The organism is Anaerovibrio lipolyticus LB2005, assembly GCF_000621545.1.
Lineage (GTDB): Bacteria > Bacillota > Negativicutes > Selenomonadales > Selenomonadaceae > Anaerovibrio > Anaerovibrio lipolyticus_A.
Genome location: NZ_JHYA01000002.1, coordinates 1 through 57,671, shown reverse-complemented (window position 1 = coordinate 57,671; position 57,671 = coordinate 1). Strand labels below are relative to the sequence as shown.

55 protein-coding genes, 1 tRNA gene, 1 pseudogene, 1 riboswitch and 1 other annotated feature (1 of these 59 running past the window's edge) are annotated in these 57,671 nt (G+C 43.8%); of the genes and pseudogenes, 10 read left to right on the top strand and 47 right to left on the bottom strand.

The window, feature by feature from the left end:
- The 8 genes from murD to T355_RS0101985 all read right to left on the bottom strand — a co-directional run.
- A protein-coding gene (gene murD, locus T355_RS0102020) for a UDP-N-acetylmuramoyl-L-alanine--D-glutamate ligase (RefSeq protein ID WP_027396286.1) crosses the window boundary here: on the bottom strand, positions 1–1,225 show its 5' portion. 143 nt of this gene lie to the left of the window's left edge; the window shows 1,225 of its 1,368 coding nt (coding positions 1–1,225); the start codon lies at positions 1,223–1,225; the stop codon falls past the left edge of the window.
- Between the two features lie 35 nt (positions 1,226–1,260).
- Entirely contained in the window at positions 1,261–2,220 is a 960-nt protein-coding gene (gene mraY, locus T355_RS0102015; RefSeq protein ID WP_027396285.1) for a phospho-N-acetylmuramoyl-pentapeptide-transferase, read from the bottom strand.
- 23 nt (positions 2,221–2,243) lie between these two features.
- Complete coding sequence (locus tag T355_RS0102010; protein ID WP_027396284.1) at positions 2,244–3,623, bottom strand: UDP-N-acetylmuramoyl-tripeptide--D-alanyl-D-alanine ligase; 1,380 nt, start codon at positions 3,621–3,623, stop codon at positions 2,244–2,246.
- Positions 3,624–3,630: 7 nt separating this feature from the next.
- Positions 3,631–5,127: a UDP-N-acetylmuramoyl-L-alanyl-D-glutamate--2,6-diaminopimelate ligase gene (locus T355_RS0102005; protein ID WP_027396283.1), complete on the bottom strand. Its 1,497-nt coding sequence runs from the start codon at positions 5,125–5,127 to the stop codon at positions 3,631–3,633.
- 159 nt (positions 5,128–5,286) lie between these two features.
- Complete coding sequence (gene ftsL / locus T355_RS14605; RefSeq protein ID WP_051555316.1) at positions 5,287–5,661, bottom strand: cell division protein FtsL; 375 nt, start codon at positions 5,659–5,661, stop codon at positions 5,287–5,289.
- 36 nt (positions 5,662–5,697) lie between these two features.
- Positions 5,698–6,642 (bottom strand): 16S rRNA (cytosine(1402)-N(4))-methyltransferase RsmH, encoded by a 945-nt coding sequence (gene rsmH, locus T355_RS0101995; protein ID WP_027396282.1) that lies wholly within the window; start codon positions 6,640–6,642, stop codon positions 5,698–5,700.
- An 8-nt stretch (positions 6,643–6,650) separates the two neighbouring features.
- Positions 6,651–7,082, bottom strand: coding sequence for a division/cell wall cluster transcriptional repressor MraZ (mraZ, locus tag T355_RS0101990; RefSeq protein WP_027396281.1), 432 nt, complete (start codon positions 7,080–7,082; stop codon positions 6,651–6,653).
- 200 nt (positions 7,083–7,282) lie between these two features.
- Positions 7,283–8,116: a polysaccharide deacetylase family protein gene (locus T355_RS0101985; protein WP_037329690.1), complete on the bottom strand. Its 834-nt coding sequence runs from the start codon at positions 8,114–8,116 to the stop codon at positions 7,283–7,285.
- Positions 8,117–8,255: 139 nt separating this feature from the next.
- Between T355_RS0101985 and T355_RS0101980 the strand changes: the two genes are divergently transcribed.
- On the top strand, positions 8,256–8,456 hold the full coding sequence (locus T355_RS0101980; protein ID WP_027396279.1) for a DUF1858 domain-containing protein: 201 nt from the start codon (positions 8,256–8,258) through the stop codon (positions 8,454–8,456).
- Positions 8,457–8,526: 70 nt separating this feature from the next.
- On the opposite strand, the gene T355_RS0101975 is transcribed toward T355_RS0101980, so the two are convergent.
- The 26 genes from T355_RS0101975 to T355_RS0101850 all read right to left on the bottom strand — a co-directional run bounded on the left by T355_RS0101975 (position 8,527) and on the right by T355_RS0101850 (position 42,249).
- A complete protein-coding gene (locus T355_RS0101975; RefSeq protein ID WP_027396278.1) occupies positions 8,527–9,471 on the bottom strand; it encodes a nitronate monooxygenase in 945 nt (314 codons plus the stop codon).
- Positions 9,472–9,813: 342 nt separating this feature from the next.
- Positions 9,814–11,559: a flagellin gene (locus T355_RS14600; RefSeq protein WP_027396277.1), complete on the bottom strand. Its 1,746-nt coding sequence runs from the start codon at positions 11,557–11,559 to the stop codon at positions 9,814–9,816.
- Positions 11,560–11,786: 227 nt separating this feature from the next.
- The gene (locus T355_RS0101965; RefSeq protein ID WP_027396276.1) at positions 11,787–12,182 is read right to left on the bottom strand and encodes a biotin/lipoyl-containing protein; all 396 of its coding nucleotides are present in this window, start codon (positions 12,180–12,182) and stop codon (positions 11,787–11,789) included.
- Between the two features lie 36 nt (positions 12,183–12,218).
- Entirely contained in the window at positions 12,219–13,754 is a 1,536-nt protein-coding gene (gene mmdA / locus T355_RS0101960; protein WP_027396275.1) for a methylmalonyl-CoA decarboxylase subunit alpha, read from the bottom strand.
- Between the two features lie 45 nt (positions 13,755–13,799).
- Positions 13,800–14,222: a methylmalonyl-CoA epimerase gene (gene mce, locus T355_RS0101955; protein ID WP_027396274.1), complete on the bottom strand. Its 423-nt coding sequence runs from the start codon at positions 14,220–14,222 to the stop codon at positions 13,800–13,802.
- 32 nt (positions 14,223–14,254) lie between these two features.
- Positions 14,255–15,193 carry a methylmalonyl Co-A mutase-associated GTPase MeaB gene (gene meaB, locus T355_RS0101950; protein WP_027396273.1) on the bottom strand — a complete coding sequence of 313 codons (939 nt, stop codon included), beginning with the start codon at positions 15,191–15,193 and terminating at the stop codon, positions 14,255–14,257.
- 70 nt (positions 15,194–15,263) lie between these two features.
- On the bottom strand, positions 15,264–15,653 hold the full coding sequence (locus T355_RS0101945) for a cobalamin B12-binding domain-containing protein (RefSeq protein ID WP_027396272.1): 390 nt from the start codon (positions 15,651–15,653) through the stop codon (positions 15,264–15,266).
- A 17-nt stretch (positions 15,654–15,670) separates the two neighbouring features.
- Complete coding sequence (locus T355_RS0101940) at positions 15,671–17,317, bottom strand: acyl-CoA mutase large subunit family protein (protein WP_027396271.1); 1,647 nt, start codon at positions 17,315–17,317, stop codon at positions 15,671–15,673.
- A 17-nt stretch (positions 17,318–17,334) separates the two neighbouring features.
- Positions 17,335–18,840, bottom strand: a complete 1,506-nt coding sequence (locus T355_RS0101935; protein WP_027396270.1) for an acetyl-CoA hydrolase/transferase family protein — start codon at positions 18,838–18,840, stop codon at positions 17,335–17,337.
- 290 nt (positions 18,841–19,130) lie between these two features.
- The gene (locus T355_RS0101930; protein ID WP_027396269.1) at positions 19,131–19,697 is read right to left on the bottom strand and encodes a peptide-methionine (S)-S-oxide reductase; all 567 of its coding nucleotides are present in this window, start codon (positions 19,695–19,697) and stop codon (positions 19,131–19,133) included.
- On the bottom strand, positions 19,698–20,891 hold the full coding sequence (meaB, locus tag T355_RS0101925; protein WP_027396268.1) for a methylmalonyl Co-A mutase-associated GTPase MeaB: 1,194 nt from the start codon (positions 20,889–20,891) through the stop codon (positions 19,698–19,700).
- A gap of 12 nt (positions 20,892–20,903) precedes the next feature.
- Positions 20,904–23,105 (bottom strand): methylmalonyl-CoA mutase, encoded by a 2,202-nt coding sequence (gene scpA, locus T355_RS0101920; RefSeq protein WP_027396267.1) that lies wholly within the window; start codon positions 23,103–23,105, stop codon positions 20,904–20,906.
- Positions 23,105–25,306, bottom strand: coding sequence for a methylmalonyl-CoA mutase family protein (locus T355_RS0101915; RefSeq protein ID WP_027396266.1), 2,202 nt, complete (start codon positions 25,304–25,306; stop codon positions 23,105–23,107). The genes scpA and T355_RS0101915 overlap by 1 nt, the downstream gene beginning before the upstream one ends.
- A 226-nt stretch (positions 25,307–25,532) precedes the next feature.
- A riboswitch (cobalamin riboswitch) is annotated at positions 25,533–25,722 on the bottom strand.
- 232 nt (positions 25,723–25,954) lie between these two features.
- Positions 25,955–28,600: a calcium-translocating P-type ATPase, PMCA-type gene (locus T355_RS0101910; protein ID WP_027396265.1), complete on the bottom strand. Its 2,646-nt coding sequence runs from the start codon at positions 28,598–28,600 to the stop codon at positions 25,955–25,957.
- A gap of 29 nt (positions 28,601–28,629) precedes the next feature.
- Entirely contained in the window at positions 28,630–29,304 is a 675-nt protein-coding gene (locus T355_RS0101905; protein ID WP_027396264.1) for a TerC family protein, read from the bottom strand.
- 3 nt (positions 29,305–29,307) lie between these two features.
- Positions 29,308–30,528, bottom strand: coding sequence for an O-antigen ligase family protein (locus T355_RS13220; RefSeq protein ID WP_051555315.1), 1,221 nt, complete (start codon positions 30,526–30,528; stop codon positions 29,308–29,310).
- A 241-nt stretch (positions 30,529–30,769) separates the two neighbouring features.
- Entirely contained in the window at positions 30,770–32,215 is a 1,446-nt protein-coding gene (locus T355_RS0101895) for a bifunctional folylpolyglutamate synthase/dihydrofolate synthase (protein ID WP_027396263.1), read from the bottom strand.
- Between the two features lie 40 nt (positions 32,216–32,255).
- On the bottom strand, positions 32,256–34,922 hold the full coding sequence (locus T355_RS0101890) for a valine--tRNA ligase (protein ID WP_027396262.1): 2,667 nt from the start codon (positions 34,920–34,922) through the stop codon (positions 32,256–32,258).
- A 58-nt stretch (positions 34,923–34,980) separates the two neighbouring features.
- Positions 34,981–35,205: a binding site (T-box leader), on the bottom strand.
- Between the two features lie 29 nt (positions 35,206–35,234).
- Positions 35,235–35,319 (bottom strand) — tRNA-Leu (locus T355_RS0101885).
- A 59-nt stretch (positions 35,320–35,378) separates the two neighbouring features.
- Positions 35,379–36,521: a glycerate kinase gene (locus tag T355_RS0101880; RefSeq protein WP_027396261.1), complete on the bottom strand. Its 1,143-nt coding sequence runs from the start codon at positions 36,519–36,521 to the stop codon at positions 35,379–35,381.
- 28 nt (positions 36,522–36,549) lie between these two features.
- Complete coding sequence (locus T355_RS0101875; protein WP_027396260.1) at positions 36,550–36,975, bottom strand: YbjN domain-containing protein; 426 nt, start codon at positions 36,973–36,975, stop codon at positions 36,550–36,552.
- A gap of 3 nt (positions 36,976–36,978) precedes the next feature.
- Positions 36,979–37,461: a DUF523 domain-containing protein gene (locus T355_RS0101870; protein ID WP_027396259.1), complete on the bottom strand. Its 483-nt coding sequence runs from the start codon at positions 37,459–37,461 to the stop codon at positions 36,979–36,981.
- 81 nt (positions 37,462–37,542) lie between these two features.
- A complete protein-coding gene (gene gltA, locus T355_RS0101865) occupies positions 37,543–38,943 on the bottom strand; it encodes an NADPH-dependent glutamate synthase (protein ID WP_027396258.1) in 1,401 nt (466 codons plus the stop codon).
- Between the two features lie 6 nt (positions 38,944–38,949).
- Positions 38,950–39,789: a sulfide/dihydroorotate dehydrogenase-like FAD/NAD-binding protein gene (locus tag T355_RS0101860; protein ID WP_027396257.1), complete on the bottom strand. Its 840-nt coding sequence runs from the start codon at positions 39,787–39,789 to the stop codon at positions 38,950–38,952.
- A gap of 21 nt (positions 39,790–39,810) precedes the next feature.
- Positions 39,811–40,563 (bottom strand): methylenetetrahydrofolate reductase, encoded by a 753-nt coding sequence (locus T355_RS0101855; protein WP_419670089.1) that lies wholly within the window; start codon positions 40,561–40,563, stop codon positions 39,811–39,813.
- 18 nt (positions 40,564–40,581) lie between these two features.
- Entirely contained in the window at positions 40,582–42,249 is a 1,668-nt protein-coding gene (locus T355_RS0101850) for a formate--tetrahydrofolate ligase (protein WP_027396255.1), read from the bottom strand.
- Positions 42,250–42,525: 276 nt separating this feature from the next.
- On the opposite strand from T355_RS0101850, the gene T355_RS13215 reads away from it, so the two are divergent.
- Positions 42,526–42,717 carry a hypothetical protein gene (locus T355_RS13215; RefSeq protein ID WP_037329689.1) on the top strand — a complete coding sequence of 64 codons (192 nt, stop codon included), beginning with the start codon at positions 42,526–42,528 and terminating at the stop codon, positions 42,715–42,717.
- Between the two features lie 266 nt (positions 42,718–42,983).
- Here the strand turns inward: T355_RS13215 and T355_RS0101840 are convergent, their stop codons facing one another.
- A complete protein-coding gene (locus T355_RS0101840; RefSeq protein WP_027396254.1) occupies positions 42,984–43,220 on the bottom strand; it encodes a hypothetical protein in 237 nt (78 codons plus the stop codon).
- Between the two features lie 182 nt (positions 43,221–43,402).
- On the opposite strand from T355_RS0101840, the gene T355_RS14595 reads away from it, so the two are divergent.
- The 6 genes from T355_RS14595 (at position 43,403) to T355_RS0101805 (ending at position 46,837) form a co-directional block, all read left to right on the top strand.
- Entirely contained in the window at positions 43,403–43,777 is a 375-nt protein-coding gene (locus T355_RS14595; protein ID WP_051555314.1) for a helix-turn-helix domain-containing protein, read from the top strand.
- A gap of 313 nt (positions 43,778–44,090) precedes the next feature.
- Positions 44,091–44,519 carry a hypothetical protein gene (locus T355_RS0101825; RefSeq protein ID WP_027396253.1) on the top strand — a complete coding sequence of 143 codons (429 nt, stop codon included), beginning with the start codon at positions 44,091–44,093 and terminating at the stop codon, positions 44,517–44,519.
- Between the two features lie 88 nt (positions 44,520–44,607).
- A complete protein-coding gene (locus T355_RS13205; protein WP_037329688.1) occupies positions 44,608–44,793 on the top strand; it encodes a hypothetical protein in 186 nt (61 codons plus the stop codon).
- Between the two features lie 363 nt (positions 44,794–45,156).
- A complete protein-coding gene (locus T355_RS0101815) occupies positions 45,157–46,044 on the top strand; it encodes an Rpn family recombination-promoting nuclease/putative transposase (RefSeq protein ID WP_027396252.1) in 888 nt (295 codons plus the stop codon).
- Between the two features lie 195 nt (positions 46,045–46,239).
- The gene (locus T355_RS0101810) at positions 46,240–46,503 is read left to right on the top strand and encodes a type II toxin-antitoxin system HicA family toxin (protein ID WP_027396251.1); all 264 of its coding nucleotides are present in this window, start codon (positions 46,240–46,242) and stop codon (positions 46,501–46,503) included.
- Positions 46,493–46,837, top strand: a complete 345-nt coding sequence (locus tag T355_RS0101805) for a type II toxin-antitoxin system HicB family antitoxin (protein WP_155851650.1) — start codon at positions 46,493–46,495, stop codon at positions 46,835–46,837. Before T355_RS0101810 ends, T355_RS0101805 begins: the two co-directional genes overlap by 11 nt.
- A 113-nt stretch (positions 46,838–46,950) precedes the next feature.
- Here the strand turns inward: T355_RS0101805 and T355_RS0101800 are convergent, their stop codons facing one another.
- The 4 genes from T355_RS0101800 to T355_RS0101785 all read right to left on the bottom strand — a co-directional run bounded on the left by T355_RS0101800 (position 46,951) and on the right by T355_RS0101785 (position 49,729).
- Positions 46,951–47,526, bottom strand: coding sequence for a tetratricopeptide repeat protein (locus tag T355_RS0101800; RefSeq protein ID WP_027396249.1), 576 nt, complete (start codon positions 47,524–47,526; stop codon positions 46,951–46,953).
- A 118-nt stretch (positions 47,527–47,644) separates the two neighbouring features.
- Positions 47,645–48,604 carry an OB-fold protein gene (locus T355_RS0101795; protein ID WP_027396248.1) on the bottom strand — a complete coding sequence of 320 codons (960 nt, stop codon included), beginning with the start codon at positions 48,602–48,604 and terminating at the stop codon, positions 47,645–47,647.
- A gap of 171 nt (positions 48,605–48,775) precedes the next feature.
- A complete protein-coding gene (locus T355_RS0101790; protein WP_027396247.1) occupies positions 48,776–49,261 on the bottom strand; it encodes a hypothetical protein in 486 nt (161 codons plus the stop codon).
- Positions 49,262–49,327: 66 nt separating this feature from the next.
- Positions 49,328–49,729, bottom strand: coding sequence for a hypothetical protein (locus T355_RS0101785; protein ID WP_027396246.1), 402 nt, complete (start codon positions 49,727–49,729; stop codon positions 49,328–49,330).
- Between the two features lie 182 nt (positions 49,730–49,911).
- Between T355_RS0101785 and T355_RS13200 the strand changes: the two genes are divergently transcribed.
- The gene (locus T355_RS13200; RefSeq protein WP_037329686.1) at positions 49,912–50,247 is read left to right on the top strand and encodes a helix-turn-helix domain-containing protein; all 336 of its coding nucleotides are present in this window, start codon (positions 49,912–49,914) and stop codon (positions 50,245–50,247) included.
- A 145-nt stretch (positions 50,248–50,392) separates the two neighbouring features.
- Here the strand turns inward: T355_RS13200 and T355_RS14590 are convergent, their stop codons facing one another.
- Complete coding sequence (locus T355_RS14590; RefSeq protein WP_051555313.1) at positions 50,393–51,853, bottom strand: serine/threonine-protein kinase; 1,461 nt, start codon at positions 51,851–51,853, stop codon at positions 50,393–50,395.
- Between the two features lie 85 nt (positions 51,854–51,938).
- On the opposite strand from T355_RS14590, the gene T355_RS0101770 reads away from it, so the two are divergent.
- Positions 51,939–52,367: a helix-turn-helix domain-containing protein gene (locus tag T355_RS0101770; RefSeq protein ID WP_027396245.1), complete on the top strand. Its 429-nt coding sequence runs from the start codon at positions 51,939–51,941 to the stop codon at positions 52,365–52,367.
- A gap of 43 nt (positions 52,368–52,410) precedes the next feature.
- Here T355_RS0101770 and folD read toward each other — a convergent pair whose 3' ends face one another.
- The 7 genes and pseudogenes from folD to T355_RS15400 all read right to left on the bottom strand — a co-directional run.
- Positions 52,411–53,274 (bottom strand): bifunctional methylenetetrahydrofolate dehydrogenase/methenyltetrahydrofolate cyclohydrolase FolD, encoded by an 864-nt coding sequence (folD, locus tag T355_RS0101765; protein WP_027396244.1) that lies wholly within the window; start codon positions 53,272–53,274, stop codon positions 52,411–52,413.
- Between the two features lie 17 nt (positions 53,275–53,291).
- A complete protein-coding gene (locus tag T355_RS0101760; protein WP_027396243.1) occupies positions 53,292–54,155 on the bottom strand; it encodes a 4-hydroxybenzoate octaprenyltransferase in 864 nt (287 codons plus the stop codon).
- A 4-nt stretch (positions 54,156–54,159) separates the two neighbouring features.
- Positions 54,160–55,620: a menaquinone biosynthesis decarboxylase gene (locus T355_RS0101755; RefSeq protein WP_027396242.1), complete on the bottom strand. Its 1,461-nt coding sequence runs from the start codon at positions 55,618–55,620 to the stop codon at positions 54,160–54,162.
- A gap of 10 nt (positions 55,621–55,630) precedes the next feature.
- Positions 55,631–56,401 carry a twin-arginine translocase subunit TatC gene (gene tatC, locus T355_RS0101750; protein ID WP_037329684.1) on the bottom strand — a complete coding sequence of 257 codons (771 nt, stop codon included), beginning with the start codon at positions 56,399–56,401 and terminating at the stop codon, positions 55,631–55,633.
- 2 nt (positions 56,402–56,403) lie between these two features.
- Positions 56,404–56,607 carry a twin-arginine translocase TatA/TatE family subunit gene (gene tatA / locus T355_RS0101745; protein ID WP_027396240.1) on the bottom strand — a complete coding sequence of 68 codons (204 nt, stop codon included), beginning with the start codon at positions 56,605–56,607 and terminating at the stop codon, positions 56,404–56,406.
- Between the two features lie 133 nt (positions 56,608–56,740).
- Positions 56,741–57,160, bottom strand: a complete 420-nt coding sequence (locus T355_RS0101740; RefSeq protein WP_027396239.1) for a VanZ family protein — start codon at positions 57,158–57,160, stop codon at positions 56,741–56,743.
- A gap of 174 nt (positions 57,161–57,334) precedes the next feature.
- A pseudogene (locus tag T355_RS15400) lies at positions 57,335–57,671 on the bottom strand (ATPase); the annotation flags it as partial.

Below are 57,671 nucleotides of genomic sequence, written 5' to 3'. Positions count from 1 at the left end.
TTTCCATGGAATACCCTGCCTCATGGATATGCTCAGGACTATAGCCAGCTGCAATAGCACATTCCTTGAAACGGGCAGCTGCATCACCCACAAGGATTAATTCATCTACACGTTCCTTCACCAGCTCCATGAACTCACTTAAATCCGTGTGTTTATCATCACCACCGGCAATGAGAATCAGATGCCCGTCAAAGCTCTGCAATGCCTTTATAGCAGAATCAGTGTTTGTTGCTTTGGAATCATTGAAGTATGGAACTCCGTTTACAGTAGCCACTGGCTCAATGCGATGCTCTACTGGCTCAAATGCCTTAAGGCTCTCACCTATTTTAGGAAGACGAACACCGCCTAAATATGCTGCTGCAGCAGCCGCCAAAGCATTTTCAATATTGTGACCGCCCTTAATCTTCAGTTCATCTGTACGGCATAGCTTACAGGTCTGACCGTTCCAGGAAATGGTAAGCCACCCATCATTAACGAAGGCACCCTCCTTAAGAATTTCCTTACGACTGAAGAAGAACACCTTGCCCTTGGCACGATTGGCCATATCACGGGTCTTTGCATCATCATAGTTAAGCACCAAAAAATCATCTGGTCCCTGATTAGCGAACATCTTCTCCTTCATGGCCTGATATACCTCAAGGCTGCCATGGCGGACCACATGGTCAGGAGTCACATTCAATACTACGGCCACGTGGGGATTGAAGGTGTTGGATGCCTCCATCTGATAGCTGGAAATCTCTGCCACAATACAGCTTCCCTCTCCAGCCTTAAGAGCCTCCTCACAAAGAGGTATACCAATGTTGCCACCCACTCCTGCATTAGGATATCTGGTACGCATAAGCTGCCCAAGAAGACTTACAGTGGTAGTCTTGCCATTTGTACCAGTTACGGCCAAAATTGGGGATTTAGCCAGATTATAAGCTACCTCCACCTCTGTGGTAACTGGAATATTACGCTTATACGCCTCCTGCACCACAGGAATACGAACTGGCACAGCCGGGGAAAGGATAACCATATCCACACCATCAAGAAGGCTTGGCTCCTGCTTGCCAAATACCAGCTTAATGCCAGCATCACGAAGCTCCTGCATATTATAGCTGATATCCGCCTCAGCCTTGGAATCACTAAGAGTAACATCTGCTCCCATGTTCTTGGCAATCTTGGCAACAGCATTTCCGCTGATACCAGCACCGATTACCAACACCTTTTTTCCCATGAACTCCATTACTTACATCTCCTATTATTACCAAAAAATCTGGTTTACATACCAAATATACACAAAGCCAGCCCCAAAGCACCAGCAATGACTCCCACGGCCCAGAAGGTCCATACAACACGAACCTCACTCCATCCCTTCAGCTCAAAATGATGATGGATAGGACTCATGAGAAAGACTCTTTTTCCTGTGGTCTTAAATGAAGTGACCTGAATCATAACAGACAGGGCCTCACAAACAAATACAAAGCCGATAACTGCCAGCAAAATTTCAGTATGAGTCAAAATTCCAAGGGCTGCCATAACACCACCCAAGGCCAAAGAGCCTGTGTCTCCCATGAAAATCTTAGCTGGATGGTAGTTGAATTTCAAAAAGCCAAGGCAGGCGCCAATGGTTGACGCACACAAAATTGCCAAGTCTGTTTTTCCCATGGCACAGCATACCAGCATATAAAAGAAAGCCGCTACAGCCACAGTTCCGGAGGCCAAGCCATCAAGGCCGTCAGTAAGATTTACCGCATTTGTGGCCCCCACCATAACGAAAAACAGCAGAGCGTAAAAACCATATCCCAGGTCAATACTACCGGCAAATGGCACCCAAAGATCTGTAGGCAAGCCACCAAACGCAGCTACCAACGCAGCCATAATAATCTGTCCTAACAATTTCTGACGCGGTTTTAGTCCTTCGTTGTGCTTTCTGACAACCTTAATGTAGTCATCCAGAAATCCCAAGGCAAAATGACCTAAAACCACAAACACAGCCAGCATAATCTCTACAGTATGGTTGGCAAATACCAGTGTAGAAAGCACCAGCCCCAAAATAATCATCATACCGCCCATAGTTGGCGTCCCGCTCTTGGCCTGATGACTCTGAGGACCTTCCTCGCGGATAGCCTGGCCAAATTTCAGCTTATGAAGCTGAGGAATAAGCCAAGGTCCTATAGCTATCACTACAATGAAGCTCAATGCCAAAGCATAGGCTGTATTTATATTTATTTCCAACATGATTGTATTAAAGCCTCCAAAAATCAAATAAGGTCTATTATAGCTTCCATTTTCATACCACGGGATCCCTTAAAGAGTACCGTATCCTCTGGTTCAAGCAGCTCCTTCAGTTTTGACGCTGCTGCCTCATGGCTGTCCACATGGAAGACATTTTCCATACCAGCATCACTGGCACCCTTGGCAATTTCCCTGCCCATTGGGCCAAAAGCCACCAGAGCCACAGCACCACTTTCTGCCACCTGTCGTCCCACCTTCTGATGAGCAGCAACAGAAACATCACCCAGCTCCAGCATATCGCCCAACACAGCAATACGACGGCCCTTTGTTATTTCAGCCAAAGTGTTTATAGCCGCCTCCATGGACATTGGGCTGGCATTATAAGCGTCATTTATAACATTGTACTGACCAACTCGTTTAGCCTCAAAGCGCATACCAGTCATTTCCAGACTATCGAGCCCCTGTTGAATAGAAGAAGCATCCAGCCCCAAAACATAGCCTGCCGCAATGGCTGCCAAGGCATTGGAAACATTATGACGGCCTACCATTGGAAGGGTAAAGTCACCCACCTGGCCATCTGTACCCAAACGACACTTGAAGGTTGTGCTGCTCAGACCGCCATTCAAATCAAAGGCCTTTATATCAGCCTCATTATCAATGCCAAAAGTAATAACCTTAACACCACTATTACACTTATCCTTCATAGCAGCGGTATAAACATTGTCATTATTCAAAATAACAGTTCCACCGGATGGAATAGCCTCCACCAGCTCGGCCTTGGCCTTGGCGATGTTTTCCATGGAACCCAAAAGCTCCATGTGGGTTTCTCCAACGTTAGTGACGATACCAATGGTAGGAGCCGCTATAGGAGCCAGAGCCTTAATCTGACCAAGGCCACGCATACCGATTTCCACCACTGCTGCCCTATGAGTCTCATTCATATTAAGAAGAGTCATTGGCAGGCCAATCTCATTATTATAATTTGCCTGAGTCTTTAAAACCGGGAACTTGGCAGAAAGCACGGAGGCAGTCAAATCCTTGGTGGTGGTTTTGCCATTGGAGCCAGTAATACATACCACCGGAATATCAAACTTCATGCGCCAAAAATGAGCCAAATCCTGGTAGGCTCTCTGGGTATCGGCGGAAGCCTTAATAATAGTTCCACCAAGCTCAGTCTTTGGCATCTCATATTCATTGCTTACCAGTACGCCATTTGCTCCCAGCTTCAGAGCCTCCTCAGCAAAGGTCTCGCCATTAAAGCGCTCCCCCTTCAGAGCTACAAACAAACAGCCGGGAATAATTTTCCGGGTATCGGTAACAATATCAGAAAAATGATCCTTGCCAATTTCCAGCACTTCCGCACCATTTAAGGCGCTTTTCACATCTTTTAATGAAAACTCAGGCATAATTAAATTACTCTCCCATTTTTGCTTTGATGGCCTCGGCAGCCACCTCTTTATCGTCAAAATGAATTGTCTTATCCTTAAGAATCTGGTAATCCTCATGGCCCTTGCCGGCAATTACCACAATATCACCCGTCGTGGCGATTTCCACTGCTCTATAAATTGCCTCACGACGATCAATAATAGCTTCATGCTGCTTACTTCCCGCAGCCTGCTCAACACCTTCCACCACCTGGCTGAGAATGAAGGCAGGATCCTCAGTACGGGGATTATCGGAGGTAGCAACAATAATATCTGAAAGCTCGGCAGCTATACGTCCCATAATTGGACGCTTTGTCCTATCACGGTCACCACCGCAACCAAATACAGTAATAATGCGGTTATCACAAATCTTGCGGGCTGTGTGAAGAATATTCTCCAGTCCATCAGGGGTATGGGCATAGTCCACAATAACGGCAAAATCCTGACCGCCACGAACCAGCTCAAAACGACCCGGCACACCGCTAAACTCCTCCAACGCTGCCTTAATGAATGGAAGTGGCACTCCCTCAGCCATAGCGGCTCCCGTCGCTGCCATTACGTTATATACATTGAAAATACCAGTAATCTTTAAATTCAGTGGCAAGGAGCCAAACTGCTGCTTTATATCGAACTTGGCACCACTGGCCAGGACCTGAATATTTTCAGCCTTCAAGGATGCATCATTTTCAATACCATAAGTAATATGGCGACAATCAGCGTGATCCAGCATGAATTTTCCTGCTTCGTCATCAATATTTACAACTGCAGTCTTACCATTCTTCACATTTGATGGACTGCTCACCATGTCAAAGAGCTTGGCTTTGGCCAGCTTGTAGTTTTCCAAGGTCTTATGATAATCCAAATGATCCTGGGTGAGATTGGTAAATACCACTGTATCAAATTCAACACCGGCCACCCTGTCCTGATCAAGGGCATGGGAAGACACTTCCATAACCACATAATCCATATTTTTCTCCAGCATCATATTCATAGTATGCTGAAGCTCTACCACATCAGGGGTAGTATTATGAATCGGTAGCACCTCATCCTCTATCATGATCTGAATTGTACCAATAAGGCCTACCCTAAATCCCATCTTACGCAGCATAGCCCGTATCATATAGCTTATAGAGGTCTTGCCGTTAGTGCCGGTTATACCAATTACGCGCATACGCTGAGCGGGATAATCATAAAAAAATGGCACAATAACCTTCAGGGCTTCCTTCAGGTTTGGCACCAACAATACATCCATTCCAGCAGGCATAAAGGCGTTTTCATTATCTGTAATAATGGCCACAGCCCCCTTCTCTTTGGCCTGAGGAATGAAATCGTGACCATCTACATGGGCCCCCACCATACATACGAAAAGGGTACCTTCAGTAGCCTTTCTGGAATCATGCTCTATATCTTTAATTACAGTCTCACTGTTACCAATAATCTCTGCTCCTTCAATAAGAGCTGCCAGTGAACCTAATGTTTTTGCCATTAGAAAATCCTCCTAATTTTTGTCATAACATAACTAAGATATTATACCGCTAAAACAAGTATTTTTCTACCATAAAAAAGTTAATTTAGACGTTCATATATCCTTTCAATAGAAAAAGGGACCGCTTGCGCAAATCCCTTTTCCATATCGCCTATTCTGTTAATACTTCGTCTGATTCCCTGCAAAATAATTTTCCTGTGGTACAGTCATCCCCAACTGGGTCACAGCAATTTCTTTGATTCGGGAATGAGACTTCAACTTCGCATTCTCTACTCTGAGTGTTTCATTACTCTTCTCCAGGGCACTAGCTTCAGCCTGAATACGACCGACTTCGTATACTTCACTTGCAAGGCAACTGCTGAACCATAATATTAATCCATAAATAAGTGCACCTACAACTAAGAAGCAAACCGCCTTCCTACGACGAGGGTCCTTTTGTACGTTACGCCTTACAATTTTACGCCGTATAATCTTTTGCTGTTCCTGGGGAAGTTCCTCAAAGTACTCTTCTTCAACTAACTGACGGGCAAGCACACAAGTAACCTCCTTTCAGTGCTTATTTACTAGGTGTCAATCCAATTTCTCCGCTATTCGCAGCTTAGCGCTCTTGGCTCTTGAGTTCTGTTCCAGTTCGTTGTCTGAAGCCACCGCAGCTTTTACAAGCAGCTTAATCTCTGGCTTATGGTTGCATACACAAACTGGAAGAGATGGCGGGCAAATACATCTGCTGGACATTTCCTTGAGTACATTCTTGGCTATCCTGTCCTCAAGGGAATGGAAGGTGATTATCGCTATTCTGCCGCCTGGCTTTAAATGCTTAACTGCAGTGCGGAAAGCTTCTTCAAGAATCCCCAGCTCATTATTAACCTCTATTCTAACTGCCTGGAAAATACGCTTGGCGGGATGCCCCCCCTTGGCATTTCTCACAGCAGCCGGAACCGCTTTTTTTATTATGTCCACCAGTTCACCAGTGGTCTTTATAGGTGATGTCTTTCTCGCCTCCACGATGAACTGTGCTATTCTCTTATACCATCTTTCTTCACCATATTCTTTAAAAATACGGCAAAGCTCGTCCAAGTCATACTTGTTGATTATATCATAGGCAGAAAACTCTGCCTGCTGATTCATTCTCATATCCAAAGGTGCATCCTGCATATAGGAAAAACCTCTTTCAGCTGTATCCAGCTGATGAGATGATACTCCCAAATCAAAGAGAATACCGTCAATTTCCTCTGCATCCTGCTCCCTAAGTATTGTTTCCAGATCAGAAAAATTCGCCTTTACTATATCAACGTGACACTTGACTCCAGTCAGCCGCTCCGTGGCAGCTGCAATGGCTGCTGTGTCCTGGTCAATACCTATTAATCTGCCATCCTCATTTAACTTATCAGCAATCATTCGGGAGTGCCCGGCACCGCCCAATGTACAATCAACATAGGTTCCGGACAGGTTTGTTACCAAGCCATTAACTGTCTCCTCTGGCATTACACTTACATGATGAAATTTCTCGCTCATTTGTTACCTCATATTCCCAGCTCTGCCAAGGTTTCAGCTATAGCAGAAACAGATGGAGTAATTTCTTCATTGTACTTAAGCCATTCATCCTTGCTCCAAACTTCTATGCGGTTGGAAACGCCGATAAGAACGGCATCCTTTTTCAAGGACGCGTGCTGACGAAGGGTGGCGGGTATCAGAAAACGGCCTTGCTTATCCAATTCGACCTGACGGGCACCGGCGAAGAAAAATCTTACAAAGGCACGGGCTTCAGTTTTTGCTAAAGGTAGTTGACGAAGCTTTACTGAAAGCTGTTCCCATTCAGATTGCGGATATATGAACAAGCAGTTATCCAAGCCCTTGGTAATAATGAAGGATTCGCCTAATTCAACACGAAAATCAGCCGGTAAAATCACACGACCTTTCGCATCCAGCGAATGATTATATTCGCCCATTAACATCCTTCATCACCACCTTGTAGACATAGTCTACCACAATCCCCCACTTTTTTCCACTTTTTACTGTTTTTTTGTCCTCGCATTTCTTATTTTTTTGAAAAAGGGAAAAATGTCCTAGAATTACAAGTAGCTAATTTGAATAATATTAACTTCAGAACTAAAAATGCCTTCGGCATACAGCCAAAGGCATTGATTTACATTATTTATTTTTTGACCCATCCATCCTTATTCATAAGTGGGAGATATAAAACTCGTTCCAAAAAGTCCTTATTGGTATCTTCTGTATGGAATATAGGTACCCTTTCAAGGGCATAAACATTACTGTTGCGGTTGACTGCATCATACTTAATAGTAAATCCGGCCTTATAGCCTGCATTCTTCACTAACTGCGCAATATGGAGGTTATAAGTCCCAGTCGGATAAGCTATGAAGCAGGAATCCTTCCCTAGCTTCTCATTTAGCATTGCTTTTGATTTCGTCAGCTCCTCCATAATCTGATCATCACTGGCCTCAGTCATGGACTTATGAGTGGCTGTATGTGACTCAATGGAAAACCCATTGGCTTCCAGTTCCCGAGCCTGATCCCAGGTCAGATAATTTGGATATTTCTCCAAATAAGAAGTAACCACGAAAATAGTTCCCACAAAACCATATTTTTTCATTATAGGATATGCATTCTTATAGTTGTCAACATAACCGTCATCGAAGGTTATCATTACCGGATTATCCGGAAGCTCCACACCATTTGTCACAAACTCGTATAGCTGATCAGGTGTAATAGTATGATAACCGTGCTGGCTTAGCCACTTCATTTGCTTTTCAAAATCTTCCGGTCTAACTGATAACGAATGAAATGTATTGTCTATTTTATGATAATTTAGAACCGTAACTCCTCTATGATCCTCTGCCTTAGCTACCTGATGCACCACAGGCTCTTCCTTCTTGCCCATAAAAGCAATCAAACCAACAGCCAAAAGAATAATTCCTGCCACTATAACCAATCTATATTTTTGAATATACTCATTAATATTAACCATAATCTTCCTCCATATTAATAACACCACTACATTATACCGCAATCATTTTATTTTTCCCACATTATATTAGGAAATTTTTCTTATTTATGTTATAATCGTGGAGTGTAATTAATAATTATTATTAAGGAGGTTGTTATATATGACTATTACAAAGGACATGTCCATCATGGAGGTTGTTACGAAATATCCTGATACCGTTCCTGTATTCATGGAGAGCGGTATGGGCTGCATTGGTTGCGCAGCTGCACACTTCGAGAACATCGAGCAGGGTGCTTCTGCCCATGGTATTGATATCGATCAGCTTATTGCAGGTCTGAACGAGGTTGTTGGTGAAAACTAATAGCTGACACGGGATAACTATAGTCAACTTAAAGGACGTCTGGAAAAATCCAGACGTCCTTTTTAATGTGTTATAGATTGATATGCTGGGCCTCAGCCAAGGTTGCCCGTGCTTCGGTCACTAAGCTCTCGATTATAGTAGCCATTGGCTCTATTTTCTTCAACGGGGTCAGACTCTGGCCAGCCTGAATCATGCCCTTTTCCATATCGCCATCAACAGCAGCCAGTTTATTGGTACCTGTAGCCAGCTTAAGAAGCTCCTCCTTAGTAGCCTTGCCAGAAAATTCCAAAGCCTGATATTCCTCGGAGAATTTGTTTTTAAGGCCTCTTACGGCACTCTTGATGGTCTGACCGGTTACTATAGTATCCGTATCAACTGCTTCAATGAGTTTCTGCTTAAAATTATCATGTACCGGGCATTCCTCTGCCACCAGAAAACGGGTACCCATCTGAACACCAGCTGCTCCCATCAATAGCGCTGCTGCAATGCCACGACCATCTGCAATACCACCAGCCATTACCACTGGAATATTTACCTCTGGAATAACCTGAGTCATCAGAGCCATGGTGGTAAGCACACCAATATGGCCGCCAGCTTCCATACCCTCTACCACAATAGCATCTGCATTGTTCTGTTCAAGGCGCTTAGCCAGCTTAACATTTGGTACTACTGGAATAACCTTTATACCAGCCTTATGAAGTGGCTCCACAAAAGGAACAGGATTTCCGGCACCTAAAGTAACAAACGCTGGCTTCTCCTCACAGATAACCTCCAAAATCTCGTCCTTATTTGGAGCCATTAACATGATGTTTACACCAAAAGGCTTATCCGTCAATGTCTTGGCCTTACGGATTTCATCCCTTACATAATCGGTGGTACGGCCACCACAGGATATGATACCAGCTCCCCCTGCATTTGATACAGCCGCAGCCATCTTGGCATCAGAAATCCAGGCCATCCCCCCCTGAATAATTGGATACTTAATCCCCAAAACCTCACAAATACTCTTTGCCATGCTATTTTACCTCCACTTTTTTAAACATTATACTTCTTTATAATTCTACATATAATATAATATTCCTCTTTATTTGTATTAATCCTCTATTCCGATCTACCGGACATCAACCAATCCAGCGCATAAATCTGGTTTATACCGTCATGGGACATCTTTGGTGTCAAATCCATAGTAATTATAGACACTTTGTTTAAATATTTGGAATATCGTTCTACTTTTTATATATTATACTTAAATAGATGCCTCATAAAAAGAAAAGCACCTTTTATAGATAACAGATTCAAACAAAACAAAACTGGGACAATTATTTATCTACTTTGTCCCAGCTTTTCATTTTGTATACTATTGTAGCAGAGAAATCACCTGACTGCTGTTTTGATTAGCCTGAGCCAGCATAGCCTGAGCCGTCTGAGATAAAATGCTTGATTTTGTGAAACCAGTCATTTCCTTGGCCATATCTGCATCCCTAATAACGCTTTCTGCCGATTGAGTATTTTCACTGGCAGTAACTAAATTTTCTTCTGTAAATCCCAATCGGGTAATATAAGCACCTATATTAGTTGCCTCACCCAAAGCATAATCAATAGCCGCATCTATAGCCCCTACGCGACCCGTTTTAGCATCACTTAGTGCCCACAAAGCATCATCACGGTTATCTATTTTTGTTCCAAGTAATCCCATGGCATCAGTATGCATATTATTAATGAATACATGGAGGTTTTCATTGGCCTTGGTACCATGATGTATGATTAATGGATTGCCAGGATCATCTATCCACTCCTCAGTATGTATTAATGAATATGTTGTGACTGTTTTGGTTTCAGGAACCCATTGTTCCTCCCAAATTGGCTCTTCTTTATATTGGGGTACAAACACATCCTGTATGGTTCCAATATCATAGAAACCTGCATTGGGAGTAAAATATTTGTCCCCATAAGGTCCTCCAGTTGACCCCTTTAGAAATACGTAACCATCCCCATTAGGATTTTCAGCAATGCGAACATTGTGGTGAATATCAATAATTACACTAGTATCCGTATCTGGTGGAGTAGTAGCACCCCATGTTCCTTTACCATGCCATTCAGATGTGTCCTTCGGTCTGCCTGGCGCATTTTTTATACCATTAAACACTGCTGCCTCCAGATCCTTCGCATTGGTGACACTTTTTATACCTATGGTAAATGTCACTGAAGATTCTTCATTAGGCAGAGAAGATACGTATGTTGAATCATCAGTTGTAGCATCAAACTTAACAGTTATAAACTGATCCTTGCAGGCAGCACACAAAATAGAAAATCCCTGTTCATGTAAATCACCTGGTATATTTATCTCTTCTCCGTTTTCTTTTTTCATGCCTGAAAAATCAATCTTTACAGCCAATGGTTCCGTTGAAAATGATCCAATAGAAAGTACGGAAGAGCATTCTTTCAAGGAAGAATCCTCGCGCCCCTTTGGGAGTGCATAAGTAGACGAATTGGCAACCTTAAAAGCAGAAGTCAGTCCCTGAACTGTATTTTGATCAGATTTGCGTATCAAATCCATCCCAACTTGTACTTTTGTAGTACCAATTTTCACTTTTTCCAATCGTTGACCGACTACCAGTGTTGTTGTCTGCGGATCACCTTGTTTTGTAACTACCCCCCAATAGGTTCTTGGACTATTGTAATTACCATTCAATAGATATCTACCGTTATAATTTGTACTAGAGGCTATATCCTCTATATTTTGCATTTTTTGCTCGAACTCTTTTTGCAAAATCGCCCTATCCTGATCAGTATTATGATCATTAGCAGAGTTAATTGCCATTTCTTTCATATTTCGCAATTCATCGATAATATTATCAATAGCTCCTCCCGCCACATTCAACAAGGTAGTACCTGTTTTAACATTGTCCACATCTTGATCAAGAGCCCGAAGTTTTACCCGCATGCGTTCCGAAATGGCATAAGCTGACGCATCATCCCCGGCACTATTAATTTTCATACCTGAAGATAATTTCTTTTGTTGTCGGCCCATATTACTAATATTCTTATTTAACTCACCCAACGATAACATAGCTGTTGCGTTGTTTAGTATCGACATAGCCATATTATTTTCCCCCTACCTATACCAAATTGCACTTTCGCACAACATCCCGTTCTGTTTTTTATATCGATATTATAACACATTATAATAAAGTGTTTATTAAAAATACATTTGTACTCACAACCAACAATACTATATTCCTCTGTAAAAGCTAGAAAAGGGATACCCCCATAAGGAAGTATCCCTCTTTTAGCTTTATATTATTATCATTTTAGCATATTATCATCAAATTAGCCGATGATAACCATAGCCTCGCCTGCAGCAACAGTGGAGCCCTCGGATACGTTAACAGCCTTAACAGTACCATCGCAAGGAGCAGGAATCTCGTTCTGCATCTTCATAGCCTCGAGGATGATTACAGTGTCACCGGACTTAACAGCAGTGCCTTCGCCAGCAACAACCTTCAGAACCTTACCAGGCATTGGAGCTGCTACAGCAGTCTCACCAGCGCCAGCAGCTACAGCAGCCTTCTTAGCTGGAGCAGGTGCAGCAGCTGGAGCAGGAGCTGCCTTAGGAGCAGCTGGTGCAGCCTTTGGAGCAGCAGCCTTTGCAGGAGCTGCGCCCTTTACTTCCTCAACCTCAACCTCATAAGCGGTACCGTTTACTTTGATATTGAACTTTTTCATTTAATCTTTCCTCCAAATATAAGTATTTCTTCTAAATTAAAGTGGAATATTTCCGTGCTTCTTGGCAGGCATAGCCTCACGCTTGCAAGCGCAAGCATTCAGTGCAGTGATGATACGAGGGCGGGTCTCAACAGGCTCAATAACCATGTCAGCATAACCACGCTCAGCAGCCTTATAAGGGGTTGCGAACTCATCAACATAATCCTGAGTGTGCTGAGCCTTAACATCTGGCTCATCACGCTTAAAGATAATGTTAGCAGCACCTGCAGGACCCATAACTGCGATTTCGGAAGTAGGCCAAGCCATTACCTGGTCTGCGCCCAGCTCGCGGCAGCACATAGCGATGTAAGAACCGCCATAAGCCTTACGGGTAATAACAGTAATCTTTGGAACAGTTGCTTCACTGTAAGCATACAACATCTTTGCACCATGACGAATGATACCGCCATGCTCCTGACCAACGCCTGGCAGGAAGCCTGGTACGTCAACCAGATTAACAAGAGGAATGTTGAATGCGTCACAGAAACGAATGAAACGAGCAGACTTATCAGAAGCATCAATATCAAGGCAGCCGCCCATAACCTTAGGCTGATTTGCAATGATACCTACGCTACGGCCATCAAAACGTGCAAAGCAGGTAATGATGTTGGTAGCAAAATGCTGATGAACTTCATAGAACTCGCCGTTATCAACTATCGCAGCAATGATATCCTTCATATCATAAGGCTGGTTAGGGTCATCTGGAATAACGGTGTTCAAGCTGTCGTCCATACGATCTGGATCATCACCAGTATCAAACATTGGAGCGGACTCCATGTTATTGCTTGGCAGATAGCTCAAAAGATAACGAATCTGCTCAATGCAGTCCTTCTCATCTGCAGCTACAAAGTGAGCAACACCAGACTTGGTGTTGTGAGTCATTGCACCGCCAAGAGCCTCAGCAGTAACTTCCTCATAAGTTACGGACTTGATAACTGCTGGACCAGTGATGAACATCTGGGAAGTCTTATCCACCATGTAGATAAAGTCAGTGATAGCTGGAGAATATACAGCACCGCCTGCACATGGTCCCATGATTACAGAAATCTGAGGGATAACGCCGGAAGCTGCGGTATTGCGGTAGAAGATACCAGCATAACCAGAGAGAGCGTCAACAGCCTCCTGAATACGGGCACCACCGGAATCATTGATACCGATGCAAGGAGCACCCATCTTCATTGCCAGATCCTGAACCTTCCAGATCTTCTTTGCGTGCATTTCACCAAGGGAACCACCCTCTACGGTGAAGTCCTGTGCAAAGGCATAAACCAGACGGCCATCAACAGTACCATAACCAGTTACAACGCCTTCTGCAGGAAGATCCTTCTTCTCCTGACCAAAGTTAGTACAACGATGCTTTACAAAAGCATCCAGTTCTGTGAAAGAATCCTCATCAAAGAGGAGCTCAAGACGCTCACGGGCAGTCATCTTACCCTTCTCGTGCTGCTTGGCAATACGGGCCTCGCCGCCACCGAGCTCGATATGAGCCTTCTTTTCCTTCATAAGTTCAATTTTTTCCTGAACTGTAGCCATTTTTTGCCTCCTAATCAGCCACAAGTGGCTGTATTTAATACATGATTAACGGTCTTCGTGCTGACAAAGTTCGAGCAGAACGCCACCAGCAGATTTTGGATGAACAAAAGCGATATCAGCGCCGCCAGCACCCTTACGAGGAGCCTTGTCAATCATAACAATACCCTTCTCCTGAAGATCAGCGATTGCAGCAGGAAGGTCATCAACACGGAGAGCAATGTGCTGAATACCACCACGGCCGCCGTTCTTTTCGATGAACTTAGCAATAGGGCTGTCATCAGCAGTACCAACCAACAGCTCAATTTCGGAACCGTTTGGAGTTGGATGGAAAGTAGTAGTAACCTTCTGCTCTGCAACAGTTTCCTCACCAGTGCAAGCTAAACCAATGGTGGTCCAGAGGTCCTTGCCTTCCTGTAAATCCTTGCATGCAATACCAATGTGGTCAACGCCTAAAATCTTGAATGCCATTTTTGTTTTCCCCCTAAATCTTTTATTCACACTTATTTAAGCATATCCTTCATTACATTGCTAACAACCGTATAAGGATCGGTCTCCCTAGCCTTAATCTGCTCTACATATTCATCCATCTTGCCGGTTTCTACCAGCTTGTTGGTAATATAAGAACCTATATTGCTATGGAGCACATCCAGCATTTCGTTCTTGGAACGCTCTGTACGGCGTTTGGTCAATATTCCGTTTTCAGAAATATACTTAAAATGTTTTTCAATGTTTTCAATTGTTTCGGTAATACCTTCATTCTGGCTGGCAATTACCTTCTGGATAGGTGGACGCCAATCTGTCATTAATCCGTCCAAATCAAGCATCATATTCATTTCACGAACCAGCTTGTCAGCACCATCATGATCAGCCTTGTTAATGGTGAACACATCACCAATTTCAAGGATACCCGCCTTAATGGCCTGAATATCATCACCCATGCCAGGAATCAATACAACCATTGTTGTATCAGCCGCCTTGACAATATCTACCTCGGACTGTCCAACACCAACAGTCTCAACGAAAATAATGTCCTTACCAAAGGCATCCATGGCCTTGACTGCATCAGCTGTCTTATGAGAAAGGCCACCAAGGCTTCCGCGGGTTCCCATACTGCGAATGAAAACTCCTTCGTCCATAGTAAGACCATTCATTCTGATGCGGTCACCTAAGATAGCACCGCCGGTAAATGGGCTGGTAGGGTCAATGGCGATAATACCTACTGTCTTGCCCTGTGCTCTATAAGCTCTGGCCAGCTTGTCAGTAAGAGTACTCTTGCCAGCACCAGGAGGGCCGGTAATACCCAGAACAAAAGCGTGACCTGTATGAGGATAAAGCTTTTTCATAATATCCATAGCTTCATCGTACTCATTTTCGATGGCTGTAATCGCACGGGATAAAGCCAATCGGTTCCCCTTTAAAAGCTCTTCTACAATGTCCATCTATGCACCACCGTTACCAGCAATAAGATGACAGCCACCGAAGCAGCCGTCATCTCTGCTGTATAAAAACTTATTTTACGTTAGCTTTAATAAAGTCAACAATATCGCCGGTTGGGGTACCTGGAGTAAATACCTCGGCAATGCCAGCTTCCTTAAGAGCTGGGATATCAGTCTCAGGAATAACACCGCCGCCAATGATAAGAACATCATCCATGCCCTTCTCACGAAGCAGATTTACAACTTTAGGGAAGAGATGTGGATGTGCACCAGAAAGGATGGACATAGCCACAACATTAACGTCCTCCTGCAAAGCTGCCTCAGCAATCTGCTCAGGAGTCTGACGAAGACCGGTATAGATAACCTCAAAGCCTGCATCACGGAGTGCTCTGGCAACAACCTTTGCACCGCGGTCATGGCCATCAAGGCCTGGTTTTGCTACTAATACTCTAACTTTAGCCATTTCTCAATTACCTCCAATTAAAGATTTACATGAGCTTCATACTCACCAAATACTTCACGCATTACGCCACAAATCTCACCGAGAGTTGCATAGGTACGAACTGCGTTAAGAATATGAGGCATGAGGTTCTCGTTCTCATCCTGACAAGCCTTCTTAAGGTCAGCCAATGCAGCCTTGACAGCATCATTGTCACGCTTAGCCTTCATATCAGCCAGACGCTTGCACTGTGCAACACCTACAGAAGCATCAACCTTCAAGAGACCCTTAGGTGGCTCTTCTTCAATCTGGAACTTATTAACACCAACGATGGTCTTTGCACCAGACTCAACATCCATCTGCCACTTGTAAGCGGAATCCTGGATTTCCTTCTGGATATAGCCCTTCTCGATAGCTGCAACAGCACCGCCGATTTCATCAATCTTCTTGATGTATTCCCAAGCTTCCTTCTCGATCTTATTGGTGAGGGCCTCTACATAGTAGGAGCCAGCCAATGGGTCGATTACGTCAGCCAGGCCGGACTCATAAGCAACAATCTGCTGAGTACGGAGAGCGATCATTACAGACTCCTCGGTAGGAAGTGCCAAAGCCTCATCACGGGAGTTAGTATGGAGGGACTGGGTACCACCCATAACAGCTGCGGCAGTCTGGAGAGCAACACGGATAATGTTGTTGTTAGGCTGCTGAGCAGTCAGCATGGAACCTGCAGTCTGGGTATGTACGCGAAGCATCATGGATTTAGGCTTCTCAGCATGGAAACGCTCCTTCATAACCTTTGCCCATACGCGACGGGAAGCACGGAACTTGGCAACTTCCTCAAGTACGTTGTTATGAGCATTCCAGAAGAAGGACAGACGGCCTGCAAAATCATCGATATGGAGACCAGCCTTGATAGCAGCCTCGCAATATGCGATACCATCTGCAATGGTGAATGCGATTTCCTGAGAAGCAGTAGAACCTGCCTCACGAATATGGTAACCGGAAATGGAAATGGTATTCCATTTTGGAACATTCTTGGAGCAATACTCAAAGATGTTGGTAATCAGACGCATGGAAGGACGTGGAGGGAAGATATAAGTACCACGTGCAGCATACTCCTTCAGAATATCATTCTGAATAGTACCCTTCAGCTGATCAGCAGGAACACCCTGCTTCTCAGCAACTGCAATGTACATGGAAAGCAGTACAGATGCAGGAGCGTTGATAGTCATGGAAGTGGAAACCTTGCCAAGGTCAATCTGGTCGAAGAGGACTTCCATATCAGCCAGAGAGTCGATAGCAACGCCTACCTTACCAACCTCACCCTCAGAAATAGGGTCATCAGAGTCATAACCAATCTGAGTAGGAAGGTCAAATGCGCAGGAGAGACCAGTAGCACCGGACTCAATCAGATAACGATAGCGCTTATTGGATTCAGCTGCAGTAGAGAAACCAGCATACATACGCATGGTCCAGAAACGACCACGATACATAGTAGGCTGTACACCACGGGTATAAGGATACATTCCAGGGAAACCGATTTCATCAGCATAGTCAGTGTCCTTGATATCAAGTGGAGTGTACAGACGCTGCTCTGGCAGGTTTGGACGCTCTGGGAATTTTGCAGTAGCTTTTTCTACGCTGGCATTATATTTATCTAAACCAGCCTGAATCTTTTCATTGCTCATAGTGAAATATCCTCCTATTATTTCTTCATTGTGCCTGTTTTCATAAATCTTTCATGCCAAGAAAGTGCCTCATGTAAAATGTGTGGAGTATGAGCACTCTTGGTTTCTGCTAATGCTCTTTCATAATAATCCATCAGCATAGGCTTGAAGTCTGGATGAGCGCAGTTCTCAATAATAACCTTTGCGCGCTGACGTGGAGACAGGCCGCGAAGGTCAGCCAGACCCTGCTCAGTAACAATGATATCTACATCATGCTCAGTATGGTCAACATGAGAAACCATAGGAACAATGGAAGAAATCTTGCCATCCTTTGCAGTAGATACAGTAAAGAATACAGTCAGGTAAGCGTTGCGGGCGAAATCACCGGAACCACCGATACCATTCATCATCTTGGTACCCATGATATGGGTAGAGTTGATGTTGCCATAAATATCTGCCTCGATGGCGGTGTTCATGGCGATTACACCGATACGACGTGCAACCTCTGGGCTATTTGCTACCTCCTGTGGACGAAGCACAATATGCTTTCTGTATTCCTTGATATTAGCATAGAAACGCTTCAAACCTTCTGGGGATGGGGAGAGAGAGGTGCCTGATGCAAAATTCAGCTTTCCTGCATCAATCAAGTCAAACATACCATCCTGGATAACCTCAGTATAAACTGAGAGATCCTTCAGATCAGACTCAACGAATCCGCTAATAACAGCATTAGCAACAGCGCCTACACCAGACTGCAATGGCAGCAGGTTCTTAGGCATGCGACCAGCCTTTACCTCTGCATGGAGCAATTCGATAAAGTTCTGGGACATTTTGCGGGAATTCTCATCGATTTCACCAAGTGGACGAACCTTGTCGGTAATATCACAAGGTACAATGTACTTGATCTTGTCTGGAGAACAAGGAATATAAGGAGTACCAATTCTGTCATTAGGCTTAACAACAGGAATTGGGAGACGATTTGGTGGATCGAGAGGAACATATACATCATGCATACCCTCCAGCTCCAATGGCTGAGAAGTGTTTACCTCTACGATAACTACATCTGCAGTCTGAACATAGGATGCAGTATTACCCATAGAAGTAGTAGGAATGATGTTACCCTCTTCAGTAATGGCACAAGCCTCTATGATAGCCACATCAATCTTGCCGCCTAAATATCCATAGCGAGCCAGCTGTGCAGACTCGGACAGATGCAGGTCAGCATACTCAATCTTACCGCTATTAATAGCGTTACGCATATCCTTGTTTGTCTGGTATGGCATGCGGAATGCAATACCATCAGCTCTTGCAAGACATCCGTCCTCTTCATCACCGGTAGAAGCGCCGGTCCAAAGGTTAATCTTGAAATGCTCCTTTTCCATGCGAGCAGCCAAAGCCATTGGAACAGCCTTTGGGTAACCTGATGGTGTGAAGCCTGAGGTACCAACGTTCATGCCAGGCTTAATGAAGGCAGCTGCCTCCTCAGCAGTTACAATCCTGGACTGTAATTCTTTGTTGCGTACCCTGTCGAGAATGTCAATCATCGAAAATCCTCCCCTAAAGTCACATTTCTGCAACTCAAAATTTTCTGTGCGAGACGTATTATCTTTTTCCCCTGTGACTGGTGATTATAACTTAAGGTTATAATACGCTCAAACCATAGTTATACGTTCTCGCATATATACATTATACATCACTCAAAGTCTACCACTCCAGATGCTTTCAGTCAAGAAAAGTTGCAGAAATTGTCATACAAATAAAAGGGATAGCTTACGCTATCCCCTTCTTATTGATGAAATTTTCTGTCAAAAGCAGAAGTATATTCAGCTATTATTCAAGAATTAATATACTCCTTAAACTTTTGGATATCAATTTGCCTTGGAGCATCCGGATTCTTCTCAAAATAGTCCTGATGTGTCTCCTCCGCCTCTACAAACGTCTTTATTTCTTCGGATTTAACAAACAATTTCCTCCGTTGCTTCTGATCGCTTACAGGGTCGTTAATCGTCAGATTACTTTCGGCTACTGCCGGTGGGTTGGTTCTATTGGCCATGAAGTTCAGATGAAGCTGTATTTGGGGTAAATCTTCAGGAGTGTTGTAGTATACTCCACACATAAACATCGGACCAATTAAGTCACCTTGACGATTTTCACTGTAGGGATCAGCAACAGAAAAAAGAATGTCCAACAAATAAGAAACGTCTGTCTTTTTCGGATTATATTCCACGCAAATGCCCATCAAAGCATCTACGCGCCCAGCTGTCACAGATTCATAATCCACAGGAGTTGATGCTGGATTAATATAACCGCATCTCACATTGATAACACCAGTCAATTCTTTAAAAACTGCCTGTAAATCATGAAAGCTGCCACCGGAGAAATAAATTTTCTTGGTATACATTTATGACTTCACCTCGGCTTCCGGATGGAATATATCCACTTGACGGCGGGCTGCCATGTCCACATCAAACATATTAACCAGTTCCTTCACCGCCTGGGTTGGTGAAATTATTCCGTTGAGTACAGCATCCTTGACCTCCGGCATTCTGCCCGTTATAACTGGATCATCAAAGAACAGACTATGAAGGTGTTCATCAATCATGCTGTACATCCATTCCAAAAGCTGACGATTGCGGCGCTTATTGAACACACCGCTTTCAGTTGTCATTTCTTTAAAGGCCTGTATCACCTTCCAAAGCTCTGGAATTCCATACTTTGTATAGGCTGAACACATATAGGCATGGGTTGGCCAGCCCTCTGTTGCAGGACGGATGTATTCAATCATCCGCTCATATTCGGCTCTGGCCACCTTGGCCTTCAAGAGATTATCTCCATCTGCCTTATTAATAACTATAGCATCTGCCAACTCCATGATACCCTTCTTGATCCCCTGAAGGTCGTCACCAGCACCTGTCAGCACCACCAGCATGAAAAAATCCACCATGGAGCGTACTGTGGTTTCGGATTGGCCTACGCCAACAGTTTCGATAAGAATAATATCATAGCCTGCAGCCTCGCACATCAGCATAGTCTCACGACTTTTTCTGGCGACGCCCCCCAATGTCCCCCCCGCAGGAGAAGGCCTAATAAAGGCCTCCTGACGACGGGAAAGTGTGCCCATTCTTGTTTTGTCGCCCAATATTGAGCCCTTGGTAACAGAGCTGGTTGGGTCAACGGACAAGACAGCCACTCTATGGCCAGCATCACAGAGCATATTACCGAAGGCCTCGATAATGGTACTCTTGCCAGCTCCCGGCACACCTGTAATACCTATTCTAAGTGCCTTTCCTGTATGTGGTAAAAGCCTTTGTAAAACCCGCTGTGCCTTGGCAAAATGCTTGGAATTATTACTTTCAATGAGAGTTATAGCCCGGGATAATGTCATACGGTCCCCTTTAAGAACCCCATTGACATAATCATCCTCACTTAAGACCAGCCGCCGTTTTGGTTTTGTCTTACCACTTAATAAATTAGGGTTGATATTGCCAACGGTGGTGTCCTTTATCCCCTCTATGCCGCCCATAACACTGCAGGCGAACTTTTCATTGGGCTCATCAGGAACCCAGCTTGGTTTTGAAGTGGTGTATTTTGCCATAACTCGTCACCATTACTCCTCTGCTAAATCTTCCTTGGCTCTTTCTATCAAAAGGGTCAACAGCTTTATGCCCGCCTCAGGAATATTGGTTCCTGGTGCAAATATGGCCACTGCTCCGCTTTCGTACAAGAAGTCATAATCCTGTACTGGGATAACGCCGCCGATGCAAACCATGATATCATCACGGCCCAGCTTTTCCAGCTCCTGAACCAGCTGTGGAAGGAGAGTATTATGACCAGCGGCCAAAGAGCTGAACCCAACCATGTGAACATCATTATCGACGGCATCCTGTGCAGTTTCCTCCGGGGTTTGGAAAAGAGGACCTACATCAACATCCCAGCCCATATCGGCGAAGGAAGAAGCTATAACCTTCTGGCCTCTGTCATGACCATCCTGGCCCATCTTGGCCACGAAAATTCTTGGACGGCGACCAGTAAGATTTTCAAATTCATCAGCCATTTCACGGGCCTTCTCCAAAGCACTCTTATCGGTAAACTCAGAAGAATAAACACCGGAAATGGTATGGATAACAGCCTGGAAGCGGCCAGATACCTTCTCAACGGCATCGGAAATTTCACCCAATGAAGCATGGGCACGAGCAGCATCAACAGCAGCTTCAAGGAGGTTACCATTGTCACGGGACTCTGCAGCCTTTGTAATACCCTCAAGGCAACGGCGAACATCGTCATCATTACGTTCAGCACGGAGCTTTTCCAAACGCTCGATCTGGGCCTGACGTACAGCGGTATTATCAATGGCCAAAATCTCCAGTGGATCTTCCTTTTCCAGACGGAAACGATTCAGACCAACAATGGATTCATTACCAGAGTCAATCTGGGCCTGACGGCGGGCAGCAGCCTCCTCAATACGCATCTTAGGAAGACCGCTGTTAATAGCCTTAGCCATACCACCCAGAGCCTCAACCTCCTGGATATGAGCCCATGCGCGACGGATAATTTCATTAGTGAGAGCCTCCACATAGTAAGAGCCGCCCCATGGGTCAATGATCTTACATACGCTGGTCTCATCCTGAATGTAAAGCTGTGTATTACGGGCAATGCGGGCGGAGAAGTCAGTTGGCAAAGCAATGGCCTCATCCAGCGCATTGGTATGGAGTGACTGAGTATGACCAAGGGCTGCACCCATGGCCTCCATCAATGTACGGGATACATTGTTAAATGGATCCTGGGCAGTAAGTGACCAGCCGGAGGTCTGGCTGTGGGTTCTGAGAGCCATGGACTTGTCATTGGTAGCACCGAAGGACTTAACAATCTTTGCCCAGAGCACACGAGCCGCACGCATCTTGGCAACCTCCATAAAGTAATTCTTACCAATAGCCCAGAAGAAGGAGAGCCGTTTAGCAAAGGCATCTACTGGAAGGCCAGCGGCCACACCAGTACGGATATATTCAAGACCATCAGCAAGGGTATAACCCAGCTCAATATCAGCAGTAGCACCAGCCTCCTGCATGTGATAGCCGGAAATGGAAATACTGTTAAACTTAGGCATGTACTTGGTGGTATATTCAAAAATATCACCAATGATACGCATGGACATTTCTGGTGGGTAAATATATGTATTACGTACCATAAACTCCTTAAGAATATCATTCTGGATGGTACCAGCCATTACGCTCTTATCTACGCCCTGCTCCTCACCGGAGAGAATGTAGAAGGCCAAAATTGGCAATACCGCACCATTCATGGTCATGGATACGGACATCTGATCAAGTGGAATACCACTGAACAGAATACGCATATCCAAAATAGAGTCAATAGCAACGCCGGCCTTACCAACATCACCCAAAACTCGTGGGTTATCGGAGTCATAACCACGATGGGTTGGAAGGTCAAAGGCTATGGACAGACCCTTCTGACCAGCAGCCAGATTTCTTCTGTAGAAGGCGTTTGATTCCTCAGCAGTGGAGAAGCCTGCATACTGACGAACTGTCCAAGGGCGGAATACATACATGGTGGAATATGGGCCACGAAGGCATGGTGGAATGCCGGAGGCAAAATCCAGATGATTCATGTGCTCATATTCATCATAGTTATACAGCGGTTTTATAGGAATATGCTCCATCGTTTTGCCAGTCAGCTTGTCGAAATTGGCACCGGCAGCGTCCTCAAACAGCTTACGCCATTCTTCAGGGCTTCTCTCTGGAGCTTCTTTCAGATTCATGCTGGTAAAATCAGGATTGTTAAAAGAAGCCATCACTCAATCATCCCTTTCTTCTTCTGCAGTGCCTGCAGGATTTCATAACAATTTGCCTTGACAGAAATATACTTGTCAATTCCGGCATTATCATAAGTTTCCTTAAGGTCCTTAGGGGCCTCGCCTGCCAGGAATACAGTGGCATTTGGCAACGCCTCATGGAGCATAGGAGCCAGCTTAGGCACAATATCAGGATAGGTTGCATCTGTGGAGCAGATAACCACTGCATCAGCTCCGGATTCCTTGGCAGCAGCTGCGGCCTCTTCCTCTGTAGGGAAGCCGTTATTGCCCAGAACCTCAAAGGCACCAACCTGCAAGAAGCCAGTGGTAAAGTCTGCTCTTGCCTTGTGCTGTGGGATAGGGCCCATATTAGCCAGGAAAATCTTAACATTATCGTCATTCTTTTCCTTGTAGGCCTCTGTCACCATGCGAAGAGCCTCATAACGCTCACTCCAGCGATGTCTTTCTATTTTTTCAACTTCCTCAGCGTTTTCGGCGCATTTTGGACAAGTCATGGCACTTCTCAGCTGCTCAATGGTTGCACCAGCCTTGGCTGCCGCGATAACAGATTCCATAGAGCCCTTTTCATCCTTAATCTTGGCCAGTGCCTCATCACAGAATTTAGTGTCGATATCATCAAGATATGATGATATTTCCTCTGAACGCAGCTTCTTATTCTCCCCAAAATCCTCTGGTCTAGGGTCAAGGCGAACCTCTGTCATATTAGGATACATATTGGAACCAACAATACGGTCTCGACGAAGCTCCAGCTTCTTGAAGCGCTCGGCCAAAATAAGACCAATCTGCTCCTGAGGGTAACCCTCCTTCAGAGCCTCAACAATACCGCCCTTGGTTTCAATTACTTTGAACTCGTCCCAAATCTTTTCCTTTACCTGCTTGGTAAGGGTCTCAACAGCCCAGGAGCCGCCAGCAGGATCGATTGGCTGAAGTAAACCAAACTCCTCCTGAAGCATAATCTGAACATTTCTGGCAATACGGCGGGAGAATTCATCCCCCTTGCGGATAACCTCATCAAATGGAGGATTTTCAAAGGAATCCAATCCCCCCACAACCCCTGAGAAAATCTCCGAGGTATTACGCAGCATATTTACATAAGGATCGTATACAGTCTTGAAGAAACGGGCCGGACGGGCATGAACGTACATCTTCTGAACTTCAGCACTGCCTCCAAAGGCCTCCACAATCTGGGACCATATTGGACGTACTGCTCTCAGCTTGGCAATCTGCATAAAGAAGTTGGCGCCCATGGAAAACTCAAAGGCCACCTGTCCCGCAGCCTCGTCCACAGTAAGTCCCCGCTCCAGCATTGCCCTGATATAATCAGTGGCTACAGCCAGACTGTAGGCAACCTCCTGAATATCATTGGCACCACCATTGCTGAACACATCACTTTTTACAAAGCAAGTCTTTACACCAGGGGCATTTTTGATAGCCCACTTGGCAGCTTCATAGGCCTCGTCATAGAGCTTTGCCAAAGACTGTTTGTTTTTACCGGTTGCCACCAGTTCTCCCACTGGATTGGCACCAATAATTCCCTTAAGGATATTGGTTGACTGCCCACTAGACTTTAAATCAGCTGCCACCATGGACAGCATAGGCACAGCAGATGCTCCTGCATAAATGTAGATAGGATATTTTTCCAGCTTCAATCCATCCAACAAATCATGCACATCCTGCAGTGTGGTTACACTACAGCCCTCATCACCTGGCTTATCTGTTTCTCTGGCATCCACACAGGAAATAGTAGCCTTATCGAGAGTTATATTATAAATTGTTGACCCCCTGTCAATTTCATGCTTCAGAAGCTCATTGTTCTCCTTAGGCATGGTTTCATCACAGGCCTGAGCGATACCCCATGGAGATTCTATGTAGCCGTTTGGCTTTGCACCCCTCATAAAATCATCCATGCCAGGGAAGGATTTCTTTGGCAGGATAGGGTCAGTATCCTTCCTGAAATACATTGGAGAAAATGTAATACCCTCATAGGTTTTTGTATACATTTTCTTTTCGAATGGAGCACCCTTCAACAGGGCAATGCATGCTTCCTTCCACTCATCATAAGTAGGCGGTGTAAATTCGTCCAAAGGCACGTCAGGAAAATCAGTAACCTGCTCAGCCTTTTTCAGAATGGCCTGAAGATCCAGCTCTTCTTGGGCCTGACCGCTTTTCTCCTCATTCATTGAATTTACCTCCTTCACACAAAGTCATAAAAAAACCATCTGCCTAGAGTGTGCAGATGGAGATGATGGTGTGAACAGTGTCCCATAAAATAAAAAACCGACTTAAATAAATAAGTCGGAGATTGAGACCAGATATTCCATCCATCATAGTTCCATCCCCTACCCATCGCTCGCAGGTACAAGCATTCTTTATCAAAGGGTTGCTGGCAGCCCTTTGAATATCGCTAACGGAAATGATAAAACAGGCAGTTCTCCTGGCTCTGGATCAATGCTTGGTACGCCTTCCCAGATTACATTACCCGTAACCCAGTGACATAATTGTACCTCGCTCCCCATTACAGTGGCGGGACCGCTCCGGCTTATACCGGATTCTCTATTAAGTCTGATAGACAGACACCTGTCCTCACTCTATTCAATTTAATCTCATTCTAAATCGTTATATATTAATTGTCAATGCACAAAGGGCATATTTGTATGACAATTATTACAAAATATGCCTATGGTGACACTAATATATCACCATAGGCATACCTACTATCTCATAATAACGCCATTGTTCATGTTTTTCTTCCCTAGAAGAAAAACTTCCAATTAGCGTTTCCCTTTCAGGACTAGCTTCGCGTCGCAACGAGGTGGAATGGACCTTCTTCACCTCGTTATTATTCTTCTTATAACGTCTACTGGTATGACCAATATTGCCATGAAGGCACATATAAGCCATGTCTTTAAGGAAAGGGGCTCAACGCTTAAAACCTCGCCGCCGAATTCCACAAATACCCATTGCATGGCAAAAATAGCAAAGCTCACCAACAAAAAGGTATTATTACGGCCCAGATGCTCAAATACATTAATATGATCCGTACGGGCGTTAAAGCCATTAAAAGTAATGGCCATCATAAAGGTGGCAAAAAGCGCCGACTTCAAATATGTTACTGTAACATCTCCAAAAAGTGCCCTTACCGGTTCAAAGAACAAAATGCTCAGACAAATTACCGTAATAACCAAAGCATTAATAATGACCTGAGTAAGCATTTTTTTAGTAACAATATTCTCCTGACGGGCCACCGGCTTTTCCAGCATATACTCCTGCAAAGCTGGCTCACTTCCATAGGCAATAGCCGCCAAGGTATCCATAGCCAAGTTAATCAGCAATAACTGTATCACTGTAAGCACGATGTTTTCTCCCAGCATTGGTCCCAAAAAGCACACCAGTACAGCCGCCACATTAACCGTCAGCTGGAAGATAAGAAATTTTCTGATGCTCTTAAATATTGAACGGCCATATAGAATTGCCTTAACTACAGAACGGAAGTTATCATCAAGAATGGTAATATCTCCCGCCTCCTTGGCTACCTCTGTTCCACTTCCCATGGCAAAGCCAACCTCTGCCTTTTTTAGTGCAGGGGCATCATTTACACCGTCGCCAGTCATGCCCACCACCATGTCTAGCTCCTGAGCAATATTTACCAAACGACTCTTGTCAGTAGGCAAGGCTCTCGCCACCACCCGAAGCTGAGGTAATATTTTCTTCAGCTCATCATCTGACATTTTCTTCATTTCACCAGAGGTCAGCACCACATCATCATCAGAGTGAATAAGGCCGGATTCCTTGGCTATGGCCACAGCAGTCTCCCGCTTATCACCAGTAATCATAACCACCTGTACTCCGGCATTCTGAACCTCGCGAATAGCCCCCATAGCCTCGGGGCGAAGGTTGTCACGAATACTGATAATACCAATCAGTGTCAGACTGCCTTCAGTCTCAGCCTCACCATTTTCATTGACATGTCCCGCACCATAAGCCACCGCCAACAATCGCATAGAGCGACCAGCCTGATTATCAATATATTTTTGAATTTCATTGATAGAATTTAACGGATGCAGGGAACCATCTGCTCCCAGATACTGATGACATTTTTCCAACAATACCTCCGGGGCTCCTTTAAGATAACAAATGCATTTATCATCTTCATTTACTGCCACTGCAGAATACTTGTCCCTGGAATTAAAATATTTAAAGCCAAGGGCCTCATCACGATTAATGGCGTCGGTCAGACCAGCATCCATCAATGCCTTGATTATGGAACGGTCCGTACTGTTACCGCCGATTACAGAATCTGCTCCCGGGTGGGCACTATTGTTAAGTCCAGCGGCTTTTATAAACTTGTTGATATATTCCCCTGAAGCCTCTGTTCCCTCATTGCTTTTCAGCTCAAGATTACCAATATGCTTTAAATGTACTAAATCTCCCAGTGCTATATCTACCACTGACAGCTTTCCCTCGGTAATAGTACCTGTTTTGTCGCTAAACAAGATACTCAAGCTGCCCGAGGTTTCAATACCATTTATTTTCTTGACCAAAACATTGTCCTTCTCCATTTTCAGACTCTGAACGGAAAGGAGCATGGAGGTAAGCATTGGCAAGCCCTCAGGAACAGCACACACAATAACAGTTACAGCTACAGTGACCGCATCAATAATCAGGCGCACCCAGCCCCATAAATTGTCAGGAGCCTCCCCAGTAACAAAGGTCTTTATGAGAATGCCCAGCACAATAGCAATTGCACCTATATAGCCAAAGGCAGAAATATGATGGGCCAGCTTATCCAGCTTCACCTGTAGTGGTGTCCTGCGGGCCGTAGACTGCGCTTCCAAAGCCAACTGACCAAACAGTGTTTTATCCCCCACTACACTGGTTTCCAGATATGCCTCACCACTGCACACCACCGTACCACGATAAGCATAATGTGGATTAAGCAAATCCTCCGCATCATAGCCATCACTGGCCTCATTATCCACTGGACATTTTAATATTTCCTCAGTCTCACCATTCAATACAGACTGGTCAATATGCACAGAGCCCTCAACCAACAATCCGTCTGTAGGAAGTCGGTCCCCGGCCTGTAAAAATACAATATCCCCAGACACCACGTCACTGACAGGAATCTCCGACAATTCGCCGTCACGAAGAACCTTGGTTATATCCTTGGCAGCTTCGTCATTTCGCAGGGTCACAGCTTTACCTTCCTGATTATATTCGCTGACAGAAGCAACGCCATTGGCGATAAGAATAGCCACCATTATTCCAACGGGCTCAAACCACTCCGCCTGGCCCATAAAATAAAGTACGCCCTGAATAATCAGAGCGACTAACAGAATCATTATCATGGGGTCCTTAAACCCCTGAAAAATCTTTTTAAACAGAGAATCCCTTTCAAGCTGAGTCAGAGAATTGCTGCCATATCTGGCCCGACGTTCTTCAATTTCAGCAGAACTTAAACCCATTAAGCTCATAAAACACTCCTACACACACAACACAAAATTTACTCTGGCTGAACCTGCTTCTTTTTGCTGTAACCAATAACACACACACCCACGGCCAGTACAGCAGGAATAATTATGGAAGCCATGGAACCCAAGGCACCCTCGATTACAGGACCAATGCTGGCATCGTGAACCAGCATGCTGCCACCTGTCCAACCTAAAATACCGGCACCAAGATAAATCAGCACTGGCCAGTTATCCAACAGCTTGCCAATAATCTGGCTGCTGCCCACAACGATAGGCACACTGATAACAAGACCAATTACTACCAACAAAAAGCTGCCATGGGCGGCACCTGCTACCGCCAGGACATTATCAATACCCATGGCCGCATCAGCCACGATAATAGTTTTCACAGCCCCGGCGAAATTATCTGCCTCCTCTACATGGCCCTCCTTGGCTGGAGCCAACAGCTTAATGGCAATCGGCAATAACAGCAGACCACCCAAAGCCTGTAGATATGGGATAGACAAAAGATAAACCGCCAGCAGTGTCATAATAATTCTTATGATCACTGCTCCCGCAGTACCTACCAAAACTGCTTTCTTTTTTAGCTCATCCGGGAGACGATGGGCTGCCATTGCAATTACCACCGCATTATCCCCAGCTAAAACCAGATCAAGTATTACGATAGAAAACAAAGCTGTCCAAAAATCCAATGTCATAATTGTCATTAATTATATCTTCTCCTTCATTACATACACTAGCCCGCAAATCATCCACAGGAACATGGATGAAGGGACATTATACAATACATCATCTGTAAGGCCATTAAGGGCTACAGACACCAACCCCAGACCCAAACCAAGCATCAGGCCCTTGGAGAATTCATCAGGCATAGTCTTTTGAGGATGCAGGGCAGTAATAGTATATCCCAAAAAGAATACCAAAAAAGCGCATCCACCCACAATACCAATTTCAGCAAGATAGTTCAGATAAATATTATGGGCATGAACCAAAGTCACACTGCCATCTACAATGTAGGTATCATAAATAGGATAAACCAGCGAATAGGCGCCACCACCAATACCAAAAAGGGGATGATCCAAAATCATCTGTATGGTGCTTTCCCACATAGCAATACGCATCTCGGATGATGTGTCCACAACTGTAAACATAGTGCTCATGCGTTCAAACAGCACCGGATTCAACAACAGAAATCCTGCCACCAGCACTGCCACTGCCGCCAAAATACGCTTGTCCTTCAATACACCATAACCAGCCATGATAACTGCGATGGTAAGACAGGCGCCACGAGCATAGGTCATGGCAATACATCCCAGGGTACAAACCATAGCTACCCCTAGTGCAATACGGATACGCTTCTCAGTCAGCGTACCAAAAAGCCCCAGGAGAACGCAAACCACTATATCCAGATATGCGGCCAATATATTGGGATTCTCAAGAGTTGAAAAGACACGCTTGCTAAGCTCCGGAAAGGCTTCACCATCGACCCATTTCATTTCCGAGGTATCAATACCAAAAATAAACTGGAAAAAGCCGTAGGCCACAATAATGGCTGCTGACGCCCCCAAAGAATAAGCCAGCAATCTTACCTGCCGAGGGGTTTCCATGTTTTGGGTCACCAGCACATAAGTCAATAAATAAATTATTACCAGCACAAACCATATCGTCAGCGTATACATCTTATCAGGTGATACTAATATTGATGCTGCACTGCACAACAAGTAAACAATAATGGGCCAATGAAAGGTGGTACGCTTTACATGGAAATCCGGATCCTTCCACCAGCGAAGCAAAAATAATGCTATGCCAATTCCCATGAATACTATAGCAACCGTTTGTGATAATCCGATGAAAAAAGCCTCCATCAAAATTGATAAATAAATTGTATCCTTAACGGCCCGAGATGATGCCAATCTCTTTAACCCACTCAACTACTCTCACCTCAAAAAATCTATAATCACATTCATATAATTATAACGCAGTTGTTCAAATTTTCCCATATTTATATGGGAAAATATTCCATATAGCGTTTCCCTTTCAGGACTAGCTTCGCGTCGCAACGAGTTCAGTTTTTATCTCGTTATACAAAAAAAAGAAAAAAAATGGAACCAAAAACAATGGTCCCATTTCTCTACACTTACTAACATTGTATAAATATCTGCACAACACTGTCTACTTTAAAAGAGTACGCAAATAACCAATAAGATACAGTGAACCGGCACATATCAGAATCATGTCTGCTTCCGCACCTTCACTTTCCTTTGTGGCATTTTCAGCCAGCTCCATACCGCGCTCCAATGCCTTTTGGGGATCGCCAATAGCCTCTTTGTCCTCGACCTTTGCGCATTCCAAAAGCTCTACAGGGTCTGCTGCCCTTTCTGATGAAGGCGTTGTAAAGATAACTCTGTCCTCAGGACGCAGAAGTAGCTCCAGCATACCTTCAAAATCTTTATCTCTGAGTATTCCAAGTACAAAAATCCGCTTTTTGTCAGAATAATAATAATCCAAGTTGTCCCGAAGGGTTCTGATGCCTGCAGGATTATGGGCACCATCGATAATCAGCTCATAGCCATTACGGGACATAACCTCAAAACGGCCTGGCCATTGAACACCAGTCATAGCTTTTCTCAACGCCCGTTGTGTAATACGCAAATCATTTACAGCCAGCAACATAGCTGCCGCAGACGCCAGACTGCTATTGCCCACCTGATGCAGTCCCATCAATGCCAGTTTATAGTCAAGTGAAGCCATCTGATCATTATGGGAAACAAATTCCACCAGCTGAGTCTTTACGGTATTTCCCTCCGATTCACATCGGCCATAAGGCAATGTTGACAGAGCCTCTATCTGTAAATCAATCATGGAAGGACTCATATTGCCCACGCTGGTATTACCTAAATTAGGTGGGATGCTAAGCTGCCCCAATGGTTTAATAGGTCTGGCTTCAAAATCCTTACCAGCAATATATATATCTGCCTTATTATCCGCAGCCACCCTTTGAATGATTTCCAATGCCATACCGTCTGCGCCAGTTATTACAGGCACTCCAGGCTTTATAATACCCGCCTTGTGCTTTGCTATGCCCTCCAAAGTACCACCACATTTATCTGCGTGCTCAAAGGATACGTTGGTAATGACAGAAACCTCAGGAGTAATTACATTTGTGGAATCCAGCAGACCACCCAGACCAACTTCAATAACAGCGTATTCCACATTTTCCTTCATAAAAATGTAAAATGCCGCTGCTGTCAGTACCTCAAACTGGGTAGGGTGCTCGTCCCCCTCTCCCACCATAAAGTCACAGAGGTCACTAACCACAGTAATAGCCGCCGCCATTTTTTCCCGGCTTATTTCATTACCGTTGATAACAACCCGCTCGGTGTAAGAATCCAAATGAGGAGATGTGTACATTCCCACGCTGATGCCTGATTTTTTAAGGATTTCCGCAAGCATACAGGTAACAGAGCCCTTACCATTAGTGCCGGTTATATGAACGGTCTTATATTTATTTTGGGGATTTCCCATCAATTCAAGAAGCTTTTTTATGCGCCCAAGGCCCAAGTTCATGCCAAAGACATTAAGCTCCTCTAAATATTGTAGTGATTCTGAATAATTCATAATATCCCCCTAACAGCACTACTAACCAAAAAGGGACCGGTTACAGCTTAGCCAAATCCTCAAGACGTGCCTTCACAGCATCCATCTTTTCCTGATAACCAGCCAATTTTTCCTTCTCACCAGCAACTACATCAGCAGGAGCCTTTGCAAGGAAGCCCTGATTGGACAGCTTCTTGTCCAGACGAGAAATTTCTTTCTCCAGCTTGGCCATTTCACCATTGAGACGGGCAGTTTCCTTCTCCACATCAATCAGATCCTTCAATGGCAGGAAAATTTCCACACCGTTTACAACACCAGCCATGGCATTTTCCGGCTTTTCAGCTCCAGCCGCCATGTGAGTAACAGGCTCAGCAGAAGCCAAAACAGTAAGATAGCCCTCGTTATCAGCAAACACCTGACGCAAGGATTCATCAGTAAAGTTAAGTACAACCTCACTCTTCTTGCTTGGAGCCGCATTTACCTCCAGGCGGAGAGCACGAATGGTCTTTATAGTCTCCATAATGGTGGTCATGCTGCTTTCACTGGCCTCGTCAATGAGATCAGCAATAGTCTTGTCCTCAGCAGGCCACTGGGATACCATAATGCTCTTGCCCTCATGTGGAATATGCTGCCAAATTTCCTCGGTAATAAATGGCATAAATGGGTGCAACAGACGCAGAGTACGCTCCAATACATAGCCCAATACATACTGGGCAGTCTGACGAGGCTTAACGTTTTCCTTGTCATAAAGACGTGCCTTGGAGAGCTCAATGTACCAGTCGCAGAACTCACTCCAGATAAACTCATAAATCAGACGGCCAGCCTCACCCAGCTCGTACTTCTCCAGATTTTCGGTAACGCCCTGGGCTGTCTTGGCGAAGCGTGACAGAATCCACTTATCTGCCATGGTGTAATCTTCCGCAGCCGGTACAAAGCTCTTGTCAAAGCCTTCCAGATTCATCAGCATGAAACGGGAGGCATTCCACAGCTTGTTGGCAAAATTACGGGCAGATTCAACACGCTCGTTATAAAAGCGCATATCATTACCAGGAGTATTGCCGGTAATCAGCATAAAGCGCAGAGAGTCAGCACCATATTCCTCAATCATTTCCAGTGGATCAATACCATTTCCAAGGGACTTGGACATCTTACGGCCCTGACTATCCCTTACAAGGCCATGGATATAAACAGTCTTAAATGGAATATCCTTGCCAAATTCCAGACCCATCATTACCATACGGGCAACCCAGAAGAAAATAATATCATAACCAGTTACCAGAGTAGCGGTAGGATAAAAATGCTTCAGCTCGGCAGTCTCCTCAGGCCAGCCCATGGTCTCGAATGGCCACAAGCCAGAGGAAAACCAGGTATCCAGTACATCCTCATCCTGACGTACATTCTTGCTGCCGCACTTAGGACACTGGCAAATATCATCACGGGATACAGTGGTCTCACCGCAGTCGTCGCAATACCATGCAGGAATACGATGTCCCCACCACAGCTGACGGGAAATACACCAGTCACGAATATTATCCAGCCACTGGCAATAAATCTTGGTGAAGCGCTCTGGAACGAACTTAATACGGCCATCTCTAACAGCATCAGCTGCTGGCTTTGCCAGAGTATCCATCTTTACAAACCACTGGGTGGAAATCATTGGCTCAATAGTGGAATGACAACGGGAGCAATGACCTACTGCATGCTCATGGTCCTCAATGGAAACCAGAGCGCCAATTTCCTCCAGCTCCTTTACCAGAGCTTTACGGCACTCATAGCGGTCCATGCCCTCATACTTGCCGGCACCTTCCAGCATCTTACCAGTGTTTGACAGAACCTTCACCTGCTCCAGATTGTGACGCAGACCCATCTCATAGTCGTTAGGGTCATGGGCAGGGGTAACCTTTACTGCACCAGTACCAAAGGCAGAATCAACATATTCATCAGCAAAGAGCGGAATTACGCGATTAACAACTGGCAAAATTACATTCTTGCCAACCAAGTCCTTGTAACGCTCATCATCAGGATGAACAGCCACACCAGTATCGCCAAACATTGTCTCTGGACGGGTGGTTGCAACCTCTACATATTTATCTGGCTCGCCTTCCACCTGATAACGAATATGCCACAGATGGCCCTGCTCAGTTTCATGCTCTACCTCAATATCGGAAATAGCGGTATTACAATCAGGACACCAGTTGGTAATGCGGGTACCCTGATAGATAAGACCTTTTTCATAAAGGCTTACGAATACCTCGCGAACAGCCTTGGAGCAGCCCTCATCCATGGTAAAACGCTCTCTGTCCCAATCCAAAGAAGAACCAAGGGAACGAAGCTGGCTCATAATACGGCTGCCAAACTTTTCCTTCCACTGCCATACTCTTTCCAAAAACTTTTCACGGCCCAGCTCATAACGGTTGGTGCCTTCCTCACGAAGAGCCCCCTCAACCTTGGCCTGGGTAGCTATACCAGCATGGTCGCAGCCCGGCATCCAAAGAGTATTATAGCCCTGCATACGGCGCCAGCGGATAAGAATATCCTGAAGAGTATTATCCAAAGCATGGCCCATGTGAAGCTGGCCAGTTACATTAGGAGGCGGAATAACGATGCTGTAAGGCTCCTTCTCCTCGTCTACTACTGCGTGAAACAGCTTGTTTTCTTCCCAATAACCATACCATTTTTTCTCAAAGGATTTTGGGTCATAAACCTTAGGGATATTATTTTCTTCCATATTCATTACCTCCAACATTTTTTGAAATGAGGTGAAAAACAAAAAAGCACTTTCATCCATAAAGGACGAAAGTGCCTGCTTTCGTGGTACCACCTAAATTCCTTAAAATCCAAAAGATTTTAAGCTTCTTTACATAACGCCGTTTCCGCGTCCCGACCTACTATACCTTCAGCCAGGAAACTCCAAAGCTACCTTCTCTGCCGCACACCCGGAAGGCTCTCACCTACCCCTTCCTCTCTTGGGGGCTGCTTTTGCAGATACTCCTCTTCTTCATCGTCTTTAACTTGTCTTAGTTATTTAAATTGTATTTTATGGTGCGGACGAGAGGGGTCGAACCTCCACGCCTTGCGGCACTGGATCCTAAGTCCAGCGCGTCTGCCAGTTCCGCCACGCCCGCAAAAACTTTACTAAGTATATCAATCTTTAGGCTTTTTTGTCAAGACTAGCAGAAAATGCTTAATCTATTTTTATCTTCAGCAACCGCATGGCCTGTTCTACTGTATCAATCATATTCTGCCTTGCATTTTTAGGCTCCATGGCCTCAGAGAGAGATACAACTCCACGCAAAATAGGGAAAAATGCATCTATACCGTGCTCGTTGCAAGCCGTGGCCTCCGGGGTTACACAGCCTGCAAAGGCAAGCACTGGCTTATTGTATTTTTTGGCAATTCGGGCCACACCAACAGGAGCCTTTCCCATTACAGTCTGTCCGTCAAGACGCCCCTCACCAGTAATGACCAAATCCGCCTTGGCTATATGATCTTCCAGCTTGGTTTCTGCCAAAACAATCTCTATACCGGATTCCAAGGTGGCATTTGTATATGTGAGAAAAGCAAAACCCATTCCACCAGCCGCCCCGGCTCCGGGAGCATTAGCATCAGCATGGGAATATTTTTCCTTGGATATACGGGCATAATCCCCCATCCACTTGTCCATTAAAGCTATATCCTCGGGACTGGCCCCCTTCTGTGGACCATAAATTGCACTGCATCCCTTTTCGCCGCAAAGAGGATTAGTTACGTCACAGGCTATGCGGAAGGAACAATCCTTCAACTCTGGCGTAACCTTACTGTCATCAATACGGCAAAGGGTCTTTAAACCCGCTGCTCCAAAAGGAATTGGCTTATCATCTGCATCCAGCATATCATAGCCAAGAGCCTGAAGCATGCCAACACCGCCGTCATTGGTGGCACTGCCCCCAATACCGATTATGAAATGACGGCAACCCTTGTGTATTGCATCCAGTAAAATCTCGCCAACGCCATAGGTGGTGGTATAAAGAGGATTGCGCTCACTATCAGGCACCAAAGTAATGCCTGCAGCAGCAGCCATTTCTACAATGGCTGTTTTCCCGTCAGATAAAATGCCATACTGAGCCCTTATCTTATTTCCCAGAGGGCCAGTTACTTCAACGCTCTGTAGCTTTCCACCCATACCAAGCGTCAATGCCTCCACTGTGCCCTCACCACCATCAGCCAGTGGCAAAACCGTTGTTACTGCCTCAGAATACACCTTCTTAATACCGGTCTCAATAGCCTTACCAGCTTCCAGAGAAGTTAGACTTCCCTTTAATGAGTCAATAGCGATAACAATATTCATGGCTCTCTCCTATGCAGCTCTCACTATATCATTTTACGGCAGACAGAATGTTTTTATATTCCTTGGTAAGATAATTCAGAATGATATTCATCATGGCATTGGCCTGATCCCCATCCATCTTACCATCAGGATTCATCATGCAGCATGTAAGAATCAGGCTGCCATCGTTATCTACAACATATTTAAAAGGCTTCAGCGTAATATTCCAGTTGTTAATAGCCTCATAAACCTTGGCCTTATTTGTGTCATTCACTACACTGCTGGCAATCTGGACCTGCATTACAGAAAAAGCACTTTCATCCACCACAATGATAAACGGAATGTTCTGTCCTTCCACACTGAAGGCAGAGCGAAATACTGATGTCTTCAGCTGATCGTTCATATCCTGGCGGGTGAACATGGTTAAGTTATGACTAGTTAAATACTCCTGAAAAATTTCTGCCTTTTTACTCATCTTTTATGCCTCCCAGTACGTTGCAATTATTCGCTGTAATGTATTTTCATCAAGATCCTTTTCAGAATAGACCTTTACTCCATTCTGTTTTAATAAAGCAGCCGTAACACCTTCTCCATCAATTTTGTTACCACTAAAGCTGCCATCATAAATAACATCCTTACCACAGGATGGGCTGTTCGCCTTTAAAATAGCCACCTGAACTCTGTGCTTTTTCACAATATCCAGAATATTTTTAGCCCCCTGGATAAAATGTGCTGTCACATCTTTCCCATCTTTATTAACTACCTTTGCTGTTCCCTTCAGCACATCACGTCCATCACCATTCTGAAGCTCAGCTGGTGGCCGTGGTATAGGCAAATTACCTGCAGATTCGGGACAGATAGCCGTCAAATAGTGGCTATAACGCATCAGAAGCTCATCGTCATTGGAGCCCCCACTATACTTAACTTTATTTCCTAATAGACACGATGAAACTAAAATCATTTTAAAAATTCAAACCTTATACTTACACAGAAGTGGGCTGATGCAATAACAGCACCAACCCACTGGACCTACACACTTACTTTATTTCTTGCTTTTGAGGTACTCATCAATGGCTGCAGCAGCCTTCTTGCCGGCACCCATTGCCAAAATAACAGTTGCTGCACCTGTAACAATATCGCCACCAGCAAATACGCCTTCCTTGGTAGTAGCACCAGTTTCCTCGTCTGCAATAATATTGCCACGCTTGTTGGTATCCATACCAGGAGTAGTGGATGCCACAATAGGGTTAGGGCCATTACCGATAGCCATAATTACAGTGTCCACATCCAGCTCAAACTCAGAGCCTTCCACAGCCACTGGACGACGACGGCCAGAAGCATCAGGCTCGCCCAGCTCCATGCGGATGCACTTTAAGGATTTAACCCAACCATTTTCATCACCAATGATTTCCACAGGATTATTGAGGAGCTTAAAGTCAATACCCTCCTCCTTGGCGTGATGAACCTCCTCAGCACGGGCTGGAAGCTCAGCCTCACTGCGACGATATACAATATAAACCTTATCAGCACCCAAGCGCAAAGAAGTACGGGCTGCATCCATGGCAACATTACCGCCGCCTACTACAGCCACCTTCTTGCCCATGGCAATTGGAGTTGCATGATTTGGGAAATCGTAAGCCTTCATGAGGTTGCAACGGGTAAGGAACTCATTGGAGGAATATACACCATTGAGGCTTTCACCCGGAATATTCATAAAATGAGGAAGGCCAGCACCAGTACCAACGAATACAGCATCAAAGCCCATCTCATCCATCAGCTCATCTACAGTAAAGAGACGACCGGCAATGGAGTTAACCTCAATGGTAACACCCATCTTCTGAAGATTATCAATCTCACGCTTAACGATTTTGTCCTTAGGGAGACGGAACTCCGGAATTCCATAGGACAGTACACCGCCAGCCACATGAAGTGCTTCAAAAATAGTAACCTTGTAGCCCTTGCGAGCCAAATCACCAGCACAAGTCAGACCAGAAGGACCAGCTCCAATGATGGCCACCTTCTGGGCATCAGGAGCAAACTCAATAGGCTTAACCTCTTCGTTTTTATCCAGCTGATAATCAGCCACAAAACGCTCCAAACGGCCGATAGCCACGGATTCACCCTTATGAGTAAGGACACAGTTCTTCTCGCACTGATTTTCCTGTGGGCATACACGACCACAAACTGCTGGCAGGGAACTGGACTCCTTGATAATGCTGATAGCACTGTCAAAATCTCTTTCCTTGATTTTGCCGATAAAGGCAGGAATATCAATACCTACAGGACAGCCAGGACGGCACTGGGGATTCTTGCAGCCGAGACAACGGTTGGCCTCAGCCACGGCAGTTTCCTCATCATAGCCCAAAGCTACCTCCTGAAAATTATGAGCGCGAACCTGTGGGTCCTGCTCCGGCATTTTATGCTTTTCCAATACAAGAGCCATTACCAATTACCTCCCAAGACCGATATTGCAAACATGATCCTTAGCCTTTGCTTCCTGTTCGCGGAACATACGGCCACGGGACATGAGATTATTGAAATCTACCAGATGACCATCAAACTCAGGGCCATCAACACAAGCGAACTTCATCTCGTCACCCACCTGCACGCGACAGCCACCGCACATACCAGTACCATCAACCATTACAGGGTTCAAGGAAACGATAGTCTTAATTCCCAGCGGACGGGTAGCATCGCAGACGCTCTTCATCATAATGCCAGGGCCAATAGCAGTAACCTGGTCAATCTTCTCCCCACGGTCCACCAGCTGCTGAAGTGCAGTAGTAACAAAGCCCTTCACACCATAAGAGCCATCATCAGTAGCAATAATAACCTCATCGGAAATAGCTCTCATCTTGTCCTCAAAAATCAGAATATCCTTGGTCTTGGCACCCATAATGGAAATAACCTTGTTGCCAGCCTCATGCATAGCACGGGCAATAGGATAAACAGGGGCAACACCAATACCGCCACCAATGCACACAACGGTTCCCATATTACCATCAATTTCAGAAGGCTGTCCCAAAGGACCAGCAAAGTCCACAATGGAATCCCCCTCATTAAGGGCACTGAGCTGCATGGTGGAAGCACCAAGAACCTGGAAAATCAAGGTAATGGTACCCTTTTCCACATCAAAGTCAGCAATGGTAAGAGGAATACGCTCCCCCTTCTCATCTACACGCAATACGATAAACTGGCCGGCCTTTGCCTTTTTAGCCACTCTTGGAGCCTCAATATCCATGTGGAAAATACCAGGAGACAGCTCCTTTTTGTACATAATCTTAAACATTGTCTACTCTCCTTAATACACTTAACCTAAAACACCCTGGAGATAAGCTTCCAGATTACTCTTAATAGGCATGAGATAAAGATTTGCATCCCTTTCCTCAGCAAACTTCAATGCTTTCTTGGAAAACTCAATGCTCCATTCCAAAGTAGGCTGGAATCCTTTAGGGAAAATTACATTATTCTTAAGCTCCCAATAACTCTGGGAACGCTCGGACATAACAGGGGATACACCCCAATACACATTCTGCCCCTCCAGCATATCCGCATACATTTCCATAAAACGTATGTCAAAGAAAGGCTGGGTAAAGAAGCCAACGGCTCCCGCCTGCAGCTTGCGCTGAATGCGATAAAGCTCCTGGCGCATGCTTCCACGGTACTGGTCAATACCAGCATAAACCTTAACCTCTGGCATCTCCTGATGGAACTTGGAAATAACATCGGTGGTAACAGTAGGATAAAATTTATGGCTCATATCCTGAGGCGGATCACCTTCAATAACCAGCACCTCAGTGATACCACTCTGACGAAGCTCAGGCCGCATGGAAAGTGGCTGTGATAAATCCACATCAATAGCTCTGATGTGTGGCATTACCGCCGGAAAATACTCCTGGGCAATAGCCGCCCCCTGCCAGCTTCTCATATCAAATCTCAGCAGGTCAGGAATATTAATCAGCTCCACCCCTGGAGCATTCTTCTTAACTATCTGCAAATCATCCCGCAGACCATCTTCGCTGCGGGGAATGAGTTCAACGGAAATTCTCCCCAATTCTTTCACTTCTTTTCGATTAAAACTTTAGAACAAACCAGTAATTTTACCATTTACATCTATGTCCATATTCTCAGCCGCCGGCTTTTTAGGAAGTCCCGGCATAGTGAGAATATCTCCTGTAAGTGCCACGATAAAGCCTGCTCCCGCAGAAATACGAAGCTCCTTGACGGTAATCTTAAAATTCTTAGGACGGCCCAGCTTGGTTGGGTCATCAGACAGAGAATACTGTGTCTTGGCCATACATACAGGCATCTTATCCAGCCCAAGCTCTTCAATTTCCTTCAGCTGCTTCATGGCAGGGCCAGTGAATACAACACCATCGCCGCCGTAAACGCGCTTAACGATGGCCTCAATTTTCTCTGGAATGGACTGCTCCACCTCATAGGTGAAGTTGAAATTATTAGGCTTTTCAGTAGCTGCCAGCACCTTTTCAGCGAGGGCAATACCGCCTTCGCCACCCTTGGCCCAAACCTCGGAAAGGGCTACCTCAGCACCAAGCTCGTTGCATTTCTTCTCAACGAAGTCCAGCTCCTCCTTGGTATCCGTAGGGAAAGCATTAATAGCCACCACAGCAGGAAGGCCAAAGGCCTTAACAGTTTCAATATGCTTAATAAGATTTTCAAGACCCTTTTCCAAAGCGGACATATCAACCTTGCCCAGCTCTGTCTTAGGCAGACCGCCATGCATCTTCAAAGCACGGACAGTAGCTACAATAACCACTGCAGAAGGCTTCAGACCAGCAAAACGGCATTTTATATCCAGGAATTTCTCAGCACCAAGGTCAGCACCAAAGCCTGCCTCAGTTACAACTATATCTGCGAATTTAAGAGCGAATTTAGTTGCCATGACGGAGTTACAGCCATGGGCAATATTGGCGAAAGGACCGCCGTGAATAAGAGCTGGTGTCCCTTCAAGAGTCTGTACCAAATTAGGCTTAATGGCATCCTTAAAGAGCAGTGTCAATGCACCGGTTACATTCAGCTCATCAGCCCGAACAGCACGGCCATCACGGGTATATGCCACCACAATCTGACCAAGGCGCTTCTTCATGTCCTCCAAATCAGTGGCCAAACACAAAATAGCCATCATTTCAGAGGCCACAGTAATATCAAAGCCAGTCTCACGGGGAACGCCATGGGCCTTGCCCCCCATGCCGATTACCACATGACGGAGAGCACGGTCATTCAAGTCCAGTACACGCTTCCAGGCAACACGGCGAACATCGATATCCAGAGCATTACCCTGCTGGATATGATTATCAATAACCGCCGCCAGCAAATTGTGGGCTGTGGTAATAGCGTGGAAATCACCAGTGAAATGAAGATTAATATCCTCCATAGGAACCACCTGGGCATAACCACCGCCTGCAGCACCACCCTTTAAGCCAAAGCATGGGCCAAGGGAAGGCTCACGAAGAGCAACAGCAATGTTCTTCCCCATCTTATGGAAGGCATCTGCCAAACCAACACTGGTGGTAGTCTTTCCTTCTCCTGCTGGAGTAGGATTAATTGCGGTAACCAAAATCAGCTTGCCATCCTCGTTTGCCTTTACCTTGTTCCAGGCATCCAGAGAAATCTTAGCCTTATATTTGCCATACATCTCCAAATCATCTTCAGCAATGTTCAGGGACTTGGCCACCTGGGCTATAGGCTGCATTTTAGCTTCCTGGGCAATCTCAACATCAGTTTTCATTTAGCATCCTCCTAAAATCCAATCCAACTATCGCTCACATTAACTTTGTGTAAAGTTACACTAAAATATTATACTATAAATGAAACACCATGCCAACAAAGAGAATTCCATATAGAAAACAATATCATAGATAGCTTATTCTCCCATTTAGTTGACTTTTGATACCATCAATGATATTATTAAAATGATATTCACATATATAAAAATTTAGCTTTTTATGTATATCCAAAAATGGTATAATCTTATAAAAGATAACTTACGGAAAGCGTGATGTATATGAGCCTTGAACTTAAACTTATGGAATCCTATAATGATGGTCTCTCCAAGGGCATTATCAAGGGTGAGAATGCTGCAAATCGTCGTACGGCCATGCGTATGCTGAGAGCTGAGGAGCCTATTGAGAAAATTGTCAAGTACACCAGCCTTACTGAGGAAGAAATTCAGGTATTGGTTGGCCAGGTTCGTTAATCTGACAACTATTAATAATGTAATGTAAACATAAAATGCCAGGAAGTTAGCTTTAGCTATGCTCCCTGGCATTTTTGTATTTGTACATCGATATTACTTATTCAATTATAACGCCATTGTTCAAATTTTTCTTCTTTAGAAGAAAAATCTTCCAATTAGCGTTTCAACGAGCTGGGAGATATGCTCACCAGCTGTTGTAGTTTGTTTTCCCCCACCTAAAGAGGAAGGGGACATCTTAAAGCTCGTTATAATACTACAATTGATTATTAATCACGGATGGAGGCATCTTCTTCCCTTTCCCGTGACTTCAAAATATTTAGCGAAGTTGCACGGCTTAAGCCTACAACATTCATCAATATAGTAATTTGCTTTTCCTTGTCAACATCCATCAAATTTAAGACATCTAATGTCCCCTCAATCTTACCACTAACATATCCTTGCCATCGTTCCCTGTTTAATATATCTTTGATACTAGCCTTCACGTCTTCAGGTATTCCAGACATTTTTTCACCTCACATTTCTATATTTTTCTCTAGCAGATTTAAATTTCCTACATTTGCATAACGGGAAAAAACTATGTTTTAATTATATGCCGTACAAGTAAAATTTTCAATAATAAAATTAACTTAAATAGTATTTATTTTAATTTATTTGAACATTATACTGACGAACAGGAGGCGAAAAAATGTCACGTTTTAAAGAATTACGCAAAAAAGCCGGCTTAACTCAAGATGAACTAATTAATAAATTTAACATAGAATATGGCAGGAAATATACTCCTGCTGCCATCTCACAGTTTGAAAACGACAAGAGAATCCCAGAGACAAATGCTCTGATAGATTTTGCAAATTTTTTTGGCGTTACGATTGACTATTTACTAGGGATAGATTCGGTGGGTCGCTTTCCGGAGGATATATCCGTGGAGGAAATCGCTTTAATTAAAGCCTATCGCCAGGCACCGGAGCACATCACTAAAGCTATTCAAAGTATACTGGAACCATATAATAATTGGTATATTATTAGTACTAACAACGAAACAGTTGCAGAAGAAAATAAATAAAACAGCTCAATCGACATTCATTGCTCCCCTGTATTTGGGAAAAAGAGGGCTTGCCCATGTACCATGACTTGGTACAAAGGGCAATCCCTCTTTTAATTTGCTTTATTATTGTAAAAAATGTCTAAGTCCATGCCAGCGGAATTAGGCCCAATATCCTTATCAATCACAAAACGTGACATCCTATTCTCCTCCTAAACATAAGTATATAAAAAGAAATAAATCTCATTTAAGTTTAATGCAGTCTTGTAGTATTAACTCAAATGGTATATACTCTTTTTTGTAGATATATACTTTAACAGAAAGGATGATTTTTATGAGTTGTCACGAAATAGGCAGAGGTGTAGATGTAATAATGCGTCAGGTACTGGACATGTATGATGAGGGTAAAATATCAAAAGAGGCCGCTTTGGAAATGGTGAAGAAATTTCCTAAGGCCGTTCACTGGTGCGATGGAAATGAAGATGAAGCACAACGTACTTTAACCTTAACACACTGTGCTGCATGTTTGCACAAATACGAAGAAGATGACGAAATCATGTGTGTTGATGTATTGGATTCTCGCAGCTATGATATTAATATTTCAGAATTCCGCATTATAGACGCTTGGTATGAAAGTATGGAAAAAAACGATTTTAACGGCCGCTCACTGTGCAGATCCTGCTTTAATAAATTTTTCGATTCACTTATCGCTACCGATGATATGAAGAAACTTCTTGAGGCCTATTCTAAACATGAAGCTTAAAAATGTACCTTATAAAGTAGATATTCAAAGACGCAGGAATTTACTTATTACTATTATTTGATTGAGTATTAAATGGAGAAGAATAAAAATGAGTGAGCGACTTAACTATCTCAGATACCAAATGGCCATCAGAGAATATATATTAGAAGGTCGAGCAGAAATGGCCGAGGAAATTGCATTAAATATGTTCCGTGACAATAAGCCGATGGAGGAAATCACCAAATATACCGGCATCTCAGCTGAAAGGATTCAGGAACTGTCCCAGGAACTCTAATGCTTTACCGCAAAAGACTTATCCCGTCTGATTGGCTGCATAGCCGCCAATCAGACGGGATTTTTGTATTGACCATAGTCTATCTATATCATATATCATCTTCATGGATATAGTTTCTTCAATATACTGTTGCTCTTCTGCTAAATACGCCTAATGCTACTTATTCTTAATATATCATCGTAATATTGTAAATTATCAAAATTATTTTAATAAATTTTAAAAATAGTCTTTGATTAATTCTTATTGTCGTTTTATTATATTAATAGAATCTAGCGACCTACCTTAACATTACCTAATCCCAACAGTTTCTACCCTAATAAACTTTTTCATGTTATAATTTATTTGACGCAAAGGAGATTCACCATGAAAGACCAGCGTTCTGTTGCACAGCAACAAGTTGAAAACGACATCGCCAACAAGATATACAATCCCATGAATGATGTCCTTTTCAAGTTCATCTTCGGCAAAGATGAGAGGAAGAATATCACCATTGATTTACTGAACGCCATACTAAACCGCACTGGCAAACAGGCTATCAAGGATATTCAGTTCAAAAATAGTGAAATTGTTCCGTACTATGAAGATGACAAGCTTACTCGTCTCGATATTTTCTGTATTACAGAAGACGAAACCAAGATTGACGTAGAAGTTCAGCTGATCAATAAAAAGGACATGGAGCGACGTAGTCTGTTTTACTGGTCACAGATGTATCTGATGGGGTTAAACAAGGGAGATGACTATATCACTCTCAATCCAGCCATAACCATAAACATCCTGGGACATAAAATCTTCCCTAATGAGCCACTTCATTCAATGTATAGTATTTATAACATTGAAACTGGTCGCCGGCTAAATGAGGATTTGGAGCTGCATTTTCTTGAAATACCAAAATTCCAGAAAAAGCCTATTGGTGAAATGACCCGTATGGAACGGTGGCTGGCATACTTCTCAAACAAGCTAGATACTGAGGAAATGGAGGAACTTGTTATGAGTGACGCTACTATAAAAAAGGCCGTCAATGACACTGACATCTTTATGATGGATTTCGAAGAACGGCTCAAATACATAAATCGTCAAATGGCCATTATGGACTACAATACCGATATGCGTGTATCCCGCGAAGAAGGCCGCGAGGAAATGGCAAATAATATAGCCCTTGCCATGCTCAAAAAAAATGAACCTATTGAAAAAATAGCCGAATATACAGGCCTCACAACTGAACGCATTCAAGAGTTGGCCAAGGAAATTTAAATTTTTTACACCAAAAACTTATCCCGCCTGACAGGTGGCTCAAAGCCACCGGCAGACGGGATTTTTTCTCCTCTCTTGCACCTTGCTGGAATACTATTAACTAAAATGAATATCTGTTGGGTTAGAATAGAATAGATACTGTCTATCATTGTCATTCACATTGACAATAGTATCAAATAATAGTACCATTTACATATGAATAAGAAAAATATTGCTACACTTAACGATATATTTTTCAACCCTGTAAAAGCTGGTATTAAATGGTCTGATATCGAAGCGTTATTTATATCTCTAGGTGCCACCATTACCGAGGGAAACGGTTCACGGGTAAGGGTACTTTTAAATGGAGAACGCGCTGTTTTCCACCGACCCCATCCCGAAAATACTACTGATAAAGGAGCAGTAAAAGCTGTTAGGCGTTTTTTAAAAAATTCGGGGGTGAATAATTATGATGTATAAGGGCTATATTGGAAAAGCCGCTTTTGATGAAGAACAGCATATTTTTGCTGGTGAAGTTATTAATACCAGAACAGTTATTACCTTCCAAGGAGAGTCAGTAAAAGAGCTTGAAGCTGAGTTCAAAGCCTCTGTTGATGATTATTTAGAATGGTGTAAAGCTGATGGGGTTGATCCAGAAAAACCTTTCTCTGGTAAAATCAATGTTCGATTTCAACCAGAGCTCCATCGCCGTGCCTCGATTGCAGCCAAGCTGCAGGGCATATCATTAAACACATTTATTGCTGATGCCGTCAATGAAAAAATTGGTAGAGTTGCTGCTCAAGCTGGCTTATAAATTCATTTTATATTGTCTTTAAAAGACACATCCCGTCTGACAGGTAGCGTAATGCCACCAGCAGACGGGATTTTTAGGTTCGTCACAGAGATTTTTTCACAGACTCTTCAGAACTAATCTTTCGTCATTTCATAGGCCAGTTGATAGGACTCCCATTGTTTAGGCTTCTTTTCTGCAAATGCCAAACCTTCTTCAGCAGCCTTCCTATACCACATTAAAGCTTTTTCCTTGTCTTGATTCTCTCCACTTGCATACTCATTTCCAAGAACAAACATGGCATAGGTGCCTCCAGCCTCTGCAGCCTTTTGATACCATTTCAAGGCTTCATTTTTATCCTGCTCCACACCGAATTTCCCATGTTCGTAAGCATAACCCCGTCGTGTCATATCATATATGTCATTTTCATTCGTTTGCGCCAAAACATCCATAATAATTCCGTCCCAAAGTCCGCCACCTATCATCGCCCCACCAATAATAAAGGATGGTCCAATCGTAACCTTCTCTGCTACCTGGCGATACAAGTCCATGGCTTTCGTCTTATCCTGCTCAACTCCTTTGCCAGACTCATAGGAACGGGCCAACAAAAGAACAGCCTTAAGATTTCCGGCACATGCATCTTCATATTTTTCTGCTTTTAATGCACGTCTGGCCAAAGTATATAAGTTTTCTAGCCTAACCCCGTCTTCCATAATTATATTTGCACCAGCAAAATTATTTGGACACGGAGGCCAGATTATTCATATAACTATTATGAGGTATCTATTTTAACATTCCATAAAGTAGATTGCTCTATCTTTATAACTTTTCTCATTCGAACCTATCGACGTCAACATAATACCCTGCTATTTCTCCTACGTCCGTTATTTTTCCATACACGACTGTGGTTTTATTAATATTCAAGTTATAGATAGCTGATTTTGCTTCTTTACTCTCAGGAAAGCAGTTAATAAATGAGTGTGGCAAAGAAAAATTTTTATCCCCTACATCTACTCCAACCTGAATAACTTTTCCATTAGATTCAATATTCATGACTTTGCCGCCAATAATTTTAACATATTTTCCAGTATATAAATTATTGGCACGTGCTGGATTATTTTTGAGATCATTGTACAAATCCCACACTCTTACTTCAGAATATTTATTTCTTTCAGCTTCTTCCGCTTTTAATCGCAGTTCTTCCGCTGTTACTCGCTTTTTTTCCTCATTTTTCTGCCAAGCTATCCACTCCTCATATTCGGCTTGGTCATCATATCTTTGTTGAAGATCTTTTAAAGCATTGTCTCTCGCAAAAATTTCATTTGTATATTTTGCATATACTCGATACCTGTCCTCAACAAATTTTTTGGATTCTTCATCAAGATTGTTCATTTTGTCAATATTTTCTTTATTTATTTCGAGATAGTAAAGAGCTGTCTCTTTTCTCGATATTTCATCCTCGGACTTTAGTACATCCAATTTATAGATATCATCAAACATAGCTCTATCTTCTGTGGAAAGGGCTGCTATTTCGCGGTCTAAGTTTTCATTGGTAGTTTTTTTACTGCCGGATATTACGACCATATACGATAATGAAAAGCATAGTACAAATATTCCAATAGCCTTCATTGAAGTTAATTGTTTCTTGTGTAAAATTTCATAGTCAGCATTTTCATTTTGTGACATACCTTTTGTCTTTATCTTGTAGTAAATAAACGCACATATACTTACTGGGATTCCTATTAAAGAGACTAATGCCAATAAACCTGCTATAATTACAACCAAATTCATATAACTACCCCCATTTACATAGTTATTATAGATTGCCTTAAAGCTTTCAATAGTGGCCATTAATGGATTGCTTCATAGAATAACATTTCTCTTAGCCTTGTACTGCCTTTATGACTGATTTTTTTCCATTTGGTAAAATGCCCCTCTATTTTGTATGTAGAGGGGCATATTTTAGATTTTTTCATAAAATTCATCATTAAAAACTTTACGTCCATAGAATTTCATCTTATATGCAAGGTAAAAAGCAGTTTCACCCGCTGGCATAAAAACGCTCGTTTCAGCCCAGCTTCCACTAGGTGGTAAAAATCTCCAACCATCTTTACCAGTCGTATCAAAATACATTTCTCTTAAATCCCAATTATAAAAGAATCGTGCTTGTCTTACGCCTGTTATTTTACCTTCTCCTCCGTTATAAAAGTCGTTTACGTTATTATATGCGCTAGATGCAGTTATGATGTTTACACTGATAATATACTGAGGTGGATTATATTTTTCTACATTTAGCGTTGTACGGTCAACATACCATGCTGATCCCATGTGACCATCACATAAAATCAAGTTTCTATTACCATTAAGGTAAGTAGGATAATTTGCACTGGCCATAGCTGCAAATGACAATAACAACAAACTTAAAATCATTAATACTATTTTTTTCAAAGTAATTCCTCCTCTGTATAATACTTCTACTAATATTTTTTCAATATATTATTAAATCTTACCAAATTATATTGGTTTACCGTAAGGTACCCTGTAATGTTTATTTATATATGATACTAAATTTTTTTCAACTGGATGTGTGGTAAAAAAATCGTACATAGTACGCAATGTATATAAATACTCTCCATCGCGTTGCATCGAAAGGACTTGATTATAACTTATGCTGTAATGTGTTGTCTCATAATCATCGGCATTAGGGATTACTATTTTTACATAACAATCATATCTATCCCCACCATCATAGCCTGATGATTCTTTAATACTTCCTGTCATGAGATAAGCCGTGTTTCCATCAGAATATTCGCCAAGGTAAAAATCAGATGCTTCGATATGGGATTGGAATCCAATAACAAAAAGCATGAAGGTTAAGAAAAAGAATAATTTTCTTACGTTAGATAAGTATTTCATTTTTTCATCTCCCTTATAAAATAATAATTGTGTTGCTTCACGCTCTAAGTAACTTTAACTCACTATTTCAACATTAATTATCAAAAATCCTGCTTTAGTATAAAGAATATTTTAACTTAAAATCACGGCTTTTTCATACGACAAATAATCCCTATACTTATTTAAGTAAGGAGTGATTTCGTATGGATATTACAGCGTCCCGGCTGCGGGAGCTTCGAAAAATAAAGCAGCTTTCCCAGGAAGATGTGGCCAAATATCTTGGTATCACTCGAACAGCCTATAACAAGTATGAAAGTGGCGACATCAAACCTGTACGAAAGCTAAATGAACTGGCTGTCCTATTTAATGTCAGTGTCGATTACCTGCTTGGCCGTGAGGAATCAACACTTGAAAGCAAGGTACGGGAAGTATCTCCCCATATTAGCGGGCAGCTCCGAAAGTATCTTGATTTAAGCGAATCCGGCAAGGATATTGTGGATATTACCCTTAATGCCGTGTATGAGCAGGAAAACCACTAATAATGGGTAGAGAGACCTCATCCGTCAGCCTATAAGGCTGACACCTTCCCCATAGGGGAAGGCTACAAACTGTGTTCAACGAAATTATACAAAATGTCCCAGCAGGGTTTGTTTACCCGCTGGGACAATTTTTTATAGCCACTATTTATTTTTCCAGTTCAAAATCCATTTCTGCTTTTTCACCAAAAAGCATCTGATCTCCCGAGGCATATAATTGGAAATGCATTTCCTGTCTTCGCCTCTCCTTATGCAGGGCAGGCAATCTGAACTCATTCAGTGGAACCACAAATACACAGCTTTCACCCGGTGCCAAAGTATTTCCATAATAGTCCTTTGACTCTCCCCCCACACCATCTGTGGTCCATACACTAAGATGGGGATTTTCCCACGGCTTATTGCTCTTATTTTCCACAGTGACCCGTACTTCCCAGTCATTTGGATAAGAGTCATCCCAATTTTTCCATATATTAGGGGGAATTGTAAAAAACGTCCCCCAATCATTTCTTGGTTTATCAAATCTATCCGTCCACTCCCCCTGCCGTTCACCATTAAAATAATACTTGGCATAAACAGCATTTTGGCCTGTTGTCTCATTATCAGCTTTTTCTTTCTTTGGCGCTGAGTTATTCTCTGGGGTGTTTGGCTTATTCTCAGCTGGTACAGGGCCATTTTCCTGTGATGGAACCTTATCCTTTTCAACCTCAGGTGTCTTTTCCTCTACGGGAGGAAGAGGCACCTTTTCTTTTACTTCCTCCATGATTTCTTCCACTGCTGGAGGAATGATTTTTTCTTGATAGGAATGCTGCCCGTTAGACCATATTACAAGCACAACCACCATGGATGCTGCCACAATTCCTGCCACCTTTAGCAGCTTGTTCCGTCTATGATAGAGCAAATCATTCTTTAGTTCTGCAACGGATTGGTAACGACTGCGTGCATCCACTTCGGTGCATTTTTGCAGTATTGGGCTTAGCCAGCCATTATAATTCTCTCCCAGCATCTCCTTAAAGGTGATACCCAAGGAATAAATATCACTGCGCTGATCCGTCTGACCATATCCGTATTGCTCCGGAGGTGCGTACCCCTTAGTTCCCAACAAACGGGTATCTTCCCTTTGATCCTCCTTTACAGTACGGGCAGCATCATAATCTATGAGCCTGACAAAGTCATGCCCGCCAACAGCCTGCAAAATTATATTGGACGGCTTGATATCCCGATGAATTATTCCCGCATTATGGAGCATAATTAGGCCGTCACAAAGCTGTAATAGCAGCTCTTTTGCCCTTGCCTCCGTCAAATACCTCTTGTTTGCCAGCAGCTCCTCAAAGGACTCCCCGTTTATAAATTCCTCCACCACGATGGTTGAGGCTTCATCCTCTGCACAGTATATAACCTCCGGCCACAGGGATTTGCCCATTGCCTTAAGGGACGAATAGGGCAGATTAGCCAGCCTAATATATTTTATAACCACAAAACTGCCTGTGCTGTCGGCAGCCAGCCATACCTCTGCCTTCTCTGTCCGGTGGAGCAGACGCACTTTTTCATATTTACTTTGTATAAATTCCTCCGCCAGCTGTATGGCGGTTTTGGAGTTGTCCTGCCCCATAATACCACCTTGCTTTATTTGCTAAAGTATATTATCATACCCACATAGATTAATATAATAATACATCATTTCTGTTGGAGGGGCCATGAAAAATAAAACTACTGCCAGTCTGGAGCATGAACTAAGCGAATCAAAGCGGGTTGAAGATTACCTGACTACCAATAATTCCGAGCTTGTTAATCAAACCTTGAGTGAGCATCTGGAGGAGCTTATAAAAGAAAAAGGGCTAAACAAAGCCCTCATAATTGAACAATCCGGTCTGGATAAGGTATATGCCTATCACATTTTCGCGGGCCGTAAAAATACCTCCCGAAATAAAATATTGGCACTGGCCATTGCCATGGGACTGACACCAGATGAAACACAACACCTCTTATATTATGCAAAGGTCGAAAGGCTCTATGTGCGCAACAGCTGGGATAGTGTAATATGGCATGCCCTGGAAAATAAGCTTTCCGTATTGGAAACAAATCTCTTATTGGATAAGCTTGGAGAAACGAAGCTTCTGGATTAAACTAAAACCTCCCTCAGCCAAACTGAAGGAGGTTTTTTATTGCTTATTTATTTAACTGCAGCTCAGCTGCATCTACTGTATTCTGCATCAGCATAGCGATGGTGAGCAGACCTACACCGCCTGGAACTGGGGTGATGGCACCAGCGACTTCCTTAACTGCGTCAAAATCCACATCCCCCACCAGCTTTTTAGGTGCGATGCGGTTTATACCCACATCGATTACGGTGGCTCCCGGCTTAATCATGTCCGCAGTGACAAACCTTGGCTTGCCCACGGCGGCAACCACGATATCAGCTTCCTTTACCACCTCTGCCAGATTCTTAGTACGGGAATGACAGATGGTAACGGTGGCATTTTTGCCCAAAAGCAGGTGGAGCATTGGCTTGCCCACAATATTGCTGCGGCCAATAACCACAGCCTTGGCTCCCTCCATAGGAATCTCAGCCAGCTCCAGCATACGGATACAGCCATGTGGTGTACACGGTACGAGAGCCTTCTGACCGGTTACCAGACGACCCACATTAACAGGGTGGAAGCCATCTACATCCTTCAATGGGTTAATTGCCTCCAGCACCTCGGACTCATAAGGCTGCAAAGCCTTAGGAAGTGGAAGCTGAACCAAAATACCATGAATTTTAGGGTCATTGTTAAGACGGTTGATTTCAGCAAGAAGCTCCTCGCGGGTAGTGGTTTCAGGCATTTCCACGCCCTCGGAATAAAAGCCCAGCTCAGTACAGGCCTTGTGCTTATTCCTCACATAAACCTGGGAAGCGGGATTTTCCCCTACAATAATAACTGCCAATCCAGGAGTAACGCCATATTTCTCCTTTAGCTGAGCAGCCCTCTTGCCTGCCTCCTCACGGATTTTAGCCGCAAAAAACTTGCCTTCCAATAATCTTACCGTCATAACTTACACTCCCAATCTTACTTCAAAAATACACTGGCCAAGGTAAAGAAAAACATGGCCACAGATACTATGCCATTTCGCATGTAATACTCTCTTGTAAAGGCACCAAAGCCCTTGATAGCAATCAGGCGGTGCTGGTAATAAAGCACAGCCGCAGAAACTACCACGCCCAAATAATAAATAGCCCCCAGCTCAAAGAGAGTACCCATATAAACGAATATCCCAAGGCACACCACATGGGTTAGCTTAGCCAAAAGCAGGGCATTCTTGGCCCCAATAGCTGTAGCCATGGAATGAAGGCCGTGGGCCTTATCAAATTCCTCATCCTGGGCACCATATACCACATCAAAGCCCCCTATCCAGAGAGCCACTGCCACGAACAGAACGATCATAGGCCAGTCAATGGTGCCTGTAACCGCTACCCAGCCCCCGGCAGGCGCCATGGCCACTGCAATACCACACACGTAGTGGCAAAAACAGGTTATGCGCTTCATATATGGATAAACTATAAATGGCAATGCCGCCACCGGCAGCAACTTAATGCAGATTGGATCCAGCTGCAACACGGAAAATATCAGCACTGCAAAGCAAATGGCCACCAACAGATAAATATCCTTTTTATTGAGCTGGCCAGCCACCATTGGACGTCCCTTAAATCGTGGCTGGTCCACATCGTATTTCAGATCAATAAGGTTATCCAGTGCCAAGGCCGCACTGCGAGCCGCCACAATGGTAAGGGTAATCCAAACCATTATCATAATATCCGGCTTGCCATCAGCAGCCAGAAAAGCCGCCATATATGCAAAGGGAAGGGAAAATACAGTTTGATAGAATGCCACATTGTTCAAATGAGCATCCATCTTCTGCCAAAAACTATTCATACTGTCAGTCAAGTCCAAGCTCCTTCCACTTTGAGTCCACCAAATCCTTTATATCCTGGGTCATTTCAATTTCATCAGGCCACTCACGGGTATGACCTTCCTCCGGCCAGGATTTGGTAGCATCAATGCCCACCTTAGTACCCCATTTTGCCATAGGAGAGGAATGGTCAAGAACATCAAGAGGACCCTCTACCATTACCAAATCACGCTTGGCATCGATGTTATTGAATACGCGCCACCATACTTCCTTTGGATTCTGCACGTCAACATGGGCATCCACTACAATAATCATCTTTATGAACATCATCTGTCCCATTCCCCACAGGGCATTCATAACCTTCTTGGCCTGCATAGGATAGGTTTTCTTGATGGATACGAAAATACAGTCGTGGAATACGCCCTCCAATGGCATATTTATGTCGATAATCTCCGGAATCGCCTGCTGAAGAAGTGGCAGGAAAATACGCTCCGTGGCCTTTGCCAGGAAGCAGTCCTCCATAGGAGGCTTGCCCACAATAGTGGACGGATAAATAGGGTTCTTTCTATGGGTAATGCAAGTGATATGGAATACAGGGTAATAATCTGCCAGGGAATAATAGCCCGTATGGTCACCAAATGGTCCCTCCCAACGGGTTTCATCCACATCTACATAGCCCTCCAGAATAATCTCTGCGTGGGCAGGAACCTCTACATCAACGGTTTTGCACTTTACCATTTCCACGCCCTTGTGACGGAGGAAGCCAGCAAATACCATTTCATCAATATCACGAGGAAGTGGAGCTGTTGCAGCATAGGTTACCACAGGATCAGTACCGATGGCTACTGCCACCTCCATACGCTGCGCCCCCATAGCCTTGGTGTCACGGTAGTTGTCCGCGCCGTTTTTATGGATATGCCAGTGCATACCAGTGGTTTTACTGTCGTACTTCTGAAGGCGGTACATACCCACATTCCGCTTTCCCGTATTTGGATTCTTGGTAAAAATCAACGGCAAGGTAATGAAGCGACCACCATCCTGAGGCCAGCACTTCAAAATCGGGAACTTGTCCAGAGATGGATTATCGGTGATAACCACTTCCTGACAAGGTGCCTTCTTCACATACTTAGGGAAATTAATAGCGCCCTTGGCAGTTGGAATTATGCTGAGCAAATCCATTTTATGGGAAACGGAAATGTAAGGGAGACGCAGGATTTCCCTCAGCTCATCCGCTATATCATCCAGTTTTTCCACACCAAAGGCAATAGCCATACGCTCCATGCTGCCAAAAGCATTCATGAGCACCGGCATATCGTAGCCCTTTACATTCTCAAAGAGCAGAGCGACATTTTTCTCCCCTTCCATTTTGGATACCCGGTCCGTTATCTCTGTGATTTCCAGCTCACAGTCCACCTCAGTCTTAATACGCTTCAGCAAACCGCGGCTCTCCAATTCAGCAATAAACTCCCGTAAATCCTTAAAAGCCATGCTTAGCCTCCTACTTTCTCAAAACAAATCTTACAACCAAATAACTCAATCCATAGAGTACCGTCAGTGGCAGCGCCAAAGTGATCTGAGACACTATATCCGGCGGTGTCAGCAGGGCACCAATAATGAAAGAAACAAAAAATACATACCTGAAATACTTTTTGAGCTGTTGGGAAGTTACCAGCCCAATGGCCGCCATAATTATAATAATCAATGGCAACTCAAAGGCCAGCCCAAAGGGCAGCAGGAATGTAATTATAAAATCAAGATACTTCTCAATGGAAAACAGTGGCGATAAATCCTCTGAACCCATCCCCATAAAGAATTTTATTCCAATAGGAACTATGAGGAAAAATGAAAAGGCCAGTCCAGCATAAAACAACATAATGGAGCTTGGGACCATGATTCCCAGCACCATCCGCTCCCGCCTGGTAAAGGCCGGCACAAAAAAACGCCAGATTTCATAAAAAACCACCGGAGTAGCTAATAGAAATCCGGAAAACAATACCACCTTTGCATAGGAAAAAAAGGCCTCGCCGGGATGCATAAAATATAGTTTTCCCGCCGGTGCCAGCAAAAACTGCATTATTTCCTCATCAAAGGCATAGGTTATACAGCTTCCCAACAGGACCGCCACAACGCAGCGAATAAGACGCCGTCTCAGCTCTGTGAGATGGTCAATAATGGACATTTCATCATCATTCTCCGGGCTGGTGATTTCCTCATTTTCAGCCATGCCCTCTGATTCAATATCCTCTAACTTTTCTTCATCTGCACTCATAATTATGCTTCATCCTTGGATTTTTCTTTAGACTCAGCAGTAATATTGATAGTATCCTTATCATCACTGCTGCTCTGTGCAGACTTAAATTCCTTAATGCTCTTGCCAAAGGCCTTGCCAATATCAGGCAATTTGCCAGGTCCAAAAATAACAAGACCAATAATTAAAATTAAAATAAGCTCTGGTACGCCAAATCCACCAAACATAAGATATCCTCCGTATACTTAACACAAAATTTCACCTTAAATTATACATAGGTATAGTAAAAATCTCAATAGCACATACAATACAAAAAAGTTCGGAGAATGCCGAACCATCAACATACTCCGAACCTTATTCTTAATCTAACCGTCTATCCAGCTTTATAAATCTGGCAATTACATAGCCCAATACAGCTCCCATATCATTGAGCAGGATATCTTCAATATCACAGTGCCGTCCAACCACCAATGGCTTGGTCCCCTCATCAATCACAGAGAAAACAATAGCCAGAGCCAGGGCTAACCACATCTTCCGCCCAGCCAAAACCTGCCAGCCACAAATCATCAACACCAAAACCAGATATAATACAACATGGGCCGTCTTTCTTACAACACCATGAAGCCACTCTACATTTACCCCCAATAGCTTAGCCAGCCACACCGTAAACCCATGACTGGTATTAAAGGTGTCCGGCCCATTCTGATGGGAAAGAAAAAACATCAACCCCAGCCACAATATGGTCAAGACGCACCAAGTTATTTTTTTCTTAAAAAGCATTAATTATAAATCCTTTCTATTCAATGGTAGAATGCTAAACTTCATCTTCCACCAACAAAACATTTTCATCTGCTGCCACCTTCAGTAGCTCTTCTGTAAAACCGTAGAAAGAAAATGACGTAGCAGAAAATTCTTCATAAGAATACAATAGCAGTCTGACAACAGATAGGCGTGTCAGTAACACTCACTTTCTAATAAGAAATCTATAATATTTACATTTTTTATGCCTTCATAATCCTTGATATATATCTTATCCATAGTTAATAGTACCTTTTCATAAGCATCGGGAATAGCCCGCAATGGTTTCAACTCCCTTTCTCTAGTGGTATCATCCAAAACAGAGGCCGATACCTGAAAATACACCTTTCTCTCTGCCTTACTGGCAACAAAGTCCACCTCCAAAGTTCCAACTTTGCCAACAGACACATGATAGCCACGGCGCAACAACTCCAAATATACGATATTTTCCAGCACCCGGCCATAATCAGCCTGTTTAAAATCTAAAAGGGCA

What these genes read in the sequence shown, in the direction of transcription:
- mraY (WP_027396285.1), bottom strand. Translation starts at nt 2,220, where the DNA reads ATGTTGGAAATAAATATAAATACAGCCTATGCTTTGGCATTGAGCTTC.
- T355_RS0102010 (WP_027396284.1), bottom strand. Translation starts at nt 3,623, where the DNA reads ATGCCTGAGTTTTCATTAAAAGATGTGAAAAGCGCCTTAAATGGTGCG.
- T355_RS0102005 (WP_027396283.1), bottom strand. Translation starts at nt 5,127, where the DNA reads ATGGCAAAAACATTAGGTTCACTGGCAGCTCTTATTGAAGGAGCAGAG.
- rsmH (WP_027396282.1), bottom strand. Translation starts at nt 6,642, where the DNA reads ATGAGCGAGAAATTTCATCATGTAAGTGTAATGCCAGAGGAGACAGTT.
- mraZ (WP_027396281.1), bottom strand. Translation starts at nt 7,082, where the DNA reads ATGTTAATGGGCGAATATAATCATTCGCTGGATGCGAAAGGTCGTGTG.
- T355_RS0101985 (WP_037329690.1), bottom strand. Translation starts at nt 8,116, where the DNA reads ATGGTTAATATTAATGAGTATATTCAAAAATATAGATTGGTTATAGTG.
- T355_RS0101980 (WP_027396279.1), top strand. Translation starts at nt 8,256, where the DNA reads ATGACTATTACAAAGGACATGTCCATCATGGAGGTTGTTACGAAATAT.
- T355_RS0101975 (WP_027396278.1), bottom strand. Translation starts at nt 9,471, where the DNA reads ATGGCAAAGAGTATTTGTGAGGTTTTGGGGATTAAGTATCCAATTATT.
- T355_RS14600 (WP_027396277.1), bottom strand. Translation starts at nt 11,559, where the DNA reads ATGGCTATGTCGATACTAAACAACGCAACAGCTATGTTATCGTTGGGT.
- T355_RS0101965 (WP_027396276.1), bottom strand. Translation starts at nt 12,182, where the DNA reads ATGAAAAAGTTCAATATCAAAGTAAACGGTACCGCTTATGAGGTTGAG.
- mmdA (WP_027396275.1), bottom strand. Translation starts at nt 13,754, where the DNA reads ATGGCTACAGTTCAGGAAAAAATTGAACTTATGAAGGAAAAGAAGGCT.
- mce (WP_027396274.1), bottom strand. Translation starts at nt 14,222, where the DNA reads ATGGCATTCAAGATTTTAGGCGTTGACCACATTGGTATTGCATGCAAG.
- meaB (WP_027396273.1), bottom strand. Translation starts at nt 15,193, where the DNA reads ATGGACATTGTAGAAGAGCTTTTAAAGGGGAACCGATTGGCTTTATCC.
- T355_RS0101945 (WP_027396272.1), bottom strand. Translation starts at nt 15,653, where the DNA reads ATGGCTAAAGTTAGAGTATTAGTAGCAAAACCAGGCCTTGATGGCCAT.
- T355_RS0101940 (WP_027396271.1), bottom strand. Translation starts at nt 17,317, where the DNA reads ATGAGCAATGAAAAGATTCAGGCTGGTTTAGATAAATATAATGCCAGC.
- T355_RS0101935 (WP_027396270.1), bottom strand. Translation starts at nt 18,840, where the DNA reads ATGATTGACATTCTCGACAGGGTACGCAACAAAGAATTACAGTCCAGG.
- T355_RS0101930 (WP_027396269.1), bottom strand. Translation starts at nt 19,697, where the DNA reads ATGTATACCAAGAAAATTTATTTCTCCGGTGGCAGCTTTCATGATTTA.
- meaB (WP_027396268.1), bottom strand. Translation starts at nt 20,891, where the DNA reads ATGGCAAAATACACCACTTCAAAACCAAGCTGGGTTCCTGATGAGCCC.
- scpA (WP_027396267.1), bottom strand. Translation starts at nt 23,105, where the DNA reads ATGGCTTCTTTTAACAATCCTGATTTTACCAGCATGAATCTGAAAGAA.
- T355_RS0101915 (WP_027396266.1), bottom strand. Translation starts at nt 25,306, where the DNA reads ATGAATGAGGAGAAAAGCGGTCAGGCCCAAGAAGAGCTGGATCTTCAG.
- T355_RS0101910 (WP_027396265.1), bottom strand. Translation starts at nt 28,600, where the DNA reads ATGAGCTTAATGGGTTTAAGTTCTGCTGAAATTGAAGAACGTCGGGCC.
- T355_RS0101905 (WP_027396264.1), bottom strand. Translation starts at nt 29,304, where the DNA reads ATGACAATTATGACATTGGATTTTTGGACAGCTTTGTTTTCTATCGTA.
- T355_RS0101895 (WP_027396263.1), bottom strand. Translation starts at nt 32,215, where the DNA reads ATGAATTATTCAGAATCACTACAATATTTAGAGGAGCTTAATGTCTTT.
- T355_RS0101890 (WP_027396262.1), bottom strand. Translation starts at nt 34,922, where the DNA reads ATGGAAGAAAATAATATCCCTAAGGTTTATGACCCAAAATCCTTTGAG.
- T355_RS0101880 (WP_027396261.1), bottom strand. Translation starts at nt 36,521, where the DNA reads ATGAATATTGTTATCGCTATTGACTCATTAAAGGGAAGTCTAACTTCT.
- T355_RS0101875 (WP_027396260.1), bottom strand. Translation starts at nt 36,975, where the DNA reads ATGAGTAAAAAGGCAGAAATTTTTCAGGAGTATTTAACTAGTCATAAC.
- T355_RS0101870 (WP_027396259.1), bottom strand. Translation starts at nt 37,461, where the DNA reads ATGATTTTAGTTTCATCGTGTCTATTAGGAAATAAAGTTAAGTATAGT.
- gltA (WP_027396258.1), bottom strand. Translation starts at nt 38,943, where the DNA reads ATGGCTCTTGTATTGGAAAAGCATAAAATGCCGGAGCAGGACCCACAG.
- T355_RS0101860 (WP_027396257.1), bottom strand. Translation starts at nt 39,789, where the DNA reads ATGTTTAAGATTATGTACAAAAAGGAGCTGTCTCCTGGTATTTTCCAC.
- T355_RS0101850 (WP_027396255.1), bottom strand. Translation starts at nt 42,249, where the DNA reads ATGAAAACTGATGTTGAGATTGCCCAGGAAGCTAAAATGCAGCCTATA.
- T355_RS13215 (WP_037329689.1), top strand. Translation starts at nt 42,526, where the DNA reads ATGAGCCTTGAACTTAAACTTATGGAATCCTATAATGATGGTCTCTCC.
- T355_RS0101840 (WP_027396254.1), bottom strand. Translation starts at nt 43,220, where the DNA reads ATGTCTGGAATACCTGAAGACGTGAAGGCTAGTATCAAAGATATATTA.
- T355_RS14595 (WP_051555314.1), top strand. Translation starts at nt 43,403, where the DNA reads ATGTCACGTTTTAAAGAATTACGCAAAAAAGCCGGCTTAACTCAAGAT.
- T355_RS0101825 (WP_027396253.1), top strand. Translation starts at nt 44,091, where the DNA reads ATGAGTTGTCACGAAATAGGCAGAGGTGTAGATGTAATAATGCGTCAG.
- T355_RS13205 (WP_037329688.1), top strand. Translation starts at nt 44,608, where the DNA reads ATGAGTGAGCGACTTAACTATCTCAGATACCAAATGGCCATCAGAGAA.
- T355_RS0101815 (WP_027396252.1), top strand. Translation starts at nt 45,157, where the DNA reads ATGAAAGACCAGCGTTCTGTTGCACAGCAACAAGTTGAAAACGACATC.
- T355_RS0101810 (WP_027396251.1), top strand. Translation starts at nt 46,240, where the DNA reads ATGAATAAGAAAAATATTGCTACACTTAACGATATATTTTTCAACCCT.
- T355_RS0101805 (WP_155851650.1), top strand. Translation starts at nt 46,493, where the DNA reads ATGATGTATAAGGGCTATATTGGAAAAGCCGCTTTTGATGAAGAACAG.
- T355_RS0101800 (WP_027396249.1), bottom strand. Translation starts at nt 47,526, where the DNA reads ATGGAAGACGGGGTTAGGCTAGAAAACTTATATACTTTGGCCAGACGT.
- T355_RS0101795 (WP_027396248.1), bottom strand. Translation starts at nt 48,604, where the DNA reads ATGAATTTGGTTGTAATTATAGCAGGTTTATTGGCATTAGTCTCTTTA.
- T355_RS0101785 (WP_027396246.1), bottom strand. Translation starts at nt 49,729, where the DNA reads ATGAAATACTTATCTAACGTAAGAAAATTATTCTTTTTCTTAACCTTC.
- T355_RS13200 (WP_037329686.1), top strand. Translation starts at nt 49,912, where the DNA reads ATGGATATTACAGCGTCCCGGCTGCGGGAGCTTCGAAAAATAAAGCAG.
- T355_RS14590 (WP_051555313.1), bottom strand. Translation starts at nt 51,853, where the DNA reads ATGGGGCAGGACAACTCCAAAACCGCCATACAGCTGGCGGAGGAATTT.
- T355_RS0101770 (WP_027396245.1), top strand. Translation starts at nt 51,939, where the DNA reads ATGAAAAATAAAACTACTGCCAGTCTGGAGCATGAACTAAGCGAATCA.
- folD (WP_027396244.1), bottom strand. Translation starts at nt 53,274, where the DNA reads ATGACGGTAAGATTATTGGAAGGCAAGTTTTTTGCGGCTAAAATCCGT.
- T355_RS0101760 (WP_027396243.1), bottom strand. Translation starts at nt 54,155, where the DNA reads ATGAATAGTTTTTGGCAGAAGATGGATGCTCATTTGAACAATGTGGCA.
- T355_RS0101755 (WP_027396242.1), bottom strand. Translation starts at nt 55,620, where the DNA reads ATGGCTTTTAAGGATTTACGGGAGTTTATTGCTGAATTGGAGAGCCGC.
- tatC (WP_037329684.1), bottom strand. Translation starts at nt 56,401, where the DNA reads ATGAGTGCAGATGAAGAAAAGTTAGAGGATATTGAATCAGAGGGCATG.
- tatA (WP_027396240.1), bottom strand. Translation starts at nt 56,607, where the DNA reads ATGTTTGGTGGATTTGGCGTACCAGAGCTTATTTTAATTTTAATTATT.
- T355_RS0101740 (WP_027396239.1), bottom strand. Translation starts at nt 57,160, where the DNA reads ATGCTTTTTAAGAAAAAAATAACTTGGTGCGTCTTGACCATATTGTGG.